Source organism: Xylanibacter ruminicola (genome assembly GCF_900142525.1).
Classification (GTDB): Bacteria; Bacteroidota; Bacteroidia; order Bacteroidales; family Bacteroidaceae; genus Prevotella; species Prevotella ruminicola_A.
Genome location: NZ_FRBD01000019.1, coordinates 1 through 57,671, shown reverse-complemented (window position 1 = coordinate 57,671; position 57,671 = coordinate 1). Strand labels below are relative to the sequence as shown.

Here is a 57,671-nt window from a genome sequence, read left to right as displayed (position 1 = left end):
CCAATCTTTGTATATTTCTTCTACCTTCATAATTGTACCACCATTTTAAGTGGGTTACATACCACCTTTTAAGGTCGATTTATGCAAATTTGCCATACATACCACCTTTTTAAGTGGGTTGCGTACCACCTTTATAGATACTGGCCACAAAGATAGTAGTTTCTTAGCAAACAACAAAACTTTTAGCAAAAAAGTTAATGATTGATGTCCCAAAATACATTTTGGCATAACGAAATACGCTGTAGTTGTAGTTGTTACGACATTTTGTTTTGCTATAATGTTGCTGCAGTAGTGCGCTCGCGGCAGCTGCATGATTACCTGACTTCACAAGTTCGCCAACTGAGCCAATCGTTAAACAATCCTCGCAATTGTTCTACACTCTAAATGACAGTCATGACAATGACAGTTTTAAGCATAGCTGGTGTCTGGGTTTTCAGCAGCACCTCAGAGGTTACCCAGCGCTTGAAGGCCTTGGCCTGCGGGAGCTTAGATGAGAGGATGAGTGAGTAGAGACCTGACTCGTTGATGACCACGACTCGAGTTTCATAGGCAGTCTCCCGAATTGGGAGGGTGCCCTTATCTTCAGGGTCTACGTGTTGGCCTTGTAGTTTGAACCTGATACCTGAATTAGGTATGAGGTTTTGTTGTCAGAGTCGACGTGAACCTTGAGTGCATTAGATGTTTGGTTATTAACTTGGCAAGTACGAATCTCGCCGAACTTTCGCTTGTAAATATTTGAATGTTCCCCCCCGATGCCATTAAGATGTCTGACAAACACTCTGATTTTCTCTACCGACACTTCTCGTCAGATTTCCTTTATAGGTCCGTTTGGTGTCATAACAATGCGGAGGCCGCGTGAGTTTGGCGATGTAGGACGGCCTTGAAGGTCGAAACTGCGTCCGTCAAGTTTCTGATTGCTTGTTCTTGGCGAATGGATGCCTAACGTAGAAAACTCCTCTGTACACCGTTGTCATGGATTGTCATTGTCATGATTGTCATTAAGGGTTTGGAGGTTGGATGGGTAAAATTATCTCTATAAAATATATATTATATATAATATATATTTTATAGCTACTTTTTAGAGTTCAGAAAGCTTAATGACCTTAATGACAATGACAATGATGACAATGAATAGGGATAAAAATTTCTCACAAATAATTAGAAAAGTATTCGCAAACCGCAATCTATTTGTAGTACCTTTGCATCGTAAAAATAACGCTCTCACGTGCGCGCGTAAAAACTCTCACGTGCGGCGGTAAACATTGAACATTGAACATTGACCATTGAACATTGAACATTGACCATTAAACATTGACCATTGAACATTGAACATTTCACTATTCACTATTCACCATTCACCATTCACTAATAAAGAATAAACAAGATTCTCGACGTTGGAGATTTGTAAAAGAGGGAAGCGATTTTGATAATGAATACGAGTTCAAAATTAAGAAATAATTAATGGATATGAGTTTAGACATAAAGAAAACGGTAGAGACACTTGGGGCCTTAATATCTATTTCTCAACGCGCGTTATCAAAAGTATACCCCTTACTCTTGCTATTATCAACAATGCACTTCGAGATGTGCTTTTGGGCATGATACCATTCTTTATTGGCGACATTATTGATGTTTTCCATCGCGCCAATACCAAAAATATGGCGATGATTCAAGGATTTGTCGACGGCAATGAACTAGTCATCAAAGAAGTAAACCGAAAAGCCATACAATCAGCCGTAATTCTCATCATCCTGCTTTTACTCATTGCTCTTATGATATGGGCTTTAGTAAGTTTCGGCAGTTACCTATATTCATTAATTGCTTCTTTATTTTAAAAACAACAAACTCATAATCACCTAACAGTCAAACACTTAACAGTGTACCAGAAATTTTACTCAGTGGAGTGAGTAATATTACTCAGTGCAAAAACTACACTTTTCAATAAAAATCCCCATCAAGTGATGACTTGACGGGGTTCTTTTTTTATAATGATTGAAGGGGATTACTCTTCAACTGCTGCCTGTGCGGCGGCTAACAGATGTTGATTATCAACGAGTTACAGAGTTATTGTAAACTACTGGCGACTCTTTTACGACACATTCTGCACGTTTTTACACGCTCATGGCAACGAAAACGTGTTTTTACGGCAGAAAAATCTATTTCTATGTCATTTTCTTGTTTTTCGCTAAATTGAAATTTACCGCTTCTGACCACTCAGCCATCTTTCAATATATTCATAATCATAACCTTTGGGCCCCTGAAAGAATCCTCCAATGTGGTTTGTCTTGGATAATTCAATCTTTTCTTGAACTTGGTCAAGATTACCTGAGTGTATGTCCATCATTAGTTCGTAAATGCGGTTAGTTCGCCCCGTTGGGCAAAAAGCATCGGGATTGGGATTCTCGCTGAGGAAATGAGCAATGTCTGATTCTATGGTATTGAACGTGCTTTCCCATCGGGCGACCACATCATCTTCTGTGTAAACAGGAATTTTGTCTGTATCAAAGACAAAGTACTCCTTTAAGTGTACATCTGGAACAGCAAAAGCTCCATTACCTCTTAAACTCTTAGGTGCTTGTTTGCATTCTGGCACCTCAAATATGTCCCACCATAAATCATCAATAAAATATGGCTTCACGGAAAGCTCAACCTGCTCCAAGACACAATGACACAAGCTGAAATAATAGCCGGAATCAATTTTCCAATTGAGATAGTCGCATTGTTTCCAACCAAAGTTCTTTGCTACTTGTTTCCTACACTTATTTGAGACTTTCTCCAATGCGTTACGTGCTCTTGATTCTTCTCTGGTCATAATTTTAAATTCATATGTTTACATTTCTATTTTTTCTATTCTCTATTACTTGCAACTATATACGAACAGTATTTACTGAGTAGATTAGACAATGGCAAATCGCCTTTCTGGAATCGGTCAGCATCGAGTCTGAGAATTCTTTCGCAAATTGGTTTCTTACCTTTATACAAGGCATTGAGATATGGAATGCCATTTTCTTCAGTAATGCTTATCTCTGCGAAGAATTGCGTCATGTCTTCTGCATCATAGACAATGGAGTAGCTTGGGCGTTTAGCTCCTGGAATGTCCTCTTTCAGGATGTTCTTGTTAATCAAGTCCTGTATGTCACGTATAGCTGTGTCTTTCGAGCACTTGGCCAATGATGCCCACGTCTTTGACGTTATCTTTGCCTCGTAGCCGTCAAGGAACAGATTGAGCATCTGCGTTTGCCTTTCTGTCATTGGTACAGCGGAAGCTTTCTGCCAGAAGAAACTCTTATTCAAAATGGTAGTGACGATGGTATCTGCTTCGTCGAGAGCATCCACCAATTTCTGCATGTACCACACCAACCACTCCGTTATATCGCCATCGCCATGCTGCATCCGTTCCAGAATCTCGTAGTAGTGATTCTTGTCCTTATTAATCTGTGATGAAACATTGTAGAAACGGAACTCGCTCTTTTCTCCACGAGCAAGAAGCATGTCTGAAAGAATGCGGGCCAACCGCCCATTACCATCCTCGAAGGGATGAATGCTTACAAACCAAAAATGAGCGATGGCAGAACGGATGACGCTGCTTACTGGCTCCTCGCCATCAAACCAGATGAGGAATTTTCCCATCTCCTCTTCTACACGCTCTGGAGAAGGAGCAATATAGTGAATCTTCTCACGTCCGAACATCCCGCTGACAATATGCTCCTCGTTTGTACGGTACTGACCTATTTCTATCTGGCTTCCTTCGCTATAACCCGAAGGAAAGAAAGCGGATTGCCAAGCGCACAATTTCTCTTTACTGAGGGGCATATCATAATGTTGAACCGCTTCGAGCATCACACCCACGACGGAATCGACATAATGCGATGGCGCAGTATATTTCACATTCTCAATACCAAGCTTCCGGGCAATGGAAGAACGCACCTCATCTACGTTCAGCCGTATGCCTTCAATTTCCGAAGAATACACTACGTCGTAGGTCAGGTTCTCCGCCATCGCACGTAATTTGCTGTCAAATCCCAATGAACTTAACCTGCCATAAAGCAACCCCTGCTTACGGAATACTATCTCCTGAAGAAGCGACACCTTAGAAGTGTCCCAACGGAAGTTTGTCCAATTGTCTCTTTCGTGTATATACATAATGCATTCGTACTTTATGCGACAAAATTTCATATACAACGTCGCAAATTCTGCGGCAAAAATACTAAAATAATGTCGAATAGCCAAACAAATCTGCAAATTATCGCAAATTATGCAACGTTTTTAGTCAATAATCGTCGGAAACCTTCTTCCGAAGACTAAAAAAGGACCTGCCCAAACGGACAGGTCCCTTTCATTATATCAGAGTATTCAGATTACTCTTCAACAGCTGCCTGCGCGGCGGCGAGGCGTGCGATGGGCACACGGAATGGAGAACAGCTTGCGTAGTTCATGCCAACCTTAGCGCAGAACTTAACAGAGCTAGGCTCACCACCATGCTCACCACAGATACCGCAACGCAGGTCTGGACGAACCTCACGACCCTCCTTAACGGCAAACTTAATGAGACGGCCTACACCAACCTGGTCGAGAACCTGGAATGGGTCAACCTTCAGAATCTTCTTGTCGAGGTATACAGGCAGGAACGAAGCGATATCGTCGCGGCTGTAACCGAAGGTCATCTGAGTGAGGTCGTTGGTACCGAATGAGAAGTACTGAGCCTCTGAAGCAATCAGATCAGCAGTCAGGGCAGCACGTGGAATCTCGATCATTGTACCGATTTCGAACTCAACCTCGATACCGTACTCAGCGAATACCTCCTTAGCGGCATACTGGATAATCTCCTTCTGCTGCTTGAGCTCGTTGATAGTACCAATCAGAGGAACCATGATCTCTGGCATTGGGTTTTTGCCCTCCTTCTTCAGCTCGCAAGCGGCAGAGAGGATAGCCTTGGTCTGCATAGCGGTAATCTCAGGGAAGGTGATACCCAGACGGCAACCACGGTGACCCAGCATTGGGTTGTTCTCAGCGAGTGAGTCAACACGACGCTTGATCTCCTCCAAGCTTACGCCCATCTCCTTAGCCATGGTCTCCTGACCAGCCTGATCGTGGGGAACGAACTCGTGGAGAGGTGGATCGAGCAGACGGATGTTAACGGGCAGACCGTCCATAGCCTCGAGGATACCCTTGAAGTCGGCCTTCTGGTAAGGCAGCAGCTTAGCAAGAGCCTTCTCACGTCCGGCAACGCTATCAGCCAGAATCATCTCACGCATAGCAACGATCTTCTGATCCTCGAAGAACATGTGCTCGGTACGTGTCAGACCGATACCCTTAGCACCGAATGCGCGAGCAACCTGTGCATCGTGTGGTGTATCAGCATTGGTACGAACCTGCAGCTTGGTGTACTTGTCGCAGAGGTCCATCAGCTCCTTGAAGTCGCCCGAAAGCTCAGCAGCCTTGGTTGGAACCTCGCCAGCGTAAACCTGACCGGTTGTACCGTTCAGAGAGATGTAGTCACCCTCCTTATATACTGTACCGTCGATCTCAACAGTCTTATCCTTATAGCTTACATTCAGAGCACCAACACCCGATACGCAGCACTTACCCATACCACGAGCCACAACAGCAGCGTGAGAGGTCATACCACCACGAGCGGTGAGGATACCCTCGGCAGCAGCCATACCAGCCAGATCCTCAGGTGAGGTCTCGATACGAACCAGAACTACCTGATGACCATTCTCGTGCCACTCCTTAGCATCGTCAGCGTGGAATACAATCTGACCGCAGGCAGCACCTGGAGATGCAGGCAGACCCTGAGCGATAACCTTGGCCTGAGCCAGAGCCTTCTTATCGAATACGGGGTGCAGCAGCTCGTCGAGCTTCTGAGGCTCGCAGCGCTGGATGGCAGTCTTCTCGTCGATCATACCCTCGTGCAGCAGGTCGATAGCAATCTTAACCATAGCAGCACCAGTACGCTTACCGTTACGTGTCTGGAGGAACCACAGCTTGCCCTCCTGAACGGTGAACTCCATATCCTGCATATCGTGATAGTGGTGCTCCAGCTTGTCCTGGATACCATTCAGCTCGGCATAGATCTCAGGCATAGCCTCCTCCATTGAAGGATACTTGGCAACGCGCTCCTCCTCAGAGATACCAGCGCGCTCAGCCCAGCGCTGAGAACCGATCTTGGTAATCTGCTGTGGAGTACGGATACCAGCCACAACGTCCTCACCCTGAGCATTAACCAGATACTCACCGTTGAACAGGTTCTCACCATTGGCAGCATCACGGCTGAAGCAAACACCAGTAGCTGATGTATCGCCCATGTTACCGAATACCATAGCCATTACTGATACGGCTGTACCCCACTCGTCGGGGATTCCTTCCATCTTACGATACAGGATAGCACGCTCGTTCATCCAACTGCGGAATACAGCGCAGATAGCGCCCCAGAGCTGCTCGATAGGATCGTTGGGGAAGTCCTTACCAGTGCGCTCCTTGATGGCAGCCTTGAACAGCTGAACCAGTTTCTTCAGATCCTCTACTGAGAGGTCCTTATCCAGAACAACACCGCTCTCCTTCTTAACCTTCTCGATAATCTCCTCGAATGGGTCGATATCGGTCTTATTTACAGGCTTCATCTCGAGCACTACATCACCGTACATCTGTACGAAACGGCGATAAGAGTCGTATACGAAGTGAGGATTGTTTGTCTTCTTAGCCATACCCTCGGCAACCTCGTCGTTCAATCCCAGGTTCAGGATGGTGTCCATCATACCAGGCATTGAGGCGCGGGCACCAGAACGTACTGATACCAACAGAGGATTCTGGGCATCGCCGAATTTACAGTTCATCAGGTCTTCAATGTGCTTCACGGCAGCCATCACGTCGTCATTCAGAAGTTCCATAATCTTCTGCTGACCAACCTGATAGTACTCATTACAACAATCTGTGGTGATTGTGAAACCTGGAGGAACAGGCACACCGATATGGTTCATCTCGGCAAGGTTAGCACCCTTACCGCCAAGTTCCTCACGCATTTTTGCATTACCTTCGGCCTTACCATTACCGAAGAGGTAAACTCTTTTCTGACTCATACGTAATATTTATTTGTTGATGATAAATTATTTTTGATTAGATTTTGCAAAGATACTAAAATCCAATCAATTCTGCAAGAAAAAAAGGCAAAATTTGTAAAGTCGACCTTACATTTTTGATTTTTTGACCTATAACCCTGCAATTAGTTTGGATTTTTGCTATAATTATAGTACCTTTGCACCCAAAATAAAGAATTGTATGGCAAGAAACAAGAAACCATTACCACTCCTTGAGGGTGTTGAGATTGAGGCTGTAGCTGCCGAGGGCAAGTGCCTGTTCCACTGGAACGACATGGTGGTGTTTGTACCATTCTGCGTGCCTGGCGACGTGTGCGACGTGCAGATTCGCCGCAAGAAGCACTCGTTTGCCGAGGGCGAAGTAGTACGGTTCATCAAATATAGTAATGTACGCGCGACCCCTTTCTGCGCCCACTTCGGTGTGTGCGGAGGATGTAAGTGGCAGAACCTGCCCTACGAAGAGCAGCTGAAGTTCAAGCAGCAGCAAGTGAAAGACCAGCTGACACGCATCGGCAAGATTGAGTTGCCCGAGTTCCGCCCCATCATGGGTTCGGTTCACACCCAGGAGTATCGCAATAAGCTCGACTTTGGTTGCGCCAACAAGCGCTACCTAACCAAGGAGCAGATACAGACACTGCCTAACGACGAGAGTCAGAGCCTGAAGGATGTACCCGCCATCGGATTCCACATCACAGGTGCATTCGACAAGATTCTGCCCATCGAGAAGTGTTGGCTGATGGACGATTTGCAGAACCAGATTCGCAACGAGGTGCGCGACTATGCCATGGAGAAGGGCTTGAGTTTCTTCGACCTGAGAGCTCAGGTAGGACTGCTGCGCGATGTGATTATCCGCAATAGCGCCAGCGGCGAGTGGATGGTGATATTCCAGTTCCACTACGACCGCACTACAGACGAGGCGCTCGCACAGAGCGAGACTGAGGCTAAAGGACTGCTGCAGCACATTGCCGACAAGTTCCCACAGATCAGTTCACTGATGTATCTGGACAACCAGAAGTGCAACGACACCATTGGCGATCAGGACATCATGGTGTTTAAGGGTACCGACCATATCTTTGAGCTGATGGAAGACCTGAAGTTCAAGGTAGGCCCCAAGAGCTTCTATCAGACCAATACCGAGCAGGCATACCATCTATACTCAGTAGCTCGCGAGTTTGCATTTTCTAATTTATCTAGTGATACTAGCAAGCCCTTGGTTTACGACCTCTACACAGGTACAGGCACCATTGCCAACTTTGTGGCTAAGAAGGCCAAGAAGGTAATCGGTATCGAATACGTGCCCGAGGCCATCGAGGATGCCAAGGTGAATTCAGAGATTAACGGCATCGACAACACCCTGTTCTTTGCTGGCGACATGAAGGATATTCTGACAGATGAGTTCATTGCAGAATACGGGCGCCCCGACGTGATTATTACCGACCCTCCACGTGCCGGTATGCACCCCGATGTGGTAAAAACAATTCTGAATGCGGCTCCCGAAAGAATTGTGTACGTATCGTGCAACCCTGCCACACAGGCTCGCGATTTGCAGGCCATGGATGCAAACTACAAAGTAGCAGAAGTGCAGCCAGTGGATATGTTCCCCCACACGCCGCACGTAGAAAATGTGGTTTTACTTACAAAACGATAAATTTTATTTAACTTTTGGTGCAAAATGTTTGGATTATTAGAAAATAATCCTTATATTTGCGCCATACTAATTTAAACTAAAGGAATTATGAAGAGATTAACTTGGTTATTCGCATTGCTCATCGCATCGGTTGGCATTGCAAACGCAGAAACTGTTGCTGAAGTTGAAGAAACACAGGCAACTACCGAGAAGGCTACCATTGAGGTTCCTGCTTGGGTGAAAAACATCAAGTTCAGCGGCTACGGCATGCTGCAATATCAGGGAGAAGACACTGAGGGTGCTCACACAAACACATTTAATCTTCGTTTGGCTCGTTTCATTCTGGACGGTAAGATTGGCGATTTCGACTGGCGTGCTCAGATTCAGGGCACAAACGTAACTGGTCCTGGACAGCCAACCGTACAGTTGGTTGACCTCTATGCTGAGTGGCGCAAATATCCTGAGTTCAAGATTCGTGCTGGTCAGTTCAAGCGTGCCTTCACATTCGAGAACCCCACCCACCCCATCACTCAGGGATGGTATTCTTACGCTATGGTTATCAACAATCTCTCTGGTTTCGGCGATCGTACAGGTGAGAAGTCATCAGGAGGTCGTGACATCGGTATTCAGTTCTCTGGAGATTTGTTCCCCAATGCCAACGGACGCCGATTGCTGCACTACCAGATTGGTGTTTACAATGGTGAGGGTGTGAACGAGAAGGATAAGGACAACCGCAAGGATATTATCGGTGGTCTATGGGTAATGCCTATCAAGGGTTTGCGCATCGGTGCTTTCGGATGGACTGGTACCCGCGGTGGAATGTACGACCCAGTGATAGAGAAAACAAGAAGCGTTGAGAAGAACCGTTACGCCATTTCGGCTGAGTACGACAAGGACGAGTACACATTCCGTGCTGAATATCTGCACAGCCAGGGCTGGGGTGCAGAAAAAGCTGGTAACAACGTTCGTCAGATAGATTACTCTAAGGGCGACAAGGCCGATGGTTGGTATGCATTCGGTATCGTTCCTGTAATCAAGGGCAAGCTCCACGCTAAGGCTCGTTATCAGACATATCGCAGCCAGAAGGAATGGAGCACATCAAAGTCGATGTACGAGATCGGTTTGAACTATTACTTCTCAAAGAATCTGCAGCTTAACGCAGAGTATGGTCTTGTAAACGAGCGTTCAGTTAACAAGAACCACAACTTTGTAGATGTAGAGCTCGACTTCCGCTTCTAATCCTTGCGGAACCTACGGGTTAGGGCCTGCCACAGATGAGTCTTCTTACGAAGTATCTGGAGTGAATACAGGCTGCTCGCCGAAACAACGAACAGTTCTACTAGCCAGTAGACAAAGCCATCAAGAACGATGGTACAGGCGTAGGCGAGGAATCCAAGAGAAAACAAAACAATAGCATAACGAGATACGGTTACCGAAACGCGGTAGCCGTATTTTTTATAGGCATAGAGGTTAATCATCACGTAGTCGAACACATGAGCCAATGTGATGGCAACGCCCGTGCCCAACAGTCCCGCATACTGATAGCCCAGCACAATGAGCAGCACAAACACCACGTAATACGACGATTCAAGCACCAGATAAGTCATAGAGTAGCCACGAGCCAGCGTGATATAAGCCACAGGCAGTGTGAGCACCTTAAAGAACATAGCCAGAGCCGCCACCTGAGCCATAGGCACCATAGGCAGGAACTCGCTGGTAAACAACTGCGGAATCAACACTGGCAGCAAGGCTATCAGCGCAGTAAGCATGGGGGCAATAATAAGCAGCGACACCTCCATCTGGCGATTCACGGTATAGTTGGTGGCTTCTACATCGCGATTAACGCCTGAGAGTCGTGGGAAATAGTCGGTCTCCATAGCCGAGAACACCATGCCAGCATAGGTAATGGTGAGCATGTAGCCGGCATTATAGAGTCCCAGCATATCCAGATCGGCCACCACATTCAGGTACGAACGTACTATCATCTCGGCAGCACTAGCCGCTATACCTGCCAACGTAAAGGCTACACCAAGGCGCACCATCTCCATACCCTCGCCCAGTATGCCGCGGGCACCACTTAGCTGCAACGGGAAGATGCGCCACGAGAACCACAACGTGGCACACATGGTGACAAATGCCATCAGCACGATGACAGGTACGATACCGGCCTGCCAGAAGAAATAATAGATAGGTATCGAGATGACCAGAGATGCCAATGCCGCTACAATCTGTACTAAAGCCAAGGCACCCAGTTTGCGCTGACCTTTAAGTATCGCCGTTTCGCCACCGGTAATGGCTATCATACCGATAGCAGGCGCCAGCAGTATAAAGTGCAACGTGTGATTACCCCACGCAAAGGTGGCATCGCTCAGAAACGGGCCCACCACCACGCACAGCAGCATTCCCAGCAGCGCAGTAAGCAGGCACCAGCCTCGCACCACCTTAACGTAGTGGGCAGCCTTCTCTGTTTCGCCGGCATCGTAATACTCCGATATACGGCGCACAGCACTAAAAGAGATGCCGAGATGTGTGGCTTGCGAAAGAAGCTGAACAGTGGTATTGAAAAGCGACACCAAGCCCATGCCACCAGGCCCCAACAACAACGCCACAAACTTATTGCGCACAAGGCCTATCAACACATTCAGACCTTGCACTCCACCAAACAGTCCCGTGAATTTAAGCACGTGACTATATGTTTCGTCGCGTTTGCTTGTCATTTTCTATAAAACCAAACGCAAAAGTAATTAAAAAATTACGTTTATCCAAATATAATTTGGAATTTTACTCGCTTATTCGTATTTTTGCACCCATGAAACTGAGTATCATCATTCCTGTATATCGCGTAGAAGCCACGCTCAACAGATGTATCGAGAGTGTGCTGAATCAGAATCTGGATGATTTTGAGGTGATACTCATCGACGACGGATCGCCCGACAACTGCCCCCAGATGTGCGACGATTGGGCCCATAAAGATAGCCGCATACGCGTGATACACAAGTATAATGGCGGTTTGAGTGATGCACGAAACGCTGGTATAGCCCAAGCTCAGGGCGATTACATCACCTTTGTAGATTCGGATGATTTCGTAGCCGGAAATACTTACGCACCCTTGATTGAGACGCTGGCATCTGATTCAACGATAGACATCATTGAATATCCCATCAGAGATTTTGCTTTCAATCCACCAACCGTCTATACCCACATGGACGATTACTGGTACTCAGGCCAGGCTTATCTGCACACTTATGCCTGCAATAAGATTTTCAGCAGAACGCTGTTTACCGATGTCAGATTTCCTGAAGGCAGAGTCTTCGAAGATGTCTATACCCTCCCCCAACTTCTGAAGAAGGCACATAAGGTGATGACAACCAACAGGGGATTCTACCACTATTGTTACAACCCAGAAGGAATCACAGCAAAGGCCGATGGCAAGGCGCTGAAACAGTTGCTGAAGCCCCACGCAGACATCATCAGAAACAGCACCCGAGGCGATGCCGCCTTCCAGCAGTACTACATGCACGTACTGAACATACAGATGGATGTTTTTGAGCTGACAGGCGAGACCCCGATTCTGCCCACGTGCCACATCAGCATGAGCAACGTAACAGGCATATCGAAGTTAAAGGCGCTGGCGCTCCATCTGCTGGGCATCAAAACATTATGCAAACTCAACAAAATCATTCACCGCGTATGGAGAAACCATTAGTTAGTTTTATTATTCCATATTACAATCTGCCCATACAGATGCTCTGCGATTGTATCGACAGCATCCTGGCATTATCGCTCTCGCCCAATGAACGCGAGATAATTGTAGTCGACGATGGCTCGGATGAAAGTCCTGTTAACCATCTCATGAAATACGGCAACGACATATTATACATCCGCCAGCGAAATACTGGTCCTAGCGAAGCAAGAAATGCGGGCATACAAATGGCCACAGCACAATATCTGCAATTTGTAGATGCCGACGACTTCCTGATAAGCGATGCATACGAGCACTGTTTGCAAATAGCACGTAGCCAGAGTCCGGAGATGGTGGTATTCGATTTTGCCACCACCACACCAACAGATAGCAAGGAATACAAAGACCAACCCATACAAAGCGGTTGTCACTATATGCGCCACAACAACATCCACGGTATGGCTTGCGGCTATCTCTTTAAGCGCTCCATCCTGGGCGATTTGCGCTTCACCCCAGGCATCTACCACGAGGACGAGGAGTTTACAGCCCTTATCATGTTGCGTGCAGAAACACTCTGTCTCACATCTGCCCAGGCTTATTGCTACCAGAATCGCACAGATTCCAGAGTGCGTAACCACAATCAGCAGCAAACCACTCAGCGCCTCAACGATCTGAAAGGTGTCATCAACAGACTCCATATTGCGGCCGATCGCATGCCAATCGATGATAAGACGGCCTTGCAACGCCGTGTGGCACAACTCACCATGGATTACATCTATCAGGTAGTTTGGCACACACACTCACGCCAGCAGTTGGAAAGCGAAATTCAGGAGCTTACCCGCCTCAGTCTGTTCCCCCTACCCGATAAGGATTATACCACCAAATACACATGGTTTCGCCGTTTATCAGCCACATCTATAGGCCGACGCATGCTTCTGAGCATCATTCCACTAACCCGCAAAGAACGATGAAGATATTACTACTTGGCGAATATAGCAACGTACACAATACTTTGGCCCTAGGACTGCGAGCGCTGGGGCATCAGGTTGTGGTAATATCCAACGGCGATTTCTGGAAGGACTACCCTCGCGATATCGATGTGGCCCGCATGCCGGGCAAACTGGGTGGCATCATGCTGATGGCCAAGCTCTATGCCTTGCTCCCCAAGTTGCGAGGCTACGATGTGGTGCAACTTATCAACCCCATCTTCTTCGAACTGAAAGCCGAGCGCCTGTTCTGGTTCTATCGCTATCTGCGCCAGCACAACAAGCGGGTGTTTCTGGGGGCCTTCGGCATGGATTATTACTGGGTTCACGCCTGTACGTATGAAAAGCCTCTGCGCTATAGCGACTTCAACATCGGCAACCATGTGCGCACAGATACCGAAGCTGTCAAGTACCAGCGCGACTGGCTAGGCACAACCAAAGAGCAGCTCAACAAGCTGATAGCCCAGGATTGCGATGGCATCATAGCGGGCCTGTACGAGTATTGGGCATGCTATAGCCCTGTGTATGCCGATAAAACGTGCTTTATCCCCTTTCCTATCAAGATGCCCGAGAGCTACAATACCGAGCGGGCTCAGAAATCAAAGGTAGTCATCTTTATCGGTATCAATCGCGAACGCTCGGTTTATAAAGGCACCGACATCATGCTTCAGGCAGCAAAGGATGTTCAGCACAAATATCCGCAACGCATGAAACTGAACATAGCCGAGTCGGTTCCGTTTGCTGAGTACAGCCAACTGATGGAAGGTAGCGATGCCATCCTCGACCAGCTTTATGCCTACACGCCTTCGATGAATCCCCTACTCGCCATGTCGAAGGGCATTATCTGTATAGGGGGTGGCGAACCGGAGAATTACGAGATTATCAACGAAACCGAACTGTGTCCCATCATCAACGTTGAGCCTACTTATGAGAGTGTTTATCACGAACTAGAGCAGTTGGTGCTAAATCCTAATCGCATTCCAGAACTCAAACGCCAAAGCGTGGCATACGTCAAGAAGCACCACGATTATCTGAAAGTAGCCCAGCAGTACCTTGATTTTTGGACAAAATAAAAGCTCCACAAAATGTGGAGCCTTTAAAACTTTCAATTGTCAATTGTCTTAAGCCTCAGCAGGAGCCTCCTCTGTAGCGGGAGCCTCAGCAGCAGCCTCAGCAGCCTCAGCCTCTGCCTTAGCAGCAGCCTCTGCAGCCTTCTTGTCAGCTACCTTCTTAGCAATAGCCTCGTTAACAGCCTTCTCTGCCTTCAGAGCGTTAGCAGCAGCGTCCTTCTTAGCCTTTGCCTCAGCCTCAGCGATCTTAGCCAGACCGTTCTGCTTGTCAGCCTTCCATGCGTCGAACTTCTTCTGTGCAGCAGCCTCATCGAAAGCGCCCTTCTTTACGCCACCCTTCAGGTGCTTCATCAGGTAAACGCCCTCACGGCTCAGGATGTTACGTACAGTGTCTGTGGGCTGAGCACCTGTCTCTACCCAGTACAGTGCACGCTCGAAATTCAGGTCTACTGTGGCAGGATTGGTGTTAGGGTTGTAAGTACCAATCTTTTCAGTGAAACGACCATCACGTGGTGCACGAGCGTCAGCGATTACGATGCTGTAGAAAGCATAACCTTTACGACCGCCACGCTGCAATCTGATTTTTGTTGCCATGTTTTTAAATCTTTAAATTTTAATTAATTAATTGAATTTCATGCTCTTATCTCGTAAAAGCGGGTGCAAAGTTACGACAAAAAAGTGAATAGCGAATAGTGAACAGTGAAAAGTGTATCGAATTTAACGTTTTTTGGGAAGAAAAGCATCTGTCTGTGATAGAAAATGCTTACTTTTGCACGCTGTAATGAGCAATAAGGCTATATCCATATTGATTCCGATATACAATTCTGTTTGCGTTAATCTGGTAAAAGAGTTAGCAGCTCAAGCCCGGCAATTGAACGTAGACTACGAGATAATTGTAGCCGACGACGACTCGCCCCTGAAAGAAGCCGTCAAGGGCAACGAGGCTATCAACGCCATTCCCCATTGCCGTTACATTGTAAAACCCACTAACACAGGTAGTGCCGCAACTCGTAATTTCCTGGCGCAGCAGAGTCAATATCCCTGGCTATTATTTATTGATTGCGATGTAGTTATCACTAATCCAATATTCCTAAATACCTATTTATTATTAATAGAGCATAGTGAAGGTGTGATTAATGGAGGTATCGCCATTGCCGAAATGCCGCAGATGGCCCATAACCTGAGATATATTTACGAGAAGGATGCCGAAGCTGAGCACACAGCCCAAAAGCGCCAACAAAACAAGTATCAGGAGTTTCGCTCAACTAACTTCATGATTCGTCGTGATGCTTTTCTTCAGAATCCCTTCGACGAGCGATTCAAAAAGAGTGGCTACGAAGATGTGCTTTTCGGCAAGCAGCTTAAGCTGAACAACATCCCCGTACTGCACATAGCCAATTCTGTAACGATGATGGAGTTTGAATCCAACCCTGATTATGTAGCCAAGACAGAGCGTAACCTGCGCACGCTTTATGAGTTTCGCAGCGACCTGCGTGGCTATTCGCGCCTGCTCACATTGGTATCCGGCATCCATATCCCCGCCATTCTGTGGCTCATCCGCCTGTGGCACCGCATGTTTGGAGTAATAGAAAGGCGGAACCTCTGTGGATCCCGCCCTTATCTGTTGGTTTTCAAATTATACCGCCTGGGGTATTACCTAAGCTTACTCAAGAACTGAGAAGGTTAATTTCTCGTAACCCTCAAAGTCGTCAAACTGAATCTGGAAGTCAGCATACTGGTAGTAGTTACCACCGGTATTGTGAGTATCCTTCAGCGAGTTACTCTTAGCCAGCGCATTCAGAATCTGATTGTAAACCACCTTGTCGTTGTTATCATCAGGAATCTGAATAGCCATAGAGGTAACGATTCCACCTACTACCTTATAAGTGTAATCACCTGCAGCATACAGCTGGAAATCGTCAGTCTCCAGAATAGTCTCAAGCTCACCAACCTTCTCTACGAGTTCATCGTATGTCAAGTTAACATGAGTAATGGGCACACGGTTCTCGTCAAGTTTAATATAAGTGGTGTCACACTCGCTGGTGACTTGATTCTCTTCTGCATAGCTCATGATCGGACCCATCATCAGGGCGATCAGCAAAATTGTTACTTTTTCTCTCATCTTCATATCAATCCATCTCATTTTTCCGTTGCAAAGGTAACAATTTATCATATACCCACCAAGCGTTTTTGGCTAAAAATTCATAAAATAACCATCTGAGGTTAACTTTTTGACTGAAATCAAGCCTCAGATGGTTACATTTTGCTATAAATTGTGCATAAATATTGCACAAATTATTTTATCGGGCGGATAGCGAAGGTAAAGTCGTAGTCCTTATATGGCATCAGATACTCAGCACGAGGCCATGCTCCCCATGAGTTTACACAGCCCAGTCCCATCTGGCGCTGCTGGATGTGTACCTGAGTCAATGGGCGCTCAATCAGGTCGCCTGAGTGACGGCCTATCTCCTTATCCTTGCTAGCACCATCGTCCAGATCCTCAGTCAGGAAGTTCAGCGCACTTGCCTCCATAGGCGCATTGCTGTAGAACTCCAGTCCGTTGCCCTTGGCATTAACCACGCGGAACCAGCGCACATCGGTATGGTTGCCCGACTCCTGTGGACGTACGTATGCAAAGTACTCATCGGCCACCTTGTTCTGATAGACGCCGATAAACTCGCTTGAGTTACGGTCGATGTAGTTCTCAACCGGACCACGACCGTAGTAGCTCACTGCATCGAACTCCTTAGGCATCTGCAGCTGCACGCCATAGCGGAACAAGCCGCTCACCTTGGCATCCTTGTCGGTATTCAGCTGCTGGTGTACTATCACCTCGCCTTCAGCAGTGAGTGTATAGGTCATCACCAGTGTTGCCTTTACGTCAGGCATGTCGAAGGTCGAAGTAACAGTGTTGCCGTCAACCTTACAATCCTTCAGCTTCATCTCTGGGTTCTTCCATGCACCGAAACGGTTCTGCAGACCAGCACCATAGTCGTTATCGGTTGGTGCACGCCAGAACTCAGGCACTATCGACTGGTGGTCTACCAGCATCTCCTTGCCGTCTACATCCAGATAGTCAATCCAACCGCTCCACTTACCAATGGTGAGTGTGGTACCAGCTGCATCCAGCTTCACGTAGCTCTCAGTCTCCTCCTTCTCAACCTGAGCCTTCTCAGCCTTCAGCTCGGGGAACTGGTATGGATTCAGCACAAACTGCTGACGGGCCATCACCTGTCCCTTCTCGATGAGCGGCTGAGCCTGCTTAGCCTTGAACTGGAACACTACAAACAGCTCCTGGTCGCCATGGTGCCCCATCATCTTGGTGATGATCTTCTGCATATCCTCGCATACGATGAGCTTGCGCTGCTGTGGAGCAATGCCGCTGATGTCCATCTTACCGCCATGACCGAATGTCAATCCGGCAGGGCGATTGCCACCGTGATGGTGTCCGCCTTCGGCAGCTCCGCCAACAAACCACTCCAGCTCCAGGTCGTCGAGTGTCTTGAAGAAGTTCTCATTGTAGATTTCAAACTTACCTTCCTTCAGGTTCTTCTCTGTTACCCATACGTTCTGATAGTAGTACTGCACCTCGTAGGCGTGTGGATTCAGTCTGCGGTCGGGAGCTATGATACCATTACAGTTGAAGTTGTGGTCGGTAGCAGGATAGCGTCCGTAGTCGCCACCGTATGTAAATATCTCCTTACCGGTAATCTTGCTCTTATCACGCAGTCCCTGGTCTACAAAGTCCCAGATGTAGCCACCCTGATAGGTGGGATACTTACGGATAAGATCCCAGTACTCCTTGAATCCACCCATCGAGTTACCCATAGCGTGGGCATACTCACACTGTATCAGAGGCTTAACCTCCTTTGAGCCACCCAACTGGTTGCCCTTATACGAAGTTGTTCCGCTCTGCGAATATTTCTCGCAGTCCTCATACCCCAGATACATGGGGCAGAAGATGTCGGTCTTACCTTCAATGCGAGCCTGCTCATACTGGCATGGACGGGTATTGTCGTATGCCTTCACCCAGTCGTAAGCCTTCTCAAAGTTCTCTCCATAGCCAGCCTCGTTACCCAGGCTCCATACGATGATGCTGGGGTGATTCTTATAAGTCATCATGTTACCCTCCTGGCGCTCTATGTGAGCCTTAGCAAAGAGTGGGTTCTTAGCCAGCGTCTTTTCGCGATAGCCCATACCGTGACTCTCCAGATTACTCTCGGCTGTGACATACAGTCCATACTCGTCGCACAGGTCGTACCAGCGTGGATCGTCAGGATAGTGGCAGGTACGCACGGCGTTGATGTTCAGCTGCTTCATAATCTTGATGTCCTGAATCATGCGGTCTACGCTCACGATGTAGCCACCGTCGGGATCCAGCTCGTGGCGGTCGGCACCCTTAATCAGTATAGGCTGTCCGTTCACCAGCAGCTGTCCGCCCTTAATCTCGATATGGCGGAAACCCACCTTCTGCTTAATCACCTCAGTAGTCTCGTTACCCTTCTTCAGCGAAACCTCGAGAGTATATAAATAAGGTGTCTCGTCTGTCCATGCCTTGGCATTCTCTACGGTAGCGTTCAGTCCCTCAGCCACCAGTTTGCCTTCGGCATCATACAGCTTAGCCTCTACAGGAGCCTTGCCGCCAGCCAGCTTCACGTCAACATTCAGCACCCCCTTGCCCTGCAGGTAGTCCTGCTTTACAAACACATCCTGAATGTGCACCTTTGGTGTGGCATACAGATACACCTCGCGGGCGATACCGGTAAAGCGCCAGAAGTCCTGGTCCTCCAGATAGCTACCGTCGCACCAGCGCATAATCTGCATGGCTATCAGGTTCTTGCCAGGCTTCAGATACTTGGTGATGTTGAATTCGGCAGCCACCTTCGAATCCTCGCTGTAGCCCACATACTTACCGTTTACCCATACGCTCAGGTTGCTGGTAGCGCTACCCACGTAGAAGTAAACCTGCTGACCCTTCCAGCTGGCGGGCAACTCGAAGGTCTTACGGTACGAGCCGGTGTAGTTGTTAGTCTCGCCGATGTATGGCGGATTGCTCTTAAAGGTAGTGCTCCAAGAGTAACCTGTGTTCTTGTAGATTTTGTCGCCATACCCCTCAATCTCAAACAGTCCTGGCACGGGGAAGTCTACCCACTTCGAGTCGTCGTACTTCAGGGCATAGAATCCCTGAGGTGCATCCTGATGGTTCTTCACGAAGTTGAACTTCCATTTACCTTCCATCGACAGATAGCGACCTGACTTCTTCTTGTCGCCCTTCGCCTTCTCAGCGTTTTCAAACCCAAAGAAATGAGCATGTCTAGTCTCACGATTCTGCTGGTTCACGCCAGCATCTTTCCATACTGGTGTTTTCTGCGCACTCGCCATTGTGAATGCGCCACACACCATGCATAATAATAGTTTCCTTATCATACGTTAGTTTATCAAATTAATTGTTTTCAATTTCCGTGCAAAGATACAAAAAATTTCCGATACTTCCAAATAGTATAGAGAGATTTTTTAGAGATAAGCACGGCAAAATTCCCAATCTCGCTGCATGGCGAAGTCGTCTATACTCTCCGTACCATTTTCCAGTTTTTCACTTTGGAACCGTTCCTTCTGTACACAAACGTGTACACAAACGGAACCGTCCCTTTTGTGTACTACGAGGATGGAGGTTATAAAGTTATAACTTATAACTCCTGACACCTGACATTTAGGTTTTTGTATTTTGGAAAAGGTGGTAAAGAGTAGTTTGGGTATAATAATACAGCATAATATATTTTATTATATATATTATATATAATATATATAATAAAAAACTTCGTTTCAAACAAAACGAAATATTAAGATGTCAGGTGTCAGGAGTTATAAGTTAATAACTTTCTGAAAAAAGACACAGATTTAAAAAAAATAATTGCTAAAAACTTGTACAATTCAAAAAATTATTCGTACCTTTGCATCATAGATGCAATACAAAGAAAAGCATCTAAAAATTACGAACAAGCCAGAGAATTTTTTTTGTAGGCCTACCAGAAAAAATTCAGAGGCTAACGACGCAAATCTACGACTAAGGAAGAGGTTTTAAGGAAAAGGAAAGTTTATTACACCCTTAAAATTATTAATTCATTTATGGCATCGAAAGTAAAGGCATTAGAGAGACTGCTGAAGTTTGACATCAAAGCATGGGCCACAAGCTGCATGGGCATTTATCAGCAGAAACGAAGAACCCATAATCAAGGCTCCTCGCTTATATTTTTACTGAAAGTTGAAAATATTCTTGGCTCAAATCGTGATTTTTTAACCAAATTGTGCTATCTTTGCAGGCAGTTTACTAATCATAATTTTGAAAACATGGTAGAACTTAAAAACGAACTGCTGACAATCAAGGTGGCAGAAATGGGAGCTGAGCTCCAGAGTGTGAAGGACAATAACGGTAGGGAGTATATGTGGCAGGCCGGCGAGAAATGGCCCAGACACTCACCGATACTCTTCCCGATAGTATGCAGCGTGAATAAGGATACGTATACGGTGGATGGCAAGGAATATCACCTGCCACGACACGGATTTGCACGCGACACGATGTTTACACTGGTACGACAGACACCAGAGAAGGTGACAATGGCACTACACGACAGCGAGGAAACACTGAAGGTGTATCCATATAAGTTTAACCTGGCTATCACCTACCGACTGGAGGGCAACAAGATTCACGTGATATGGCACGTGGAGAATACCGACACTAAAGAGATTCACTTCCAGATAGGTGGACACCCCGCATTCAACACGCCTAGCGGAAAGCTGGACGGCATTATCAAGCTGGACAACGAGGAGCCTATGGACTCACTGAAGAGTTACATAGACGGTAGTCATGAAATGACAGAGATACCACTGGAGGCAGACATGGGCATCATGGAGATTTCGAACAACCTTTTCCGCGATGACTCGGTGAAGATTCACAAGTGCCAGACTCATCGCGCTATGCTGATAGACACCAACGGTGAGCCAGCTGTGACGGTGGACTATAAGTGCCCTGTGATTGCTTTCTGGAGCCCGTTTGACAAGCAGGCACCATTTGTGTGCATTGAACCTTGGTACGGACTGGGCGATCCGCGTGGATTCAAAGGTGAGTTTAAGGACAAGCCGCTGATGAATCATCTGCAGCCCGGGGCTTCGTTTATGAGTAAGTATACGATTACGATTGGATAAAGAAAAATCTCCCCCTGAGTAGGGGGAGATAGAGGGGGTCTGAGCAATGCTTGATTATGCGCTTGTTCAGACCCCTTTGGATTCCCCCTAACTTAGGGGGAAAAACAACTACTTCTTCTCTGCGGGAGCTGCAGGAGCCTCGGTTGCAGGAGCTGCGGGAGCAGCTGCATCCTTCTGCTGCTGACTGGCACCGAAACCAGGAAGGTTATTAGGATTGGTTGCAGGAGCCTGATAATTCTCCATTACTGAGCTCTCGCCACCTGCCTGAGGAGCTACATATGCGCAGCATACGCTAACGAGAACCATGAAACCAGCGAGGAACCAAGTGGCCTTCTCGATGAAGTCGGTAGTTTTACGAACACCGCCAATCTGGTTATAACCTGAGAACTGAGAAGCCAGACCGCCTCCCTTTGACTCCTGAATGAGCACAATGCCAATCATGAGCAGTGCTGCAATCACGATAAGAATTACAAATAATGTGTACATTTTTTTATTTATTATTTTTATTATTATTTATCACTAATTTCTCTAAGAAACGTATTTGATCTGCAAAGTAAGCATTTTTTTTCGGATTATCCAAACTTAAACGCCTAATTATTTCTAAAGCTTTCGAATATCTACCCTGTTTGATGTAAATTCGTGCCAAAGTTTCAGTAAAAAACTCTCCACCTACCTCAATTTCGCTATTTTCGGGTTCTGATTGAGGCTCAGGACGATACTCGGGCGTATCGCTGAGAATAAACTTGCCTTTGTCATCATTTATGAACGAATCAATAAGGTCCTGACCTGGCATTTGCGGTACCTCGCCAGGCATCTCCTGACCACCATCTGGCTCAGCCTCAACAAGGTAGCTGATATAGTCGACAGCAGCATCGGCAGGGGTGGGCTTGCGCTTGGCTTTACGTTCAGTCTCCTCGACATAATCCTTAGGAATCTGATCAAGGAAATTGTCGATAAGCGTTGCAGTACGATCCTCGTTATCGGCTACCTTTGACTTAGCTGCCTGCTGCTTCTGCGGAATCATGTTGCGATACTCGTAGTGGCGCCCCTCGATCATCTTGAACACCACGCGGCGATCGGTGATATAGGCCGAAGCGCGACGCAGCTCCTCGTCGAAGGTGGCATCGTGAAGCAGATAGAGGTTCTGAAGCATCAACAAACGGGCCGTCTGGAAATAGGGATAGAGAGCCAACAAGGAGCGCAACTCGTAGAGCGTGTCGCGGTCCATCCTCTCCGGATGTTTTATCAGTTCCGTTATTCTATCCATATGCGGTTTACCAGTTGGCTACGGTCTTGTTGAATATCTGGTCGCAGAGGTCCTTCACCATTTGAGTTACTAACTCCTCCTGAACGCTATTGAGCGACTGAGTAGTTTCGTAGCTGGCAGAGGCAGAGAACTGCTGCTCGAAATCTTCATTGTGGTTCTTGTTATTCGTAAAACGCACGTTGACAGTCATCGTGAGCTCAGTCATTGCCGAATAGCCCTCGGCACTTACGCTCTTGTTGCGCTGTTCGTAGCGTGTAATCTCTCCTTCAATCTTAAGGTCGCCATTGCGCTTAACCTGCTCCAGGCGGGTGTGGTTGGCAAACTGATCCTTAAGCTGATTATTAAACATCGGACCCATAGGACCCCATACATAGCTACTACGGATGGGGAACTCGGCAATCTGGATGGTCTTGGTCTGCGAGTAGTCGATGCTGGCACCGTTGAACTTATAGCTGACGGAGCAAGATGTAGTGAATAGTGAACAGTGAATAGTGAATAGTATCACACCAATGTATACCATCCACTTTCTGACATATTTTGTTATCAATATCTTATTCATCACTATTCACTATTCACTATTCACTTCTCCAGCCCATATTGTTTCAGTCTGCGATAGAGGGTTCGGTCGCTAATGCCCAGTTCCTGGGCTGCTTTCTTGCGGTTGCCATGATTACGCTCCAGGGCCTTTTCAAGCATCTGCTTACCAAGATCATTGAGGTTCAGGCTCTCAAGCTCCTTCTCGGGTTCGATATACTCCTCGGCATAAGCATCCTCGACAGACGCTATAGGTGAGGAGGCGAGAGGATGAGCGGGTGAGACAGTGGGCAGTGTGGTGGCGGCAGGCATAGGGTCGATGGTGGCAGGCTTGGCGGTCTGCACATCGGCGAGCTGTTTCTTCAGCGCACTCATCTCGCGACGCATGTCGTTTACGTTACCACGCAGCTCAAACAGGATTTTATATAAAATCTCGCGTTCGTTCTCAAAACTATGATCGCCACTACCCTCACGGTGAATGGTGGCCAACTGGGTTGACTCCTGATCCTGAGGGATGAATTGCGAAAGCACCTGAGCCGTAATGTTACGCTCGGGCGAGAGAACACTGATCTGCTCGGTGATATTCTTAAGCTGGCGCACATTGCCCGGCCACTTGTAGTGCATCAGCAACTGCTTGGCACCCTCATCGAGCGCCACGCGGTCCATCTTATATTTCTCGGCCATCTGCAAAGCAAACAATCGGAACAACAATATGATATCCTCGCCACGCTCGCGCAGAGGTGGCATCTGGATGGGTATAGAGTTGAGACGATAGTAAAGGTCCTCGCGGAAGCGACCCTCGCTGATGGCCTGACGGATATTAACGTTAGTAGCGGCAACAATGCGTACATCGGTCTTGCGAACCTCGGTGGCTCCCACAGGGATATACTCGCCTGTTTCGAGCACACGCAGCAATCGGGCCTGAGTAGCCAAAGGCAACTCGCCAACCTCGTCGAGGAACAATGTACCCTTATTGGCCACACCAAAATATCCAGGTGAATCGTTGATAGCACCTGTGTACGACCCCTTGACGTGTCCAAAGAGTTCGGAATCGATGGTACCTTCGGGGATTGATCCGCAGTTGATGGCGAAGTATTTTTCACGGCGACGAGGAGAGTTATCGTGAATGACACGGGGAATAATCTCCTTACCCACTCCGCTCTCGCCCACGATAAGCACACTAAGATCGGTGGGCGCAACCTGAAGGGCTACGTCGAGCACGTGGTTCAAAGCATCGCAATTGCCTACGATGTTGTACCGCTGTTTGATGTTTTGAAGTTCACTTGTCTTCATTGAGCTGACAAAATTACATATTTTTTCTGAAACATCTGCAATTTTGGCAGATTTTTAACGCAAATTACTTATCTTTCTTATCGAGCTTGATTAAAAGCAGTCCGATAGCAGTCCAAATCAGCTCACGGACACGTACCAGCAGGGCAACAAAGATACCTGCATTGGCTGTCATGCTAAGGCCCTCGGTACTCATGAGGAATCCGCCCTCGCGACCACCCAACTGCAACGGCATAAAGAACAGCATGTTGGCAAACAGCGTGGTGAAGGCATAGATCAATATACACTGAGGAACAGTTACCTCGGGCATTATCACAAGCAGAATAAAATATATCTCGAAGGTTGACGCCAAACGGCACAGCAACTCCAGAATAACCGCAGCCTTGAACGTGTGCGGATTCAGATTGTGGAGAGCTGCTATCTGCTGATCGACCTCGGCCAGCTTTTCGCGATTATTCTCGATATAAGGCTGTGCCCACTTCTTGACCATGGGGAAATGGCTGAGAATCTTCATACCCGTCATGGCAATGCCGCGCTTATAACCACGCAGGAAGAACCAGATGGCCAACAATGCTATACCGGCAATAATGGGCAGCAGGATATAGCTAAGCGGTGTCATCTTCTGTGTAATAATATAAAGAGGTACGCTAAGCAGCCAGAACCAGAAGTGGCTGTAGATATGCGTCATCACATACAGAATGACACTCGACGATGCACGCTGTCCACCAATCTTGGGCGACAGCGACATGATGCGATAGGGTTCGCCACCCATCAGTCCGCCAGGTGTGGCATAGTTGAGAGCAAAGGCAGAGATGGTAATCTTATAGAGCCACCAGAAGCCAACCTTGCACTTACGACAAACGCCCTGCTCGTTGCCAATGGTATTGATGATAAGATACCACGAGGCGGTATTGATCATATAAAGGAATGCCCATAGCACCAGTACATTGGCAAACCAATAGCCTGCATGCCGAATGCCATCCCAGGCCTGACGGAAGTCAAGCTGGGAGGCCATTATGACGAGAACTAACAATCCGAAAAGGAAAAAGTAGTTCTGGTACTTTTTATTCATTTATTGCTTGTCTAGTTTACTTAAATACGTCCTTGGCACGAGGCATAGCAAAACGGGCCTTGTCGCCATCCTCACGCTTCTCATGATAGAGCTTGGGCAGAGGATTAGCCATTGGCTCGTCGTACTCCTTACGATGGCGGTACATATCTACCGCAGCATATATGGCCTGACGTAGCGATGTTGGATCAGCTATACCCTGACCTGCAATCTCGAACGAAGGACCGTGGTCGGTAGTGGTACAGATGGCTGTGATACCAGCCTTGAGCTTTACTCCGAATTCGGGAGCAAGAGAATTGAATGGCAGCATGCCCTGATCGTCGTACATAGCCAGTATGCCATCAAACTGCTCGTGATTGTTACATGCAAAGAACTCCTCGGCAGCGTATGGACCGAAGGCCTGAACATTCTGCTTTTCGAGTTCCTCGATAGCAGGAGCGATAATCTGCTCTTCCTCGGTACCTGGCTGCGGATTAAGTGCCAACACAGCGATACGAGGATTATTGATTCGGAAATCGCGCTTCAAACTATTAAAGAAAATCTTTCCCTTCTCAACTATCTTCTCGATGCTGATGGCCTGTGCCACTTCCTTGATGGGCAGATGGTTGGTAAGTAAGCCAATACGAACACGATCGCTGAGCATAATGGTGAGTGCCTTATCCTCGCGATGGGGGTTGGGGTTAGGTACTACCGGCCCCAGCACCAGCACATCGTACAGATGCTTCTGCATATCCTCCTTAGCACGGGCTACAGCCTGCTTGGCAGCACGGTCGCTAGCCTCGGTAGGCTTACCAAACTCTACAGGCACCTCCTCATCGAAGGCGGCCAACAAGTTCACTCTGCCGTCTTTTGCCTCTTCAGCATCCTTAATGATGGTAAACTGGGTTTCTATGTTCAGCGCCTTACGATGGAAGGTTGCTGCTTTGGGCGAACCATAAATAATAGGTGTGCACATATCCAGCATCATGGGATCCTCGAAAGCTCGAAGGATGACCTCATAGCCTATGCCGTTGGTGTCGCCATGCGTGATTGCCACGCGAATTTTTCTATTCTCCATTTATATTTCAGTTATTCAATGTTCAATCTCATTCTTCTTCGCAGTCGATAGCAGTCCACATGCTGCAAAGATATCCTGACCACGACTGGCACGGATGGTGGTAAACACGCCGTGGGCTGTCAGATAGTCGCGCAGTGCCTCCATACGTTTCTCGTCAGCTCCAGGCAAATCTACACCTGGTATCTCGTGGAATCGTATCAGATTTACCCTACAATCCAGTCCGCGCAACAGTTTGATGATTTCGCGAGCATGGGTGGTGGTGTCGTTAAGACCTGCAAAACAGATATACTCGAACGAACAACGGCGCTGGTGACTGAAATCGTACTGTTTCAACAGATCGACCACCTCGGTAATCGACATCTGCTTTTCGGCAGGCATCAGGCGCTGGCGCTGTTCAGGCAGCGGAGAGTGCATCGAGATAGCCACATGGCACTCGCTCTCATCGAGGAAACGCTTCAGTTTATTCTTGACACCTACACTCGAAACGGTGATGCGACGTGGACTCCAGGCGTAACCATAATCGCTGGTCAACACCTCGGTAGCACGTAGTACAGCGTCGAGATTATCCATAGGCTCGCCCTGACCCATAAACACAATATTGGTAAGTGTTTCACGCTCAGGCAGCGAATAAATCTGATTCAGGATGTCGCCAGCACTCAAACTGCCCTCGTAGCCCTGCTTTCCCGTCTGACAGAAAAGACAGTTCATTTTGCAGCCCACCTGGCACGACACACAGAGTGTGGCACGATCGCCATCGGGGATGTAAACCGTTTCTACGAAATGTCCGCTGGCAACTGGAAACAGGTATTTGATGGTGCCGTCTTTCGACTTCTGGCAATCAATAGGCGCCATGCTGCCCACCTGAAAGCTATCGTTCAGCTTTTCACGATTAGCCTTCGACAGATTAGTCATCTCGTCGATGGTTGCTACATGCTGCTGATAGAGCCACTTAGCTATCTGGCCGGCGGTAAATTTGGGCATACCCAAATCAGCCACTACCTGCTGCAATTCAGCAAGCGACATGCCTAATAACACCTTCTTTTCGTCGTACATCTTTACTTTTTGCCTGCAAAGGTAGAAAAAAAACTTGAATAATATGGTTTTCTCGGAAAATATTACTACTTTTGCCCTGCAATAAAACAATTATTCACAGAATGAGAGAAAAAATAGATTGTTTCCTGCCTTGCAACGACCTGGAGTCGGCCCGCAACGTTGTGGCCCAGATAAAGGGCAGCAAGACGATACAACATATTTATCTGCTAGTAAACAAACCACTTGGCGAACTGGATGGTGCACTTTGCGACTGCCAGCAGATAGTAGTAGCCGACCTGACTAGTAGCAACACACTGATGGCAATAGCCGAGAATGCAAAAGCCGACTATGCACTACTGCAGATAAGACCACGAGAGATACAGATGGCCAAAGGCACACTAGACCGCATGCTGCGTATAGCCAGCGATTCGGATGCTGCCATGATCTATGCAGACCACAACGACCTGATAGACGGCAAGCTGCAGCCACATCCCGTTATCGATTATCAGATAGGTAGCATTCGCGATGATTTCGACCTCGGTTCACTTATCTTAGTCAAGACATCACTGCTACACACATTCGCTATGCAGGCTGGTGAACACGACTACCGGTATGCTGCGGTATATGCCCTGCGTCTGTTTCTGAGTCGCGAAGGTCGCATTTTCCACATCAACGAGAAACTGTACACTGAGCAGGAAACTGACACTCGTGCATCGGGCGAGAAGCAGTTTGACTATGTGAACCCACGCAATCGTGAAGTGCAGATTGAGATGGAGCATGCTGCTACAGCGCATCTGGCCGCCATAGGCGCCAAGATCGATCCTTCGTTCTATCGCCGTCCTGACTTCAACGAGCAGGAGTTCGATGTCGAGGCATCGGTGGTGATTCCGGTTTACAATCGCGAGAAGACCATTTGTGATGCAGTGAACAGCGCACTCAGTCAGAAGACAAAATTCAAATTCAACGTGATTGTGGTAGACAACCACTCTACCGACAAGACAACCGAGTTACTGCGTGGATTCCATGATGAGCGACTGATACATATCATACCCGATCGCTACGACCTAGGCATTGGCGGATGCTGGAACACCGCTATCCACGACGACAGATGCGGACGTTTTGCTGTACAACTTGACTCCGACGACCTGTATTCGTCGCCAAAGACCCTGCAACAGATTGTAGATGCATTCTACAAGCAGAACGCTGCTATGGTGATAGGTTCATACCGCATGTGTGACTTCGATCTGAACACACTACCCCCAGGACTTATTGACCACGCCGAATGGACCGATGAGAACGGACCTAACAATGCTCTGCGCATTAACGGACTTGGTGCGCCACGTGCTTTCTTTACGCCGTTGCTACGTCAGGTTGGATTCCCTAATACCAGCTATGGCGAGGACTATGCTTTAGGTCTTATCTTCTCACGCCACTATCGTATTGGCCGCATCTTTACCGAGCTTTATCTCTGCCGCCGCTGGGGTGGAAACAGCGATGCCGCCCTTTCGATTGATAAGGTAAACGCCAACAATCTGTATAAGGACCAGCTACGTTCACTCGAAATTATGGCCCGCCAGCAGATGCTACAAGGTAAGCAGGAACTGATAAACGACTCGCCACTGATGCGATTCTTTAACCGTCAGTTAGAGAAGTGGGACGATGCACGCCAGCGCTATCAAGACTTGCGCAATGTTAAGACACGCGAGCTGGTTGTGGGCACATCAACGATGAAGGTGCAGTTCAACCCCGCCCGAATCGTATCAACAGGTGCAAAGATTGACAAACAGACACTAGCAGAACGCCCCTGTTTCCTTTGCGAACAAAACCGTCCTAAAGAACAGGTAAAGAAACCTATTGACGGGCAATACGACTTATTGGTAAACCCCTACCCCATACTGCCTATACACTTCACTATACCATCTGTGAAACATGAACCTCAGCTGATTCGCAACTCGTACAGCGAGATTCACAGACTGCTGAACGAATACCCAAGCATGATGGTATTCTACAACGGACCTAAGTGTGGTGCATCGGCCCCTGACCATGCCCATTTCCAGGCAGGCACGTCAGGAGTGTTACCATTGCAGACGGCATGGCAGCGACTTTCTCGCAATCTGAAGCCCATACTCAATCTCAACGACGAGGAAGGCATCTCACTTATAGAAGAGTACCCTTGCCCGGCATTGCTGATACACAGCAAGTCGGAGTATAGCGACGAGCAACTATTTATCCGTCTATACGAAGCACTACCAGTGCCAGAGGGTGAACCGGAACCCATGCTGAACATTGTTAGCTGGCGCCACGATACCGATTACTATTCGGTGGTGTTCCCCCGCAAAAAACATCGCCCCGACTGCTATTATGCTGAGGGATGCAACCAGTATATCATTTCGCCTGGAGCACTTGATATGGCAGGTTTCATTGTAACTCCACGTAAGGAGGACTTTGAACGTATAACCCCAGAGGTGGCACTCGGCATACTCAACGAAGTATCGCTGCAGCCAAACGAACTCCAGCAGGTTATCGACCGCCTCAAAGCCACCCAATGTTCAATGGTCAATGGTCAATGTTCAATGAAAAAAGAGCCAAATGTTACCGTTGGCATCGTGAGTGGCGAGAAGATATCATTCAGTCTTAACAAGCCATACGTAGCTAAAGGCGAAGTGATAACAGGCGATCAAGTGGTTGAATTCAGCGAGGGTGGAATCTTATGGCGAGGCACTCAGTATCGTAACCTCACCTTTACCCCACAAGCCGAAGACGCATCGTTCTCGCTTAACGATGTTACCATAGGCGTAAACTTCCATTGGGAGCGCAAAGAAACTCAGACATTTGAGGGCACACTGCGCATTGTGGTAGAGGCCGACAAGATTGTAGCAATCAACGAGTTGCCTGTAGAAAAATACCTGACCAGCGTTATCTCGAGCGAGATGAGTTCAACATCAAGTCTGGAGTTTCTCAAAGCTCATGCCGTTATCTCACGTTCGTGGCTGCTGGCACAGATTGAGAAGCGTAAACAGCACGAGAGCGGAGGTGACAACTTCTTCTCGTTCACCAAGAGCGACAACGAGTTTATCCGCTGGTACGATCGCGAAGACCACACCATATTCGACGTGTGTGCCGATGACCACTGCCAGCGCTATCAAGGCATCACACGTGCCAACAACACCCACGTTGAGGAGGCCATCAGTCAGACGCGCGGACAGGTACTGATGTACGGAGATGAGATATGCGACGCACGTTTCTCGAAATGCTGCGGTGGTGTAACAGAAGAGTTCCAATACTGTTGGGAGGACACCCCGAAACCTTATCTGGTATCATTCCAGGATCCATACTGCAACACCAGCGACAAGCATATCCTATCGCAAGTACTTAACGACTTTGATCAGGAAACTCCCGACTTCTACCGTTGGGAGGTGAAATACACTCAGGCCGAACTATCGGAACTAGTCAATCGAAAGCTAAAAGACGACTTCGGCGAGATTGTAGATCTCATTCCTGTGGAGCGTGGCAAGAGTGGCCGCATCTGGAAACTTAAGATTGTGGGCACCAAGAAGACATTTACCATTGGTAAAGAACTCGAGATACGACGCGCCCTCAGCGAGAGCCACTTATACTCTTCAGCCTTTGATGTTGAAAAGGATGGCGACAAGTTCATCCTTCACGGTAGGGGTTGGGGGCATGGCGTAGGTTTATGCCAGATAGGTGCCGCCGTGATGGGCGAACAAGGACACCCCTACGACGAGATACTGTTATTCTACTATCGCAATGCTGAAATCAAGAAACTATATGAATAAAACCCGTTCACCCTGGGCTTGGGTGCCCACACTCTACTTTGCAGAAGGCGTGCCCTATGTAGCAGTTATGACCATCTCGGTTATCATCTACAAACGTCTCGGACTATCGAATGCCGACATCACCCTCTATACCTCGTGGCTATATCTGCCATGGGTTATCAAACCCCTGTGGAGTCCGTTTGTTGATATGCTACGCACCAAACGCTGGTGGATTCTTGCCATGCAGATACTGATAGCTGCGTCATTGGCGGGTGTAGCATTCACCATACCCGGCCCGTGGTGGCTGCAAGGTTCGTTGGCATTCTTCTGGCTGTTGGCCTTTAGTAGTGCCACCCACGATATTGCAGCAGATGGTTTCTATATGCTGGGACTGGAGCAACACGAGCAGGCCTATTTCGTAGGCATTCGAAGCACGTTCTATCGTATAGCCACCATTTTCTCGTCAGGATTATTGGTGGGACTGGCAGGTGTATTGCAGGTGCTAACCCGTAGCATAGCCTATGCCTGGAGTTTGGTGTTCTATCTGATTGCAGGCCTCTTTATCGCCTTGTGGTTATACCACAGCTGGGCACTACCTCGCCCCAGCGAGGACAACAATCGCATACAGAAAACTGCAAAAGATATCGTGAACGAGTTCTGGCAAACGTTAGTAACCTTCTTCCAGAAGCCACAGGTTTGGGTTGGCATCTGTTTCATGCTGTTCTATCGTATGCCAGAAGGACTGCTGGCCAAGGTGTCGGCCTTATTCCTTGTTGACAAAATAAGTAACGGTGGACTGGGCCTTTCGGATGTTGAGTTTGGTATGGTTCAAGGTACCGTTGGTGTTATCGGACTCACCCTTGGTGGTATTCTTGGTGGTATCGTAGCTAGTAAAGACGGACTGAAGCGTTGGCTATGGCCTATGGTTATGGCAATCACCATACCCGACTTGGTATATGTCTACCTCTCTTATGCACTACCATCTAGTTTGTTAATAATCAACATCTGCATCTTCCTTGAGCAGTTCGGCTATGGATTCGGATTCTCGGCCTATATGCTATACCTTATATATTATAGCCAGGGTGAGCACAAAACGGCCCACTATGCACTATGTACAGCCTTCATGGCCCTGTCGATGATGATTCCCGGACTCTTTGCAGGTGCCCTGCAGGAGTCGGTTGGCTACCAGGTATTCTTCCTCATCGTAGTAGGGTGCTGCGCCATGACGTACATCGTCTCGTCGCTACTCAAGATAGACCCAGAATTTGGAAAAAAGAAAACAGAGGCTTAGTCCTCTGTTTTCTTTTATATCCCCGCTCCTGCTTCGAAACCTGCGTCGATGGCTTTACTCTGCAGGATGCGTGAGTTTGGCGGCACACTATGTGTAAGCCAGATGTTACCACCTATGGTAGAATCGTGTCCAATGGTGATGCGACCCAAAATCGAAGCGTTAGAGTAAACAGTTACATTGTCCTCGATAATCGGGTGTCGAGGCACATTCAGCATATTTCCGTTCTCATCGTATTTAAAGCTCTTGGCACCAAGTGTCACACCCTGATACAACGTAACGTGATTACCAATAATAGTAGTCTCGCCAATAACCACACCCGTGCCGTGATCGATAGCGAAATACTCGCCTATCTGTGCGCCTGGGTGAATATCGATACCCGTCTTAGAGTGAGCCAGCTCAGTGATGATTCGAGGGATAACAGGCACTTCTAGCTGATGTAGTTTATGAGCCACACGATAGTGAGTCATCGTGTTCATTGACGGATAACAGAATATTACCTCACCATAGTTTGGTGCGGCAGGGTCATTATCAAACATCGCCTGTACATCGGTATACAGCAGTCTTTTAATCTCAGGCAGCGCATCGATAAATGACAAGGCCTTCTGCTCTGCCTCGCCATACACCTGATCCTTAGTGCGCTCGCCTTCACAATGCTCGCAGAACTGCAGTCCATGTGCTATCTGCTTGGTAAGCAGCTTAGCCAGTTCTTCCATTGCCACGCCTATGTGGTATGCCCGTATAGCCTCGTCAGGCTGTCGTTTCTCAAAATAGTCGGGGAATATAATGTTTTTCACCAATGCCACAATGCGTTTCACCATCTCTACCGATGGCAACGGTGCTACTGTGGCAGGCATCATGCTTACCTCTTTTTCGGTCTGTTTCGACAACTCCGCCACATTCCTACGCAGCGTCTCGTTTATTTTTGCTTTATCCATCATCATTCAGTCGATTAATCAAACATCGCCGCAAAGGTACGAAAAAATAGGCACGAAATGCACTAATTACAAGAAAAATATAAAAAAAGGGCTACAGTCCTTTCTTTTTATCGCGTAGACGGCATGGGAAATAAACAGTAACGGTGGTACCCTTACCCTCTTCAGACTTGAGTGAGATTTCGCCATTCATGCCATCTACGATAGCCTTACAAATAGACAAACCCAAGCCAGAATTCTTATTAAACATATTGAGCGACTCATCGCCCTGAAGAACGTTAGAGATATTGCCATGGAACTTCTGCGGAACACCATCGCCAGTATCGATGATACTAACCTGAAGACCATCGCGCTCAGCCTCATAAACGATACTGATAGAGCCTTCGGTGGTATGGCGAATGGCATTCTGCAATAGGTGCATCATAAGCTGATACATCAGGTTGGTATCGAGAGTACCTTTACAATGAGGCGATAACTTACTGCGAACATAGACCGCCACATTTGGGGCTACATTGCGTTGAGCCTCACGACGATAGCTAGCCATAAGTTCAGCCAGATTAACTTCGATAAGCGTGAAGGTTTGTAAACCACTCTCGAAATTAGAAAGTTCAAGTAACTGCGAAATAAAATACATCAGCTGATTGCCATCCTTGTTGATCTGGGCTAGCGAATCAGTAAGCTGGTTTGGTTTTGTATTCTCCACCCCTGTAGTGAGGAGATCATTACTCTTGGAAATAATGTTATTAAGAGGATTACGCAGTGCGTGACTTACGTTAGCAAGAAAAACCGTCTTGAGATGCTCTGAGCGACGCGCACGATCGACCTCCTTTCGCAACAACAACCGATAATAGTTACGAAGTACACAAAAACCCACTACTATAACAAGCAACAAAAACACAACGATAATCTGCCAAATATCCATAGGTGTAGTAATTAAATATAATACGGGTGCAAATATACAAATTATTATTTAAAACAGGAAATGTGGTTAACACTTGTTAACCACATTTCCTGTTATGCGATATCTATCTGTCGCGATAGTTTAACTTTCTCTTCAACCACCTTAGGCAACTCTACCGTTAGAACGCCATGTTCTACGCGCGCCTTGATGTCCTCCTTTTTCACATCATCAGGGAGAATCAGCGTCTGTTCAAACTTAGAGTATGAGAACTCACGACGCAGGTAGCGTGTATTCTTATCCTCATCCTTCTTTTCCTGCTTGCTCTCCATCTTGATAATCAGGTTTCCCTCGTCGTTGATGTGAACATTAAAATCCTCCTTCTTCATGCCCGGTGCTGCAAGCTCTACTGTGTAGGCCTTGTCGCTCTCTTTTACGTTGATAGCTGGTGCTGTGTAATTGCTCTTTGGAACGAAATCGGTATCGAACAAGTCACTGAATACACTAGGAATCCAACTGTTACTTCTCATTACTGGCATCATAATTTTTACCTCCTAATTTTATTGTTTTTAACTGATTAAACATGTTGTGAACTTTGGTACTTAATAACCGCGTTCATCATGCTAAAGGCAAAATAGGTGCCGAGGTAAAAGCCACGTCATAATGACAGAATTTGCCGACAGATTGTCAGAGCAGAAGCGACGGTTGGTACATCAGAGATAACCACAGAACGCTTGCCACTACCCTCACGGAAGTTGCATTGGCGAGGGTTATTGGATACATAATGGAGTATACGGCCAAAGGCATCGCTCTGGAAGTAAGGACTATCGTCGCGCGAGACGAAGTAGAAAAACATCTTCTGTTGCTTGAGCATAATCTTCTCGATACCCAACTGTTTACCAGCTACACGAAGCGGTACCACCAAGATAAGTTCCTCGCTCACAGCAGGTATGGCACCAAAACGGTCGACCAAACGCTTGCGATAGGCATCTAACTGAAGCTCCAGCTGAGTACTATTAGCCAAATTATCAAGTTCTCGATAAAGCAGCATACGCTCCGAGTCGCTAGGCACATACTGATCAGGGAAGTACATCTCGATATCGGAGTCAAGAGCACAGTCGTCGACCCAAGCGATAGAACTTGTATCACTAGCATGACTAGCCTTGCCAGAATCACTAGAGCCACTAGCTGCCGATTCGGCAGCTGCAAACTCTGGCTCTTCATTTTTCAGTTCGGCCATCGCTTGATTAAGAATCTTCTGGTAGGTTTCGTAACCCAAATCGGCAATGAAACCACTCTGTTCAGAGCCCAGCAGATTACCAGCACCACGGATATCAAGATCCTGCATGGCGATATTGATACCAGAGCCAAGATCGGAGAAATTCTCAAGAGCCTCTAAGCGGCGACGACTCTCAGGATTGAGTGCAGAGAGCGGTGGTGCCAGGAGATAACAAAAAGCCTTGCGGTTGCCACGTCCCACGCGACCACGCATCTGATGGAGATCGGAGAGTCCGAAGTTATGAGCCCCATTAATAATAATGGTGTTGGCATTTGGGATATCGATACCGTTCTCAACAATAGTGGTTGAGAGCAGCACATCGTAGTCATAATTAGAAAAGTCAAGGATAATCTTTTCCAACTGTTCGGGCTTCATCTGTCCATGTCCGATACAGATACGTGCATCAGGCACATACTTCTGTATTATTTCCGCGATATGCTCCAAATCGGCTATACGATTATTCACAAAGTACACCTGTCCGTTACGGCTCATTTCATAGTTCACAGCTTCTGAAATAATCTCCGGACTAAAGGTGTGTATCTCTGTTTGTATAGGATAGCGATTAGGTGGTGGCGTTTGTATCACACTCAAATCGCGCGCTCCAACCAGCGAGAACTGGAGGGTACGAGGAATAGGTGTAGCCGACATGGTAAGCGTGTCGACAGAGGTTTTCATCTGACGGAGTTTCTCCTTGGTAGAGACACCGAACTTCTGTTCCTCGTCGATGATGAGCAGACCAAGATCCTTAAACTTTATCGACTTGGAGATAAGACGATGGGTACCAATGATGATATCAATTTTACCATCGGCCAAGTCTTTCTGTATTTGAGTGGTATCCTTCTGGGTACGGGCACGGGTAAGGTAATCAACTCGTACGGGCATATCCTTGAGTCGACCTGAGAAGGTACGGAAGTGCTGATAGGCCAATACAGTAGTGGGCACTAGTACAGCAACCTGTTTGCCATCGACAGCAGCCTTGAACGCAGCACGCACGGCCACCTCGGTCTTACCAAAGCCCACATCGCCACAAACCAGACGGTCCATAGGACGAGCACGCTCCATATCAGCCTTGACATCTTGAGTGGCTTTCAACTGGTCGGGGGTATCCTCATAAAGGAACGAGGCCTCAAGTTCGTGTTGCATATATGAGTCGCGACTGAAAGCGAAACCTTTTTCGCGACGACGCTTAGCATATAGTTTAATGAGGTCGCGAGCTATCTCCTTGATGTGCGCCTTAGTTCGCTCCTTGAGGCGCTCCCACTGACCTGTACCAAGACTCGACAGACGTGGTGCTTCGCCATTATCTTGTCCCTTGTATTTTGCTACTTTATAGAGCGAGTGAATGGAAACATAGATGGCATCACCTTTTTGATAGATAAGCTTAATCATCTCCTGATAACCATTGCCCTGAGGCATACGTACCAGGCCACCAAACTTACCCACACCATGATCCACATGAACCACAAAGTCGCCAATTTCAAACTGTTGTATCTCCTTAAGCGTAAGAGCCATCTTTCCACTACGGGCCTTGTCGCTCTTGAGATTGTACTTATGGAAGCGATCGAATATCTGATGATCGGTAAAGAAACATGCCTTAAGATCATCATCGATAAAACCCTCATGTAGCGTTTTATCAACAGGTGTAAAACGAATGGTGCTCTGTTCACCTTCAGTCTCAGCACGCTGAGCAAAAATATCCTTTAGACGTTCGTTTTGCTTGGGGCTGTCAGCAAGTATATAGAGCTGATAGCCCTGCTGTAAGTAGTTATCAAACGCCTGAAACAGTAGTTCGAAATTTTTGTGGAAAAGTGGCTGTATCGTAATATTAAAACGGATAATGCTACAATCAGGCACTGAAGCCCTATGTCCAAACTCTATGCGACGGAAACCTTCGGCCTGCGACAGAAACTGCGGCCCGGATACAAGTTGCATTCCCTCTTGGAAGCAGGCATCGATAGCATCACGAACAAAAAGGTAATCTTTAGTAGCAATAATGGTATTGTCGGGCAGTAGCGAGAGAAAAGGTTCCTGTGCTGCTTCGCTAGCTTCAAGTTCGGGCACTATCTCTACCCTATCCCGAGTATCTAGCGAGAGCTGATCCTCAACCTGAAAAGTGCGGACTGAATCAACATCGTCGCCAAAAAAATCTATACGATAAGGATACTCACAACTGTATGAATAGACATCGAGGATGGAACCACGCAAAGCAAACTGTCCAGGTTCATAGACATAATCAACCTCAGAGAATCCCAACTCACGCAACTGACGAACAATATCGCCTACAGCCACCTGCTGACCACGCTCGACGACTAGCGTACGCGATGAGAGAGTCTGCTTGGGTACCACCATCTCTGCCAAAGCCTCTGGATAGGTAACAATGTATGATATACAATTGGCTACCGACAATTGTGTCATCACCTCTGTGCGAAGAATCTGTGAGGCAGGATCAAGCTGACCATACTTGATGGCACGGCGATAGCTACTCGGGAAAAAGAGCACTCGTCGCTGACCTAAAAGCTGAGTAAGGTCGTGATAGAAATAGCCAGCCTCTTCTGCATCCTGAAGAATAAACAGGAAAGGAGCGAAACACTTGGCAGCCAGACTACCAAACAACATAGGGGCACTAGACCCCAATAAACCTTCGAGGAAGACCCTGCGAACAGAGGGATTTCCCATCTCATGAGCCAAAGCTGACACCTGAGGCAACTTGGCATAAACTTTTTCTAAATCTTCTAACTTCATTGCGTTTAGACTGCAAAATTACAAAAAAATCCGTAAATAGTGCGGTTAGTGCCAAAAATTCAGTATCTTTGCAGCGTTTTAATGAAAATAAGATGTATCAGAGTGATAGTATTGTTATAATTCCCACCTATAACGAAAAGGAGAATATCGAGAAAATAATACGTGCGATATTCGCCCTGGAGAAAAGTTTCCATATTCTGGTTATCGACGACGGATCGCCCGACGGCACCGCTGCCATCGTACGCGGACTGATGGCAACTGAGTTTGATGGTCGCCTGTTTATTGTAGAGCGCAGCGGCAAACTGGGACTGGGCACAGCCTACATCGCAGGATTCAAGTGGGCTCTGGAGCACCAGTATGATTACATATTCGAGATGGATGCAGACTTTAGTCATGATCCCAACGACCTGCCTCGCCTTTATGCTGCATGCCACGATGAGGGTTACGACGTTGCCATTGGTAGTCGCTACGTTTCTGGTGTAAACGTGGTGAACTGGCCTATTGGACGTGTGCTAATGAGCTACTTCGCATCGAAATACGTGCGAATGGTTACTGGATTCAATGTTCATGACACCACAGCCGGATTCAAATGCTACAAGCGTCGTGTGCTGCAGACCATAGAGCTTGACAAGATACGCTTTAAGGGATACGCATTCCAGATTGAGATGAAGTATACTGCCTATAAGATAGGTTTTAAAATAAAAGAAGTATCAGTTATCTTTGTTAATCGCAGAGAAGGCGTGAGCAAGATGTCAGGCGGCATCTTTGGTGAAGCATTTTTCGGAGTGATGAAGCTACGTTGGGATGGTTGGACACGCAAATACCCCAAACCAATTGATAATTGATAATTGACAATTGATAATTATGATTACCTTGCTATATAGAATCTACCAATTTATTGTCTGCTTGCCTGGAATTGTGCTGATGACTATGATCACAGCAATCGAAGTTGGGCTAGGAACAACACTTGGCAATGGTCACTTCTGGGGATACTGGCCAGGCCACATGTGGGGAAAAATCATTCTGAAAATGTTCCTGATACCAGTAAAGGTTGAGGGACGCGAGAATCTGGAGAAAGATCAGAGCTACGTGTTTGTGGCAAATCATCAGGGCTCGTTCGACATCTTCTTGATTTACGGACATTTGAATCGCAACTTCAAGTGGATGATGAAACAGCAGTTGCGCAAGGTTCCATTCTTGGGATATGCCTGTGCTAAGAGTCACCAGATTTTTGTAGATAAGCGCGGACCAAGCAAAATACGTAAGACCTACGATGACGCTCGCGAGATTCTGAAGGAGGGTTACAGTGTAACAGTATTCCCTGAAGGAGCACGCTCGTTTACAGGCCACATGGCCCATTTTAAGAAAGGTGCTTTTGCGCTGGCCGACGAACTTCAGCTTCCTGTAGTTCCACTAACAATTAATGGTTCGTTCGACATTCTGCCACGCATGAAGGGCTTCAACTTTGTGAATTGGCACCCAATGACACTCACCATTCACCAACCAATATATCCCGTGGGGCAAGGTCAAGAGAACATAGATGCCACATTGCGTCAGGCATACGACTCAGTCATGTCGAGTCTTGACCCCAAATATCAGGGATTTGTAGAGAATCCTGATCAATGATAGCCCGTGCGCCATATCTGTTTCTTCTGTTGATCATTGTACCCGATTTGTACTTTGATCTGCACTATTGGCGACACAGGTACTCAGGCACAAAGCGCCTGATCTACTGGATACCAACCATAGTGCTCATAGCCCTGACACTTAAATTTACCTACGAGCAAGAATTCATACCCGAAGACACCACACTGATATTTTCTTATCTGCTGATGTTGGGACTGATTTCGGTGCCCAAGATGGTGTATATGCTATGCTCGATAGCAGGACTGGGCATAAGCAGACTGGTGAGACTGCTTAAAAGAAACAAGCACAGCAAACCCAAAAACTACGGTAACCTGGTAGGTTGGCTGGCAACACTATTTATATGGTATGCGGTGCTATATGGAACGCTTGTAGGGTTTTACAAATTAGATACAGGCTGGAAACACTGCTACACATCGCCCAACGTCCCCCATGCGTTCGCAGGATACAAGATAATACAATTCTCCGACTTACATGTGGGCACGATGAAGGGCGACAGACAATGGATTCTGAAACGACTGGTTGACAGCATTAACGCACAAAAGCCCGACTTGATTGTGTTTACTGGCGACCTGCAGAACGTAAGACCTAAGGATCTGTATGACCACAAGGATCTATTGAGCAGTTTGAAGGCCAAAGATGGTGTGTACAGCGTGCTGGGCAACCACGACTATGACAAATACATGCACCCAACTGACGACCGCGAGGTAAAGCAATGCAAGGAGACCATAGCACTGGAAAGAAGCTTTGGATGGCATGTATTGCTGAACGAACATTGCACCATCAGCAGAGGTAATGAGCATATCACCATAGCAGGCATGGAGAACGATGGCGACGGAAAGGTCTTCCCTAAGTTTGGCGACATCAATAAGACACTGAACGGGGTGAAAGGGTTTACCATTATGCTGGCACACAACCCAATAGCATGGCGCGAAAAGATTATACCTGACGGAAGAGCCGAACTGACATTGAGCGGACACACGCATGCCATGCAGTTCAGCTTCTTTGGATGGAATCCTATAGCACTACTGGGTAAAGAGTGGTACGGATGGTACGAGGAAGGCGCCCAATCGCTCTACGTTACCTCAGGTGCTGGCGCACTGATTCCTTGGCGCTTTGGATCTACTGCAGAAATCGTGACAATAGAACTACGCTCCAACCTCTAACCATTTACGGAGTACCTCCGAAGGTATTCCGCGCCTGCGGGCATAATCCTGTAATTGATCTTCACCAATCTTGCCGATTGAGAAATATTTAGCTTTGGGATTAGCAATCATCATGCCCGAAACACTGGCATGAGGTTTCATGGCACCACTCTCAGTGAGTCGGATACCTATCTGTTTCATATCCAGAATATCGTCGAGCACAAAATTCAGACTGGTATCTGGTAACGAAGGATATCCAACAGCTGGACGAATACCTTGAAAACGCTCTATCAACAAATCTGGGATAGATAAATTCTCGTCCTTAGCATATCCCCAGTACTCCTTACGTACTTGCAGATGCAACAATTCTGCTGCAGCCTCAGCAAGGCGATCAGCCAGCAACTGCACCATCATCTTCTGATATACGTCATCGTCAAAATCAGTCTCAAGACCAATGTCAACCGTCGTCGCAAATAGACCTAATTTAGAGGTACTTTCCGAGGAACGAGGAACGAGGAACGAGGAACAAGATATGTTTAGTGGGCGAATAAAATCTGCGAGACAGAGGTACGGAGGATTGCCTTGTTGCTGGCGCAGACAGGGAATACTGGCCACACGCACAGGATGCTTAACGCCACACTCCTGGCACATCATACTGCGATAAATCACAATATCATCGTCTTCACTACGCGCATCGAAGAGCTCAAAAACCGCATGTACTTGGTATTTATTTTCTAGTTCCTGCAGCTTGACCAGTGCCTCGCGCTGCATGCGCTGCTTCTCTACTTCGTCCTTCACTTGCCATGCATAGAAGTAGTAAACCCAATTGATATAGGGAGCGAGCTCAGAAATGCTATAGGTGATTTTCATCTGCACTCGACTTTGTCGTTTCGCCTGTCGAAGAATTCTACAGGCTGACCAATATAGTCCGTGTCCACCTTACCATCGCAGTATACAGTATGACCATTACAGATGGTACGCTCCACACGCCACAGATACATATGATTCTCCATGGGGCTCCATCCACACTTACTCTGTATAACATCCTTGGTAACTGTCCAACCAGTATTGGGACGAACCAGTACGATGTCGGCCTGATAACCCTCACGCAGATAGCCACGATTACGCACCTGGAACAACTCTGCTGGATTATGACACATCACTTCTACAAGGCGTTCGAGTGTGAGCACACCCTTATCCACAAGTTCAAGCATGGTTACCAGCGAGAACTGTATCATAGGCATACCGCTGGCGGCTTTGCTGCATCCGCCCTCCTTCTGACTGAGAAGGTGAGGTGCGTGGTCTGTACCAACAACAGCAATACGTCCGTCTGCCAGAGCTTGGCGCAAGGCATTACGATCAGCAGCAGTCTTGATGGCAGGATTGCACTTGATACGTGTACCAAGCGCATTGTAATCGCGATCGCAAAAGTAAAGGTGGCTCGGAGTAACCTCAGCGGTGATGGCTGGTGAGTGTTCTTTGCCTTGCAAAGCAGCAGAGCAGAGCGGGGTTGGGGGTAATAATTCCAATTCCTTAGCAGTTGTAAGGTGGGCGATATGAAGGCGAGCATTGTGCTTGATAGCCAGCTCTACTGCGAGCTTGGTACTCTGATAGCATGCCTCAACGCTTCGTATCTCAGGATGATGAGTCACCTTAGGATCATCACCATACAATCGCTTTGCCTCAGCCATATTGCGATTGATAATCTCAGTATCCTCACAATGCACCATGATGGGCATGATAGCTGTAGCGAATATCTTATCTAATGCCTCACGACGATCAACCAGCATATTGCCAGTAGAACTACCCATAAAAAGCTTGATGCCTGGAATACGATGGGGATCGAGCTTTGAAAAAAGTTCAACGTTATTATTTGTGGCACCAAAAAAGAAACTATAGTTCACATGGCTTTTCTGTGCTGCCAGTGCAAACTTTTCTTCAAGCGCCTCGAGGGTAGTTGTCTGCGGATTGGTGTTTGGCATATCGAAATAAGTGGTTACGCCTCCAGCTGCAGCAGCCCTACTCTCACTATCTATATCAGCCTTCTCTGTGAGTCCTGGCTCACGAAAGTGCACATGATCATCAATCAAACCTGGTAGTACGAAACATCCCGAAGCATCGATTACTTCATCGAATGATGCGTTCGGGATGGTGTTTCCTTCTACAATCTTAGTTATCTTAGAATCTTCGACGATAATAGAACCGTCGAATATGTTGTTCTCGTTAACGAGCGTTCCGTGTTGAATCAGGAGTTTCATCTCTGGTGTCATCTACAAGTCCGTTCTGGCGAGCCTGAATCTCGTTAGCAATCTGGTAGTACTGCTTAACATAAGGATCAGCCTTGAATTTCTTGGTTGCCTTACTCATAATGTCCTCAATCTGAGGTGTAAGGATAGGATACTGATAACTGCCAGTAACCATCATAAACACGCCTGGTCCCAACACATTATCAAAGTTATCTACGATAAAGTTGGTTACCAACGAGTCTTCCTGCATAGCGATGCGATTAGCCTCTGCAGCGAGTTTGCGATTGATAAGCTCTTCCTCAACACCTTCTAACAGCATCTGACTCTGTTTATGCGACAGTTCATTGAGCTCGTTATTCAGCTGATCGTGACGCTTCATAAACTCATAGAGTTTCTCGTTGAGAGGCGAACCTGTAACAGTTCTGCTGGTATTGTCGATGTGTATCTCGATATTGCCTGCCTCAACTACCACGGGCATCATCAGAGGTTCATCATCCATATAAAGATTAGCCAGCTTGATGGTATCAAGCAGACCTGTAAATTTGAATTTCCCATGTACTACGTCGCACGAGTCAAGGTTCTTAAGCTCGTCGTTAACCATTGTTTTCAGGTATAGTTTGCTTCCATCAAGGGCAGACACAGATGTTGACCCCTGGATGGTATATGACTCAGCACACGATACGAACGTAACTGCTGTTAGTAATGCGTAGAATATCTTCTTCATAACATATTGTTTTCGGCCGCGAAATTACAACTATATATTGAGGTATGAAAATAATTTTGCGCATTTTAAAACAAATGCGCAATCTTTTAATTATTTTTTTGCCTCTTTTTCAAGTTCATTACCAATTCTGTGCATAGAATAGAGTTGGAGCAAGGCTGCAATGAGCAGCACAATGACCCACTTATTATACACATATTCTATATAAGTAATATAGTTTAAGCCCAACACATTGCTCATGTTGGCAAACATAAGCAAGGCAGCAAGCAGAAAAAGCACATCGCTAAGTACCATCATGCGACGCAAACGGCGGATTGTAAAATTATTACCCTCATAACGCTGATACATCTGCATCGAGGCAAAGCCCAGAGCACCTAAGGCATAAATATAGGGGGCACTACCCCATCCCAAGAGTGTGGTACCTGCACCAACTGCCATCAATATACCACCAAGCAGGAATATGGCGGTTTGTATTTTATTCAACTCTCTCATTTGTTTCAAGTGGTTTTGCATCACGTTCGTCGTCGCTAAGAACAAATATGTCCTCATCGTCGGCCTTCATGTAATAACGTTCACGAGCAATCTTCTCCATGGCCTTCGGATTCTTCTGCAGTTCCTTTATCTGAGCCTGGTCGCGCTGAAAATCGGCATTATATTCGCCTTTTTCACGCTCGAGTTCCTCTATACGCTGGATATTCTTGAAGTGATTCCACAAACTATTGTCGTCGAGAAATCCCACCAGCAGTACGCCAAGGATGCACACAACGGCATATTTAAAATATACCGAACGCCACATGCGCAGAACGTAAGCCTTTATACTCGTCAAAACTTTCATAAATTAATTAATTTGGCTGCAAAGTTACAAAATTCTCTTCATTATTCATTCTTTATTATTAATTATTTTGTATCTTTGCACCACAAAATCAATAATTAGCAATATGGAATATATCGTTTCGGCCAGAAAATACCGTCCGTTAAGTTTCGACACGGTGGTGGGGCAGGCTGCACTGACCACTACGCTGAAGAATGCTGTAAAAAGCGGCAAGCTGGCTCATGCCTACTTGTTTTGCGGACCACGAGGTGTAGGTAAGACTACCTGTGCCCGCATATTTGCCAAGGCCATTAACTGCCAGAACCCTACTGCCGAGGGTGAGGCTTGTAATGAATGTGAGTCGTGCCAGTCGTTCAACGAGCAGCGATCACTTAACATCTTCGAGCTCGATGCTGCATCAAACAACTCAGTAGAACACATCAAGACGTTGATGGAGCAAACCCGCATTCCACCGCAGCTTGGCAAGTACAAGGTGTTTATCATCGACGAGGTTCACATGCTGTCAACAGCTGCGTTCAACGCATTTCTGAAGACACTTGAGGAGCCACCCGCACATGTGATATTCATTCTGGCCACTACCGAGAAGCATAAGATTCTGCCAACTATCTTGAGTCGTTGCCAGATATACGACTTTGAGCGTATGACCATACGCAACACTGTCGACCACCTGAAGCATGTGGCCCAGCAGGAAGGCATCACCTACGAGGAGCAGGCGCTGGCAGTCATAGCCGAAAAAGCTGATGGAGGTATGCGCGATGCCCTTTCGATATTCGACCAGGCAGCCTCATTCTGTCAGGGCAATATCACTTACGAGAAGGTGATTGAAGATCTGAACGTACTCGACAGCGAGAACTACTTCAAGATTATCGACTTCTCTTTAGAGAATAAGGTGAGCGACATTATGATACTGCTCAACTCGGTTATCAACAAGGGCTTTGATGGCGGATTGCTGATTCAGGGTTTGGCCAAGCATGTGCGTAATGTACTGATGGCTCGCGACCCACAGACACTGCCTCTGCTTGAGGTGAGCGACCAGATGCGTGAGCGCTATCAGGAGCAGGCCAAGCGCTGCCAGATACCATTCCTCTACGATGCGTTGAAACTGATGAACCAGTGCGACATCAACTATCGCCAGTCAAGCAACAAGCGATTGCTGGTAGAGCTTACTCTTATCGAGGTAGCCCAGATTACCCAGCCCGCTGAAGATGGTGCCAGCGCGGGGCGTAAGCCCAGAAGATTGAAATCCCTGTTTAGGACCCTGATACAGCAGAGTCAGCCCAAGAAGACCACGGCCCCACAGGTAGCCGCGGCTGCACCAGCTGTATCATCTAGCCAGCTGGGCGATTCGCCCAGCGCTAGCGCAGCTAGCAGCCCTAGTAATACTAGCCAAACTAGTACGGCTAGTTATACAAGTAAGGCTAGCACCGCTAGCAAACCCAACATCTCCCTTGATGGCATCGGATTCTCTTGGAACAAGCTGCGCAACAAGGGCGAGAAAACCACCAAGGGTGGCATGCAGATTATCCCAGGCTCAATAAACCTACCTACTGGACAGGAGAAAGAAACCAATGCCCAGTTCACGCAGACAGATTTAGAGTTCCAATGGATGTCTATGTGCAACCGTATGCCCCAGAAGTATAGCGGTATAGCCACCCGAATGAAGAATATGAACCCTCTGATTGTTGATTTTCCTGCTGTCGAAGTGGTTGTTGACAACGAACTCATCAAGCAGGAAATTGAGGATATTCAGGGCAGCATTTCTAAGACTCTGCAGATATATCTTCGCAACAATCAACTAAAGTTAAGTGTACGCGTTGCTGAACAAAAGGAGAAAGTAAAGATTCTTACTCGCAAAGAGCAATACGAACAGATGGCAGAAAAAAATCCTGCCGTAGCTAAACTACAGCAGGCATTCGATTTGGAGTTGGCTTGAGTCGTCACAGACCCAAGCCAATTTCTTTTTCATGATTATTCCCCAAGAATCTTCTTGAGCAGACTGATGCATTCGTCGCGGTTTACGGGCTTCGAAAGGAACCCTACGCATCCAGCCTTTTCAGCTGCAGCACGGTCGCTGTCGAATGCGTTGGCTGTGAGTGCCACAACTGGCAGATCAGGATGTGCCTCCTTAATCCTTTTTGTAGCCTCAAGTCCGTCCATCACTGGCATCTTGATGTCCATCAGTACCAGATCGTAAGAGTTGGTGTCTACCATTTCAACAGCCACCTGTCCGTTGTTGGCACGCTCAAACTCAAAATCCTTCTTCAGCAGATACGTCATCAATACGTAGTTGCTGTCATTGTCTTCTGCTACTAGAATCTTTTTCATAATAGTTTCACCTTTTTATTATTAATATCTTACTTCTCAAGTCTGTCTCGCCACATCTTGCTCATATCCTCCAGAGTCTTGCCCTTTGTCTCAGGCACAAGGCGCCAAACAAAGATAGCAGCTACCACGCAGATGATGCCATAGAGTCCGTAGGTAAACCAGTGTCCAAAGTCGTCGCCCTCAGTCAGATGCATGTTGAACATAGGCACAAACGAACTTGAAACAATGAAGTTAGAAATCCACTGGAATGCCACAGCGATAGCCACAGCACCACCACGGATGGTGTTGGGGAAGATCTCTGCAATGAGTACCCATGTGATAGGTCCCCATGAGAACATGAACGATGCAGAGTAGATCAACAGCGATACTGCAGTGAAGAGCCCCATACCCTCATGTCCAAAGGTAACGGCTACACCAAAGGCACCCAGAGCCATACCCAGCGAACCACTGATCAGCAGGGGCTTGCGACCCAGCTTCTCAACAGTAAACACTGCCACAAGTGTGAACGAGATATTGATGATACCCATAAACACCGTCAGCATCATTGGGTCGTCCATACCCATATCGCCAAAGATACGTGGAGCGTAGTACAGCACAGCGTTGATACCTACAGCCTGCTGGAATACACTCAGCATGATACCTACGAAGATACACAGTGCACCATAGGTCATCAGCTTCTCGGTCTTTACCACCATGGTATCCTTGATATCCTGCAGAATCTGCTGAGCCTTCAGCGTTCCGTTGATCTTAGCCAGAATACCCTCGGCCTTCTGATCCTGTCCGATTGAAACCAGGTAACGTGGTGTCTCAGGCACAAAGCAAATCAGCAGTGCAAACAGTCCTGCTGGCACAGCCTCACTACCAAACATATATCGCCAGCCTGTCTCCACCGTCCATTGGGCTGCGGGGGTCATTTCAGCAATCTGCTTACCAATATCCTCAACCAGCGGCTGGATGTGGTCGCCCAGGATAAAGAAGTTAACGAAGTAAACCACCAGCTGACCGAAGATGATGGCAAACTGGTTCCACGATACCAGCATACCACGTATGTTAGATGGTGCCACCTCGCCAATATACATGGGGCAGATAGCTGATGCCAAACCTACGCCAATACCACCAATCACGCGATAGAAATTGAACATCAGAGCTAGTGTATAAGTGGGCTGTCCATACTCAAAGAACAAGAACTCAGGATCCATTGATCCCAGTGCTGATATAAAGAACAGCAATCCCGCAATGATCAACGACTTTTTACGACCGAGGTTAGTAGCCAGGAATCCTGAGAGGGCCGAACCAATGATACATCCTATCAGTGCACTAGCTGATGTAAAGCCATGCCATCCATCGGTGTAATCAAAATCCTGCGCCGTTTTAAAGAATGCCTGTAGTCCCTTTTCTGCTCCGGATATAACAGCTGTGTCGTATCCGAACAGCAGGCCGCCAAGTACTGCGACCATTACGATTGAAATCAGGTAGGCCTTGCTACCCTGTTCTGTTTTTTGATTCATCATAATTATTCTGTTGTTTTAAGTTTAATTGGCAAGCTAAGTGTAAAGGTGGTACCCTTCTCCGATGTTTTATCCAGAGTCAGCGAACCTCCCAGTTTCTCTACTGTCTCGTGGCAGTAAGCCAGTCCCAGTCCCAGTCCCTCTCTGAATTGGTCAACCTTCACAAATCTGTCAAAGATGGTGCTGATTTTGTTTTCTGGGATACCACAGCCAGTATCCTCGATGGTGAAGTGGAAGAAGTCATCATCCTTCTTCAGCGTCAGTCGGATGTATCCCTGTTCAGTAAACTTGCAGGAGTTCTCCAGTATGTTACCCAGCATCTGCAACAGGCTGTCGCTGTTGGTCGACAGAATCTTGTTGTGATTACCTGTTTGGTCATCCAGTTCTATCTTCACGCGCGATGCGTCAACAGGTGGCATGGCGGCAATAGCTTTTCTGCAGATGTCGAGGGCATCAGTAGCCTCCACATCTTTCAGCAGATCCTTGGTATGCTCATTGGCCAGTGCCAGCATCTTGTTTACCAGCGATGTGATGTGGCGCGTGTTAATGGTTATTGTATCAGCAATACCCTTACGTTCTGAAGGTTCAAATTCCGATCCTTCATCAGTAAGCACCTGCGTAAATCCGTTGATGATGTTCAGAGGCGTACGTATCTCATGACTCACGCTACGTATAAACTCCGTCTTCATCTCGTCGGCAGCAGCCACCTGCTTGTAGGCCGACTTCAGTTCTCTGTTCTTTTTTACCAGCATGTCCTGATAGCGGCGCTTGCCATAGATGGTCATGGCCAGTCCGATAATCAGCATCAGCGCCATCACCATAGCTATCACCAGTACGATGTTCATGACGCGCGAAGTCTTTTGTCCTTGGCGCAGCAGCACCATCTCATCCTCCTGCTTCTGTATGTTTTCGGCTATCATCACGCCTGTTATCGAGTCGCGCTTGTGCATCAACTCACGCTGGGTCATAAAGGCTTTCTCGTTGTCACCTATATAGCGATAAATATCGCATCTCAACAGGTAGCGCTCTTTCATGTTGGCCTGTTTCGCCACATCGCTCAAGGCCTTCTGGGTGTTACCATCCAGCAACGTCTTATATATGCGCGCGTAAGGAAGAAATAGGTCTCCCACCTGATTCTTATTCTGTTTGTCGGCCTCTTCCGACTGTCTGTAATACTCCAAGAATCCCTTGTAGTCTTTCTGCTTGAACTTCACGATAGCCTTCATGGCCAGTGCGTCAGCCATTCCGCGCCAGTATTCCTTCTGGTCTTTGTGGCGTTCCAGCTCCTTCAGGTCTTCTTCAAGCCACTTCAAGGTTTCCTTCGTGTCGTTATTCAGCTGGATATGCGCCATGGCCAGGTACAGAAAACTCAGCCCATCGCGCTCGTATTTCGTACCTTTTATCAGCTCAATGGCCTTCTTCAGTTCCTCTACGGCTCCAGGTATGTTTCCGCATGCATTATAAATGTGCCCCAGCATCTTGGGTGCCAGAAACTGCTCTTCGGCGGCCTCGCTCTTACGTCTCACCAGATCGTCCTTCATCGTGTTAGCTATGTGGTAAGCATCACGAATATTCATACGGTCCAGATTAAACATAATACCACACGTCCACGAATCGTAGTATGCCTCGTTATCCTTATCTTCTATCGCATGAGCCTGATATGCCCAGCAGGCAGCATACACCACACTGGGGTTATCCTGCTGACAGGTACCCCACATGGCCGAACGCAATCTGCGGTGCTCTAGCGTATCTTTGCAATGATCAGTCTGCGCCCCAATCTGGGGTGTTACCAGCAGTGCAGCCATACCGATCATATATTTCGTCCAATGGTTGGTCATCTCTCTTTTGTTGGTTTTTAGAAAATCCTCTGCAAAATTAAGATTTTTATTCGAAAACTCCAAACTTTTTGAGCACTAAAACGTTATTTTTTTGTATAAACTACACCATAATCAGAATTTTTATGTATTTTTGTAGCCGCTAGCAACTAATTACGAAACGAAATATGAAGAATTTAACAACTATGCTTCTGCTAGCCGCCAGCCTAACTGCTGGGGCACAGACTCACATTTTCGACGTGAACACCAAAAAACTTGGGGCTCCCGTACAGCCTACGATGTACGGTATCTTCTTCGAGGATATCAACTACGCTGCCGATGGCGGACTCTATGCCGAGCTGGTCAAGAACCGCTCGTTCGAGTTCCCCAACGCTTTCACCGGATGGGACATCTCTGGCAAGGTAACGCTGATGAACGATGGTCCATTCGAGCGCAACCCTCACTATGTTCGTCTGGAGCCAGCCGACCATAGCGATCGCCACACCATGATCGAGAATCACGGATTCTTCGGTATGGGTGTCAAGGGTGGTCAGGAGTACCGTTTCTCAGTATGGGCTCGCGTTCCCGATGGCGGTAAGGCCAAGCTGTGGGTCGACCTCGTAGACAATGCTACGATGGACGATGACCAGAAGCTGGGCAACGCTGGCGTCGAGGTATCAGGCAAGGAGTGGAAGAAGTACACCGCCATCATCAAGCCAAAGCGCACCTTTGCCAAGGCTCACCTGCGTGTTTGGGGCGACAGCAAGGTTACTACCGACCTGGAGCACGTCAGCCTCTTCCCCGTCGACACATGGAAGGGCCGCGAGAACGGCATGCGTAAAGACCTGGCACAGGCACTTAACGATATGCATCCTGGCGTATTCCGCTTCCCTGGCGGATGTATCGTCGAGGGTGTCGACCTGGCCACACGCTACCAGTGGAAGAACACCGTGGGCCCAGTTGAGAACCGCCCATTGAACGAGAACCGCTGGCACTACACCTTCACCAACCGCTACTTCCCCGATTACTACCAGAGCTACGGACTTGGTTTCTTCGAGTTCTTCCAGCTCTGCGAGGACTTTGGCTCTGAGGCTCTGCCAGTCATTTCTTGCGGACTCTCATGCCAGTTCCAGAACCCCGACCCCACCAAGCCTGGCGTTCATGTAGCCCTCGAAGATCTTGAGCCATATATCCAGGACGCACTCGACCTCATCGAGTTTGCCAATGGCCCTGCCGATTCTAAGTGGGGCAAGGTACGCGCTGAGATGGGCCACCCCGCTCCTTTTGGTCTCAAGTTCCTGGGTGTTGGTAACGAGCAGTGGGACTACGACGAGGCTCATGGTGGTTTCGGCCCTGTGTTCACCGCCCGTCTCAAGAAGTTCAGCGATGCCATCCGCAAAAAGTATCCTAATATCAAACTCATCGGCACCACTGGTCCTAACTCCGAGGGATGGGACTTCGACCTGCTGCAGCCACGCATGAAGGAGCTCAAGGTCGACCTCTACGACGAGCACTACTACCGCAACGAGAAGTGGTTCCTCTCTCACGGTCTGCGTTACGACTCTTACGATCGCAAGGGCCCGAAGGTATTTGCTGGCGAGTATGCCTGCCACGGTAGCAACAAGCACAAGTGGAATCACTATTATACCTCTTTATTAGAGGCAGCCCACATGACTGGTATCGAGCGTAATGCCGACATCGTCCACATGGCCACCTATGCTCCTCTGTTCGCCCACGTCGAGGGTTGGCAGTGGCGCCCCGATGCCATCTGGTACGATAATCTGCGCATGTTCAAGTCAGTCAGCTACTATGTTCAGCAGCTCTATGCCACGAACAAGGGTTCGCATGTGCTCTCATTGACTATGAACAAGAAACCCGTAGCTGGCCAGGAAGGTCAGGATGGTTTGTTTGCCTCGGCCGTATTCGAGCAGAGCACAGGCGAGGTTATCGTCAAGGTAGTCAATACTGGCGATCAGACTCAGCCCATCAGTCTGCAGCTTCAGGGCATGAAGGGCGCCCGTACAGCCAGCACCCTCACCCTGTGCCACGATGGTATGGACGACGAGAACACGCTCGACAATCCTGAGAAGATTGTTCCACAGCCAGGCACCTGCCAGGTAGAGGCTGGCAAGTCGGCATCAGTTCTTACTGACAACCTGCCCGCCAAGAGCTTCCGCATCTATAAGATCAAGAAATAATTATCATAAAATCGAAAAAATTGCATTAATTGTGCGTTTTTTCGATTTTATTTGTATCTTTGCACCGTGATTCTGTAAAAGAGTCGCCCATGGAGGTGTGCTTAACCGCACTTAATTGGGAACGTGAGTGTAAATCTCCGACTGTCCCGCAGCAGTGAACTCCATTATGGCTCCTAAGCAACAACGCCATTGCCCCTTTTGGGTGAGAAGGCGCTTGGGAGTGGAGGAAAGTCTGAAGACCAGCCTTCGATTGGTAAAAATGCCGGTTGCTCTCGATGTAAGGGCATTCTTGGCGATACGTATTATTTGTTTTTATGAGTTATACTGACTCAGCGCTTACTATGCGCATACGTGTATTATTATATAAGTTCCCTGGGGGCGGTCTGTCGCGAAGACAACGCCTCCCCCTTTTTCAAGATTACTCATTATTTAAATATATTTCATTATGAACTACGTTATTGTCGTTGCTATCGAGTTTATCATTGCCATTATTGGCGTGGCCATGCTCATCCGTTTCTATAACCACAAAGCATAATTTTTTGAGTAGAAAACTTGTTTTCTTTCAGAAAAAGTTGTAATTTTGCAAGCGAATTACAACTATTATCACGTAAGTAATGAAGAAGCTACTCCTTACAATCGTACTTGCTTCTGCGGCTTTTTCTGGGGTAACGGCTCAGGGTAATAAGGCCTTGCAGATTGAAAAAGAGATCAAGGCCGATATAAATCGTGCTGCAGGCATGTTCTATGCCCGCTACACAGGCAAGGCGCCCAAGGATACGCCAGCGCCCAAGGGCAAAAAGCCATTCTACATTAATCACTATGGCTGTCCGGGGCCTTACTATCTCGACAAGAAGGAGTATTACACCGAACCTTATGCCATCTTTACCAAGGCCGACAGTCTGGGTAAGCTTACCAAGTTGGGTAAGGAGGTTCTCCACCGCATTACATTAATGTATCAGGATGCCAAAGATCGCGATGGCGAACTTACCGTTCGTGGTGCCCAACAGAGTCGCACCCTGGTCAAACAGATGATGGAGCGCTTCCCCGACATGTTAACTCTTCAAGGATATTACAGCGTTCGCAGCATTGTCGAAAACCGCTGCATTATGACTATGCAGGAAGGTCTGCTTCAGCTTTCGGCCATGCAGCAGCCCATTGTGGCGCGCAGCAAGGCATCTATGCAGGAGCTCAGGTTCATGAATCCTGTCGACAAGGAGTTAACCAGCCAGCGTGTCGACTCGCTCACCCGTATCGCCTACGATCGCTTTACCGATCTAAACACCAACGATAACCGCCTCATGTCATCGCTGTTCAACGACATGAACTACGTCATGAACAATATCGACGCCTTCTCACTGTGCAAGCAGCTCTTCATCCTGGCGGGCAATGTCCAGCATTCATCCTATGCAGGCCAGTTCTCACTCTACGACATTTTCACCCCCGAGGAGATTCACCAGCACTGGCGCAAGCAGAATGCGTGGCATTACATCAACTACGGCGGATGCAAGCTCAACGGCGGCTATCAGGCCTACCTGCAGCGCGCCACCCTGCGCAATATGATACACATGGGCGACAGCGTGCTGAAGCGCTACAGCCCCCTGATGCACCTGCGCTATACCCATGCCAACGTCATCATGAGCCTGGCATGCCTCATGGACCTCGATGGCTACGGTCTTCACACGGCCAACCTCGACTCGCTCGAGGATTACGGCTGGGCCAACTACCGCATTGCGCCTCTGGGTGGCAGCATCATGATGATTCACTATCGCACCGATCACGACGATCCCGATGTGCTGGTAAAGGTACTGCTCAACGGCAAGGAGGCCCGACTGCCCATCCCTACCGACTGCGCCCCCTACTACCATTGGCAGGATGTCAAGCTCTACTATCTGCGCAAGCTCTATCGCTACGAGAACCGTCGTTTCAATTTCACCCAAAAGAAGTAAGCCATGCGAAGAATATATATCTTGGGGTTAGTCATCTCACTCCTCGCTCCTCACTCCTCACTCCTCGAGGCTCAGACCGTGTCTGACATCATCGCCAAGACGCCCACCTACGCCTCGTGCAACTATCACGTCTACCCCGACTCCATCACAACCGTTCTCACGCCAGCCCCTGCCGGCAAGAAACCGTTCTACATCTCGCACTACGGTCGCCACGGCTCGCGCTACATCAGCAACCGTGCTGGCTACGAAACCCCATACGTCATGATGCAGCATGCCGACAGCCTCGACGAGCTTACCACCGTAGGCCAGCAGGTGCTTCACGAGATGAACTCCATCATGCACGACACCGAGAATCGTTGGGGCGAGCTCACAGGCACGGGCAAGCGCCAGCTCGAGAATATCGGCCAGCGCATGGTCAGGAATTTCCCCGAGGTACTCTGCCCTGGCGCCCATGTCAAGTGTGTCAGCACCATTGTGCCCCGCTGCATCGAGTCTATGGGTTCCATCGCCATGAAGATGCTGCAGGAGTGCCCCACGCTCCACATCACCATGGAGGCCTCAAAGCGCAACCAGTGGTACATGAACTATCAGGACCGCCAGCTGCGCCGTGGCTATATGACGCCCGAGGCCAAGAAAGCCTACGATGCCTATACCAAGCCCCGCATGGGCAACAGCCGCCTCATGGAGATGATATTCAAGAACCCCGACATCGTCAAGGAGTTTGTCGATGAAGAGTTTTTCAACTACTATCTCATGAAGATGGCCCTGTTTCAGTTCAACATCAGCTACAACCGCAACCCGCGCCTCATCAAGCTCTTTAATACCGACGAGTTCTACCGCATGTGGCAGATTGACAATGCCCTATGGTACATCCAGCACGGTGCCAGCACGCTCAACGGCGGTCGCCAGCCTTACAGTCAGCGCTACCTGTTGCGCCAGCTGATAGCCGATGCCGACAGCTGCATCCGCCTCGACCGTCCGGGCGCCCAACTGCGTTTCGGCCACGAAACGGTGCTTCTGCCGCTGGTATGTCTGATAGGCGTCAACGGTTTCGACCTCTCTACCAGCAACCTCGACGATCTCGAGGCCAAGGGCTGGTGGTGTAGCGATGTGTTCCCCATGGGTTCCAATCTGCAGTTCATCTTCTACCGCAGCAGCCCCAAGGATCAGGATGTATTGTTCAAAGTACTCCTCAACGAGAAGGAGGCCACCCTGCCCCTACCTACAGAGTGTGCCCCCTACTATCATTGGAACGACTTCCGCCAATACTGCCTCAACAAGCTCAACGATTACAAGTAATTATTTCCCCTCCATTCCACCCGATTTTCCCTCCTGAGTAGGAGGGGCATTCCACCCGTTTTCCCCTCCTAAGATAGGAGGGGCCAGGGGTGGTCTGATCAAGCGTTTATGAATAACACCTTCCTCCTATTATCCTTTGCCCTCACCGCAAAGTGCAGCCAGATGGCGCCATGCTTATTCTTGGACGAGCCAAGCGGCGAAGCCGAGCGGCGTTCTATCAACAGTTCATCAAAATCCTGCTGCCAGTCGCGGCTGATATCGAGCAGTATCGAGGCGTAAACGATCAACTGCTCTAGTCCACTTACGCGGATATCCACCGCGCAGCCAGTAAGATGATTCGACGTAGCCACCCCACCTATCGCCCGATTCAACTGCGGCGATCGATAGCCAGAGTTTATTATAATCGGTTGTAACCGTGCTTTAGTACTTGGCATGGTGTATTCCCCGCCCATATGAGGGGCGGGGTTAGGGGCGGGGTGGATAAACGCATTATACCGCTTTCTCAATTCCTCCAACCACGTGCACACCCGCTTCAGGTTAGCAATCGCCTCATGGCTAGGGATATTATAAATATCAGGATGACTACTACTCTTCGTCATCTCCCCGAGCGTAAAGTGCTCGGAGAGTCTTGCTTGACTGTTTAATTGAATTATCTGTTCCATATTAATGTATTTTTTCATTTTCCAAAATGAACTAATGTACCACTGTACCACCGTCAGAAGAGAATTGTTCAACTTCTGTCAGGGATAAGAATTTAGGTACCCAATAGGCATTCAACCTATGGCAGGGTTAAGTTAAAAATCATTCAACTTATTTTAGGGAAGTACAGGGCTTTGGATAAAGCAATAACCTTCTACAATAACGAACGTCCACACATGTCGCTGAACAACATGACTCCACATCAGGCAGCCTCTTGTATGGGTAAAATACAGAAAAAATGGATCAGTTTTAGAGAAAAGTATCTAGAAAATTTGGAAATTCAAGAAGGAGCATGTACCTTTGCACCGCAAACCCTGAATATGATTGAACGGCTTTCCGTGGAGCTTATTCAACAAAAACAAGGGTTAAAAGAGAATTGTTCAACTTCTGTCAGGGATAAGAATTTAGGTACCCAATAGGCATTCAACCAATGGCAGGGTTAAGTTAAAAACCATTCAACTT

General features: G+C 47.7%; 46 protein-coding genes, 1 pseudogene and 1 riboswitch (1 of these 48 running past the window's edge). Of the genes and pseudogenes, 18 read left to right on the top strand and 29 right to left on the bottom strand.

Annotated elements, in window-relative coordinates:
* Together BUB86_RS12615 and BUB86_RS17865 are read right to left on the bottom strand one after the other, a co-directional pair.
* Positions 1–30, bottom strand: the 5' portion of a protein-coding gene (locus tag BUB86_RS12615; RefSeq protein ID WP_073210069.1) for a Fic family protein. 1,038 nt of this gene lie to the left of the window's left edge; the window shows 30 of its 1,068 coding nt (coding positions 1–30); the start codon lies at positions 28–30; its stop codon lies beyond the left edge, outside the window.
* A 407-nt stretch (positions 31–437) separates the two neighbouring features.
* Positions 438–596: pseudogene (locus tag BUB86_RS17865) on the bottom strand (Bro-N domain-containing protein); the annotation flags it as partial.
* An 858-nt stretch (positions 597–1,454) separates the two neighbouring features.
* Between BUB86_RS17865 and BUB86_RS12605 the strand changes: the two are divergent.
* Positions 1,455–1,835, top strand: coding sequence for a DUF4112 domain-containing protein (locus tag BUB86_RS12605; RefSeq protein ID WP_081373238.1), 381 nt, complete (start codon positions 1,455–1,457; stop codon positions 1,833–1,835).
* A 362-nt stretch (positions 1,836–2,197) separates the two neighbouring features.
* On the opposite strand, the gene BUB86_RS12600 is transcribed toward BUB86_RS12605, so the two are convergent.
* The 3 genes from BUB86_RS12600 to ppdK all read right to left on the bottom strand — a co-directional run bounded on the left by BUB86_RS12600 (position 2,198) and on the right by ppdK (position 7,079).
* The gene (locus BUB86_RS12600; RefSeq protein ID WP_073210067.1) at positions 2,198–2,812 is read right to left on the bottom strand and encodes a hypothetical protein; all 615 of its coding nucleotides are present in this window, start codon (positions 2,810–2,812) and stop codon (positions 2,198–2,200) included.
* A gap of 35 nt (positions 2,813–2,847) precedes the next feature.
* A complete protein-coding gene (locus BUB86_RS12595; protein WP_073210189.1) occupies positions 2,848–4,143 on the bottom strand; it encodes a Fic family protein in 1,296 nt (431 codons plus the stop codon).
* Between the two features lie 215 nt (positions 4,144–4,358).
* Positions 4,359–7,079, bottom strand: a complete 2,721-nt coding sequence (ppdK, locus tag BUB86_RS12590; protein WP_073210065.1) for a pyruvate, phosphate dikinase — start codon at positions 7,077–7,079, stop codon at positions 4,359–4,361.
* A gap of 199 nt (positions 7,080–7,278) precedes the next feature.
* Here ppdK and rlmD point away from each other — a divergent pair, with 199 nt between their 5' ends.
* Together rlmD and BUB86_RS12580 are read left to right on the top strand one after the other, a co-directional pair.
* Entirely contained in the window at positions 7,279–8,745 is a 1,467-nt protein-coding gene (gene rlmD / locus BUB86_RS12585) for a 23S rRNA (uracil(1939)-C(5))-methyltransferase RlmD (RefSeq protein ID WP_073210063.1), read from the top strand.
* Between the two features lie 87 nt (positions 8,746–8,832).
* A complete protein-coding gene (locus tag BUB86_RS12580; RefSeq protein WP_139261607.1) occupies positions 8,833–9,963 on the top strand; it encodes a porin in 1,131 nt (376 codons plus the stop codon).
* Here BUB86_RS12580 and BUB86_RS12575 read toward each other — a convergent pair.
* Positions 9,960–11,441 (bottom strand): oligosaccharide flippase family protein, encoded by a 1,482-nt coding sequence (locus BUB86_RS12575; protein WP_073210058.1) that lies wholly within the window; start codon positions 11,439–11,441, stop codon positions 9,960–9,962. The genes BUB86_RS12580 and BUB86_RS12575 overlap by 4 nt on opposite strands.
* 92 nt (positions 11,442–11,533) lie before the next feature.
* Here BUB86_RS12575 and BUB86_RS12570 point away from each other — a divergent pair, with 92 nt between their 5' ends.
* Genes BUB86_RS12570 through BUB86_RS12560 form a run of 3 tightly spaced genes read left to right on the top strand, consistent with a single transcriptional unit; the run spans position 11,534 to position 14,465 of the window.
* Positions 11,534–12,430 carry a glycosyltransferase family 2 protein gene (locus BUB86_RS12570; protein ID WP_073210055.1) on the top strand — a complete coding sequence of 299 codons (897 nt, stop codon included), beginning with the start codon at positions 11,534–11,536 and terminating at the stop codon, positions 12,428–12,430.
* A complete protein-coding gene (locus BUB86_RS12565; protein WP_081373237.1) occupies positions 12,415–13,377 on the top strand; it encodes a glycosyltransferase family 2 protein in 963 nt (320 codons plus the stop codon). The genes BUB86_RS12570 and BUB86_RS12565 overlap by 16 nt, the downstream gene beginning before the upstream one ends.
* Positions 13,374–14,465: a glycosyltransferase gene (locus tag BUB86_RS12560; RefSeq protein WP_073210051.1), complete on the top strand. Its 1,092-nt coding sequence runs from the start codon at positions 13,374–13,376 to the stop codon at positions 14,463–14,465. The genes BUB86_RS12565 and BUB86_RS12560 overlap by 4 nt, the downstream gene beginning before the upstream one ends.
* A gap of 48 nt (positions 14,466–14,513) precedes the next feature.
* On the opposite strand, the gene BUB86_RS12555 is transcribed toward BUB86_RS12560, so the two are convergent.
* Positions 14,514–15,056: a 30S ribosomal protein S16 gene (locus tag BUB86_RS12555; RefSeq protein WP_073210048.1), complete on the bottom strand. Its 543-nt coding sequence runs from the start codon at positions 15,054–15,056 to the stop codon at positions 14,514–14,516.
* A 187-nt stretch (positions 15,057–15,243) separates the two neighbouring features.
* On the opposite strand from BUB86_RS12555, the gene BUB86_RS12550 reads away from it, so the two are divergent.
* On the top strand, positions 15,244–16,140 hold the full coding sequence (locus BUB86_RS12550; RefSeq protein ID WP_073210047.1) for a glycosyltransferase family 2 protein: 897 nt from the start codon (positions 15,244–15,246) through the stop codon (positions 16,138–16,140).
* On the opposite strand, the gene BUB86_RS12545 is transcribed toward BUB86_RS12550, so the two are convergent.
* On the bottom strand, positions 16,126–16,584 hold the full coding sequence (locus BUB86_RS12545) for a hypothetical protein (RefSeq protein WP_217653242.1): 459 nt from the start codon (positions 16,582–16,584) through the stop codon (positions 16,126–16,128). The two genes, BUB86_RS12550 and BUB86_RS12545, sit on opposite strands and share 15 nt — an antisense overlap.
* A 173-nt stretch (positions 16,585–16,757) precedes the next feature.
* Positions 16,758–19,889 (bottom strand): glycoside hydrolase family 2 TIM barrel-domain containing protein, encoded by a 3,132-nt coding sequence (locus BUB86_RS12540; protein ID WP_073210042.1) that lies wholly within the window; start codon positions 19,887–19,889, stop codon positions 16,758–16,760.
* Positions 19,890–20,810: 921 nt separating this feature from the next.
* Here BUB86_RS12540 and BUB86_RS12535 point away from each other — a divergent pair.
* On the top strand, positions 20,811–21,665 hold the full coding sequence (locus BUB86_RS12535; protein WP_073210040.1) for an aldose 1-epimerase family protein: 855 nt from the start codon (positions 20,811–20,813) through the stop codon (positions 21,663–21,665).
* Between the two features lie 108 nt (positions 21,666–21,773).
* Here BUB86_RS12535 and secG read toward each other — a convergent pair whose 3' ends face one another.
* From secG to rlmN, 7 genes are all read right to left on the bottom strand, one after another.
* Positions 21,774–22,151, bottom strand: a complete 378-nt coding sequence (gene secG / locus BUB86_RS12530; protein WP_073210038.1) for a preprotein translocase subunit SecG — start codon at positions 22,149–22,151, stop codon at positions 21,774–21,776.
* A gap of 4 nt (positions 22,152–22,155) precedes the next feature.
* Positions 22,156–22,932 carry a tetratricopeptide repeat protein gene (locus BUB86_RS12525; protein ID WP_073210036.1) on the bottom strand — a complete coding sequence of 259 codons (777 nt, stop codon included), beginning with the start codon at positions 22,930–22,932 and terminating at the stop codon, positions 22,156–22,158.
* 7 nt (positions 22,933–22,939) lie between these two features.
* Positions 22,940–23,452, bottom strand: a complete 513-nt coding sequence (locus BUB86_RS12520) for an LptE family protein (RefSeq protein ID WP_073210035.1) — start codon at positions 23,450–23,452, stop codon at positions 22,940–22,942.
* 59 nt (positions 23,453–23,511) lie between these two features.
* A complete protein-coding gene (locus BUB86_RS12515; protein ID WP_073210033.1) occupies positions 23,512–24,759 on the bottom strand; it encodes a sigma-54-dependent transcriptional regulator in 1,248 nt (415 codons plus the stop codon).
* A 64-nt stretch (positions 24,760–24,823) separates the two neighbouring features.
* On the bottom strand, positions 24,824–25,828 hold the full coding sequence (locus tag BUB86_RS12510) for a lysylphosphatidylglycerol synthase transmembrane domain-containing protein (RefSeq protein WP_073210031.1): 1,005 nt from the start codon (positions 25,826–25,828) through the stop codon (positions 24,824–24,826).
* Positions 25,829–25,844: 16 nt separating this feature from the next.
* Positions 25,845–26,882: a PdxA family protein gene (locus BUB86_RS12505; protein WP_073210029.1), complete on the bottom strand. Its 1,038-nt coding sequence runs from the start codon at positions 26,880–26,882 to the stop codon at positions 25,845–25,847.
* 15 nt (positions 26,883–26,897) lie between these two features.
* Positions 26,898–27,935: a 23S rRNA (adenine(2503)-C(2))-methyltransferase RlmN gene (gene rlmN / locus BUB86_RS12500; protein WP_073210026.1), complete on the bottom strand. Its 1,038-nt coding sequence runs from the start codon at positions 27,933–27,935 to the stop codon at positions 26,898–26,900.
* Positions 27,936–28,036: 101 nt separating this feature from the next.
* On the opposite strand from rlmN, the gene BUB86_RS12495 reads away from it, so the two are divergent.
* Both BUB86_RS12495 and BUB86_RS12490 read left to right on the top strand, forming a co-directional pair.
* The gene (locus tag BUB86_RS12495; RefSeq protein WP_073210024.1) at positions 28,037–31,711 is read left to right on the top strand and encodes a DUF4922 domain-containing protein; all 3,675 of its coding nucleotides are present in this window, start codon (positions 28,037–28,039) and stop codon (positions 31,709–31,711) included.
* Positions 31,683–32,981 carry an MFS transporter gene (locus BUB86_RS12490; RefSeq protein ID WP_254795163.1) on the top strand — a complete coding sequence of 433 codons (1,299 nt, stop codon included), beginning with the start codon at positions 31,683–31,685 and terminating at the stop codon, positions 32,979–32,981. The genes BUB86_RS12495 and BUB86_RS12490 overlap by 29 nt, the downstream gene beginning before the upstream one ends.
* A gap of 14 nt (positions 32,982–32,995) precedes the next feature.
* Here the strand turns inward: BUB86_RS12490 and epsC are convergent, their stop codons facing one another.
* The 4 genes from epsC to mfd all read right to left on the bottom strand — a co-directional run bounded on the left by epsC (position 32,996) and on the right by mfd (position 38,832).
* A complete protein-coding gene (gene epsC, locus BUB86_RS12485; protein ID WP_073210187.1) occupies positions 32,996–33,916 on the bottom strand; it encodes a serine O-acetyltransferase EpsC in 921 nt (306 codons plus the stop codon).
* A gap of 91 nt (positions 33,917–34,007) precedes the next feature.
* Entirely contained in the window at positions 34,008–34,835 is an 828-nt protein-coding gene (locus BUB86_RS12480; RefSeq protein WP_073210019.1) for a sensor histidine kinase, read from the bottom strand.
* Between the two features lie 92 nt (positions 34,836–34,927).
* Positions 34,928–35,353 (bottom strand): Hsp20/alpha crystallin family protein, encoded by a 426-nt coding sequence (locus tag BUB86_RS12475; RefSeq protein WP_175549498.1) that lies wholly within the window; start codon positions 35,351–35,353, stop codon positions 34,928–34,930.
* Between the two features lie 116 nt (positions 35,354–35,469).
* Positions 35,470–38,832 (bottom strand): transcription-repair coupling factor, encoded by a 3,363-nt coding sequence (gene mfd, locus BUB86_RS12470; protein ID WP_073210016.1) that lies wholly within the window; start codon positions 38,830–38,832, stop codon positions 35,470–35,472.
* A 92-nt stretch (positions 38,833–38,924) separates the two neighbouring features.
* Here mfd and BUB86_RS12465 point away from each other — a divergent pair, with 92 nt between their 5' ends.
* The 3 genes from BUB86_RS12465 to BUB86_RS12455 are packed head-to-tail and all read left to right on the top strand — an operon-like array spanning position 38,925 to position 41,642.
* Positions 38,925–39,677, top strand: coding sequence for a polyprenol monophosphomannose synthase (locus tag BUB86_RS12465; RefSeq protein ID WP_073210015.1), 753 nt, complete (start codon positions 38,925–38,927; stop codon positions 39,675–39,677).
* A 22-nt stretch (positions 39,678–39,699) separates the two neighbouring features.
* Positions 39,700–40,458 (top strand): lysophospholipid acyltransferase family protein, encoded by a 759-nt coding sequence (locus tag BUB86_RS12460; protein ID WP_139261614.1) that lies wholly within the window; start codon positions 39,700–39,702, stop codon positions 40,456–40,458.
* Positions 40,455–41,642 carry a metallophosphoesterase gene (locus BUB86_RS12455; RefSeq protein WP_073210010.1) on the top strand — a complete coding sequence of 396 codons (1,188 nt, stop codon included), beginning with the start codon at positions 40,455–40,457 and terminating at the stop codon, positions 41,640–41,642. Before BUB86_RS12460 ends, BUB86_RS12455 begins: the two co-directional genes overlap by 4 nt.
* On the opposite strand, the gene BUB86_RS12450 is transcribed toward BUB86_RS12455, so the two are convergent.
* From BUB86_RS12450 to BUB86_RS12430, 5 genes are all read right to left on the bottom strand, one after another.
* Entirely contained in the window at positions 41,625–42,491 is an 867-nt protein-coding gene (locus tag BUB86_RS12450) for a vitamin B12 dependent-methionine synthase activation domain-containing protein (protein WP_073210008.1), read from the bottom strand. The genes BUB86_RS12455 and BUB86_RS12450 overlap by 18 nt on opposite strands.
* Positions 42,488–43,879, bottom strand: coding sequence for a dihydroorotase (locus BUB86_RS12445; protein WP_073210183.1), 1,392 nt, complete (start codon positions 43,877–43,879; stop codon positions 42,488–42,490). The genes BUB86_RS12450 and BUB86_RS12445 overlap by 4 nt, the downstream gene beginning before the upstream one ends.
* A complete protein-coding gene (locus BUB86_RS12440) occupies positions 43,845–44,591 on the bottom strand; it encodes a DUF4369 domain-containing protein (protein WP_073210005.1) in 747 nt (248 codons plus the stop codon). The genes BUB86_RS12445 and BUB86_RS12440 overlap by 35 nt, the downstream gene beginning before the upstream one ends.
* A gap of 90 nt (positions 44,592–44,681) precedes the next feature.
* Positions 44,682–45,080 carry a hypothetical protein gene (locus tag BUB86_RS12435; protein ID WP_073210003.1) on the bottom strand — a complete coding sequence of 133 codons (399 nt, stop codon included), beginning with the start codon at positions 45,078–45,080 and terminating at the stop codon, positions 44,682–44,684.
* Complete coding sequence (locus BUB86_RS12430) at positions 45,064–45,423, bottom strand: FtsB family cell division protein (RefSeq protein WP_081373235.1); 360 nt, start codon at positions 45,421–45,423, stop codon at positions 45,064–45,066. The genes BUB86_RS12435 and BUB86_RS12430 overlap by 17 nt, the downstream gene beginning before the upstream one ends.
* Before the next feature lie 103 nt (positions 45,424–45,526).
* Here BUB86_RS12430 and BUB86_RS12425 point away from each other — a divergent pair, with 103 nt between their 5' ends.
* Positions 45,527–47,353, top strand: a complete 1,827-nt coding sequence (locus BUB86_RS12425; protein ID WP_073210001.1) for a DNA polymerase III subunit gamma/tau — start codon at positions 45,527–45,529, stop codon at positions 47,351–47,353.
* Positions 47,354–47,388: 35 nt separating this feature from the next.
* Here the strand turns inward: BUB86_RS12425 and BUB86_RS12420 are convergent, their stop codons facing one another.
* The 3 genes from BUB86_RS12420 to BUB86_RS12410 are packed head-to-tail and all read right to left on the bottom strand — an operon-like array spanning position 47,389 to position 51,091.
* Positions 47,389–47,745: a response regulator gene (locus BUB86_RS12420; protein WP_073209999.1), complete on the bottom strand. Its 357-nt coding sequence runs from the start codon at positions 47,743–47,745 to the stop codon at positions 47,389–47,391.
* 29 nt (positions 47,746–47,774) lie between these two features.
* Positions 47,775–49,253 (bottom strand): D-xylose transporter XylE, encoded by a 1,479-nt coding sequence (gene xylE, locus BUB86_RS12415; RefSeq protein ID WP_073210179.1) that lies wholly within the window; start codon positions 49,251–49,253, stop codon positions 47,775–47,777.
* Between the two features lie 5 nt (positions 49,254–49,258).
* On the bottom strand, positions 49,259–51,091 hold the full coding sequence (locus BUB86_RS12410) for a sensor histidine kinase (RefSeq protein WP_073209997.1): 1,833 nt from the start codon (positions 51,089–51,091) through the stop codon (positions 49,259–49,261).
* Between the two features lie 164 nt (positions 51,092–51,255).
* Here BUB86_RS12410 and BUB86_RS12405 point away from each other — a divergent pair, with 164 nt between their 5' ends.
* From BUB86_RS12405 to BUB86_RS12395, 3 genes are all read left to right on the top strand, one after another.
* Positions 51,256–53,265, top strand: a complete 2,010-nt coding sequence (locus BUB86_RS12405) for an alpha-L-arabinofuranosidase C-terminal domain-containing protein (RefSeq protein ID WP_073209995.1) — start codon at positions 51,256–51,258, stop codon at positions 53,263–53,265.
* Positions 53,266–53,341: 76 nt separating this feature from the next.
* A riboswitch (cobalamin riboswitch) is annotated at positions 53,342–53,528 on the top strand.
* Between the two features lie 351 nt (positions 53,529–53,879).
* Entirely contained in the window at positions 53,880–55,211 is a 1,332-nt protein-coding gene (locus BUB86_RS12400; protein ID WP_073209993.1) for a hypothetical protein, read from the top strand.
* 3 nt (positions 55,212–55,214) lie between these two features.
* Positions 55,215–56,510: a histidine-type phosphatase gene (locus BUB86_RS12395; RefSeq protein ID WP_073209991.1), complete on the top strand. Its 1,296-nt coding sequence runs from the start codon at positions 55,215–55,217 to the stop codon at positions 56,508–56,510.
* A 98-nt stretch (positions 56,511–56,608) separates the two neighbouring features.
* On the opposite strand, the gene BUB86_RS18310 is transcribed toward BUB86_RS12395, so the two are convergent.
* A complete protein-coding gene (locus tag BUB86_RS18310; protein WP_073210177.1) occupies positions 56,609–57,172 on the bottom strand; it encodes a D-Ala-D-Ala carboxypeptidase family metallohydrolase in 564 nt (187 codons plus the stop codon).
* A 171-nt stretch (positions 57,173–57,343) separates the two neighbouring features.
* On the opposite strand from BUB86_RS18310, the gene BUB86_RS12385 reads away from it, so the two are divergent.
* Complete coding sequence (locus tag BUB86_RS12385; RefSeq protein ID WP_139261603.1) at positions 57,344–57,628, top strand: transposase; 285 nt, start codon at positions 57,344–57,346, stop codon at positions 57,626–57,628.
* Positions 57,629–57,671 lie beyond the last annotated feature (43 nt).

Excerpts from the sequence above, each read along its gene's own strand:
- BUB86_RS12405 (WP_073209995.1), top strand. The coding sequence starts at position 51,256 with ATGAAGAATTTAACAACTATGCTTCTGCTAGCCGCCAGCCTAACTGCT.
- BUB86_RS12420 (WP_073209999.1), bottom strand. The coding sequence starts at position 47,745 with ATGAAAAAGATTCTAGTAGCAGAAGACAATGACAGCAACTACGTATTG.
- BUB86_RS12540 (WP_073210042.1), bottom strand. The coding sequence starts at position 19,889 with ATGATAAGGAAACTATTATTATGCATGGTGTGTGGCGCATTCACAATG.
- BUB86_RS12575 (WP_073210058.1), bottom strand. The coding sequence starts at position 11,441 with ATGACAAGCAAACGCGACGAAACATATAGTCACGTGCTTAAATTCACG.
- BUB86_RS12545 (WP_217653242.1), bottom strand. The coding sequence starts at position 16,584 with ATGAGAGAAAAAGTAACAATTTTGCTGATCGCCCTGATGATGGGTCCG.
- BUB86_RS12455 (WP_073210010.1), top strand. The coding sequence starts at position 40,455 with ATGATAGCCCGTGCGCCATATCTGTTTCTTCTGTTGATCATTGTACCC.
- rlmD (WP_073210063.1), top strand. The coding sequence starts at position 7,279 with ATGGCAAGAAACAAGAAACCATTACCACTCCTTGAGGGTGTTGAGATT.
- BUB86_RS12515 (WP_073210033.1), bottom strand. The coding sequence starts at position 24,759 with ATGAAGACAAGTGAACTTCAAAACATCAAACAGCGGTACAACATCGTA.
- BUB86_RS12435 (WP_073210003.1), bottom strand. The coding sequence starts at position 45,080 with ATGAGAGAGTTGAATAAAATACAAACCGCCATATTCCTGCTTGGTGGT.
- secG (WP_073210038.1), bottom strand. The coding sequence starts at position 22,151 with ATGTACACATTATTTGTAATTCTTATCGTGATTGCAGCACTGCTCATG.
- mfd (WP_073210016.1), bottom strand. The coding sequence starts at position 38,832 with ATGAAGTTAGAAGATTTAGAAAAAGTTTATGCCAAGTTGCCTCAGGTG.
- BUB86_RS12560 (WP_073210051.1), top strand. The coding sequence starts at position 13,374 with ATGAAGATATTACTACTTGGCGAATATAGCAACGTACACAATACTTTG.
- BUB86_RS12525 (WP_073210036.1), bottom strand. The coding sequence starts at position 22,932 with ATGGATAGAATAACGGAACTGATAAAACATCCGGAGAGGATGGACCGC.
- xylE (WP_073210179.1), bottom strand. The coding sequence starts at position 49,253 with ATGAATCAAAAAACAGAACAGGGTAGCAAGGCCTACCTGATTTCAATC.
- BUB86_RS12490 (WP_254795163.1), top strand. The coding sequence starts at position 31,683 with ATGCTGAAATCAAGAAACTATATGAATAAAACCCGTTCACCCTGGGCT.
- BUB86_RS12400 (WP_073209993.1), top strand. The coding sequence starts at position 53,880 with ATGAAGAAGCTACTCCTTACAATCGTACTTGCTTCTGCGGCTTTTTCT.
- BUB86_RS12450 (WP_073210008.1), bottom strand. The coding sequence starts at position 42,491 with ATGAAAATCACCTATAGCATTTCTGAGCTCGCTCCCTATATCAATTGG.
- BUB86_RS12395 (WP_073209991.1), top strand. The coding sequence starts at position 55,215 with ATGCGAAGAATATATATCTTGGGGTTAGTCATCTCACTCCTCGCTCCT.
- BUB86_RS12475 (WP_175549498.1), bottom strand. The coding sequence starts at position 35,353 with ATGATGCCAGTAATGAGAAGTAACAGTTGGATTCCTAGTGTATTCAGT.
- BUB86_RS12505 (WP_073210029.1), bottom strand. The coding sequence starts at position 26,882 with ATGGAGAATAGAAAAATTCGCGTGGCAATCACGCATGGCGACACCAAC.
- BUB86_RS12600 (WP_073210067.1), bottom strand. The coding sequence starts at position 2,812 with ATGACCAGAGAAGAATCAAGAGCACGTAACGCATTGGAGAAAGTCTCA.
- BUB86_RS12535 (WP_073210040.1), top strand. The coding sequence starts at position 20,811 with ATGGTAGAACTTAAAAACGAACTGCTGACAATCAAGGTGGCAGAAATG.
- BUB86_RS12555 (WP_073210048.1), bottom strand. The coding sequence starts at position 15,056 with ATGGCAACAAAAATCAGATTGCAGCGTGGCGGTCGTAAAGGTTATGCT.
- BUB86_RS12410 (WP_073209997.1), bottom strand. The coding sequence starts at position 51,091 with ATGACCAACCATTGGACGAAATATATGATCGGTATGGCTGCACTGCTG.
- BUB86_RS12550 (WP_073210047.1), top strand. The coding sequence starts at position 15,244 with ATGAGCAATAAGGCTATATCCATATTGATTCCGATATACAATTCTGTT.
- BUB86_RS12425 (WP_073210001.1), top strand. The coding sequence starts at position 45,527 with ATGGAATATATCGTTTCGGCCAGAAAATACCGTCCGTTAAGTTTCGAC.
- BUB86_RS12580 (WP_139261607.1), top strand. The coding sequence starts at position 8,833 with ATGAAGAGATTAACTTGGTTATTCGCATTGCTCATCGCATCGGTTGGC.
- BUB86_RS12570 (WP_073210055.1), top strand. The coding sequence starts at position 11,534 with ATGAAACTGAGTATCATCATTCCTGTATATCGCGTAGAAGCCACGCTC.
- BUB86_RS12430 (WP_081373235.1), bottom strand. The coding sequence starts at position 45,423 with ATGAAAGTTTTGACGAGTATAAAGGCTTACGTTCTGCGCATGTGGCGT.
- BUB86_RS12495 (WP_073210024.1), top strand. The coding sequence starts at position 28,037 with ATGAGAGAAAAAATAGATTGTTTCCTGCCTTGCAACGACCTGGAGTCG.
- BUB86_RS12480 (WP_073210019.1), bottom strand. The coding sequence starts at position 34,835 with ATGGATATTTGGCAGATTATCGTTGTGTTTTTGTTGCTTGTTATAGTA.
- BUB86_RS12465 (WP_073210015.1), top strand. The coding sequence starts at position 38,925 with ATGTATCAGAGTGATAGTATTGTTATAATTCCCACCTATAACGAAAAG.
- BUB86_RS12520 (WP_073210035.1), bottom strand. The coding sequence starts at position 23,452 with ATGGTATACATTGGTGTGATACTATTCACTATTCACTGTTCACTATTC.
- BUB86_RS12445 (WP_073210183.1), bottom strand. The coding sequence starts at position 43,879 with ATGAAACTCCTGATTCAACACGGAACGCTCGTTAACGAGAACAACATA.
- BUB86_RS18310 (WP_073210177.1), bottom strand. The coding sequence starts at position 57,172 with ATGGAACAGATAATTCAATTAAACAGTCAAGCAAGACTCTCCGAGCAC.
- BUB86_RS12595 (WP_073210189.1), bottom strand. The coding sequence starts at position 4,143 with ATGTATATACACGAAAGAGACAATTGGACAAACTTCCGTTGGGACACT.
- BUB86_RS12440 (WP_073210005.1), bottom strand. The coding sequence starts at position 44,591 with ATGAAGAAGATATTCTACGCATTACTAACAGCAGTTACGTTCGTATCG.
- BUB86_RS12510 (WP_073210031.1), bottom strand. The coding sequence starts at position 25,828 with ATGAATAAAAAGTACCAGAACTACTTTTTCCTTTTCGGATTGTTAGTT.
- rlmN (WP_073210026.1), bottom strand. The coding sequence starts at position 27,935 with ATGTACGACGAAAAGAAGGTGTTATTAGGCATGTCGCTTGCTGAATTG.
- ppdK (WP_073210065.1), bottom strand. The coding sequence starts at position 7,079 with ATGAGTCAGAAAAGAGTTTACCTCTTCGGTAATGGTAAGGCCGAAGGT.
- BUB86_RS12565 (WP_081373237.1), top strand. The coding sequence starts at position 12,415 with ATGGAGAAACCATTAGTTAGTTTTATTATTCCATATTACAATCTGCCC.
- epsC (WP_073210187.1), bottom strand. The coding sequence starts at position 33,916 with ATGGATAAAGCAAAAATAAACGAGACGCTGCGTAGGAATGTGGCGGAG.